The sequence below is a fragment of the Herbaspirillum sp. C9C3 genome (assembly GCF_013359625.1).
GTDB lineage: Bacteria > Pseudomonadota > Gammaproteobacteria > Burkholderiales > Burkholderiaceae_D > Herbaspirillum.
Window position 1 is genome coordinate 1 of sequence record NZ_JABFMQ010000021.1, and the last position, 56,441, is coordinate 56,441.

51 protein-coding genes and 3 tRNA genes (1 of these 54 running past the window's edge) are annotated in these 56,441 nt (G+C 63.5%); 33 read left to right on the forward strand and 21 right to left on the reverse strand.

What is annotated here, in order from left to right:
* Positions 1–185 precede the first annotated feature (185 nt).
* From HNO82_RS17290 to HNO82_RS17305, 4 genes are all read left to right on the forward strand, one after another.
* On the forward strand, positions 186–869 hold the full coding sequence (locus HNO82_RS17290) for a glycine zipper 2TM domain-containing protein (protein WP_175344552.1): 684 nt from the start codon (positions 186–188) through the stop codon (positions 867–869).
* A 423-nt stretch (positions 870–1,292) separates the two neighbouring features.
* A complete protein-coding gene (locus HNO82_RS17295) occupies positions 1,293–2,228 on the forward strand; it encodes an alpha/beta hydrolase (RefSeq protein ID WP_008329730.1) in 936 nt (311 codons plus the stop codon).
* A gap of 118 nt (positions 2,229–2,346) precedes the next feature.
* Entirely contained in the window at positions 2,347–2,877 is a 531-nt protein-coding gene (locus HNO82_RS17300; RefSeq protein WP_034350434.1) for a DUF4118 domain-containing protein, read from the forward strand.
* Positions 2,878–3,013: 136 nt separating this feature from the next.
* The gene (locus tag HNO82_RS17305) at positions 3,014–3,448 is read left to right on the forward strand and encodes a response regulator (RefSeq protein ID WP_175344553.1); all 435 of its coding nucleotides are present in this window, start codon (positions 3,014–3,016) and stop codon (positions 3,446–3,448) included.
* Here HNO82_RS17305 and pdxR read toward each other — a convergent pair.
* Positions 3,414–4,910 carry a MocR-like pyridoxine biosynthesis transcription factor PdxR gene (pdxR, locus tag HNO82_RS17310; RefSeq protein ID WP_175344554.1) on the reverse strand — a complete coding sequence of 499 codons (1,497 nt, stop codon included), beginning with the start codon at positions 4,908–4,910 and terminating at the stop codon, positions 3,414–3,416. The two genes, HNO82_RS17305 and pdxR, sit on opposite strands and share 35 nt — an antisense overlap.
* A 109-nt stretch (positions 4,911–5,019) precedes the next feature.
* Between pdxR and HNO82_RS17315 the strand changes: the two genes are divergently transcribed.
* A complete protein-coding gene (locus HNO82_RS17315; protein WP_175344555.1) occupies positions 5,020–5,772 on the forward strand; it encodes a GNAT family N-acetyltransferase in 753 nt (250 codons plus the stop codon).
* Here HNO82_RS17315 and HNO82_RS17320 read toward each other — a convergent pair.
* On the reverse strand, positions 5,747–6,655 hold the full coding sequence (locus HNO82_RS17320; protein WP_008329735.1) for a LysR family transcriptional regulator: 909 nt from the start codon (positions 6,653–6,655) through the stop codon (positions 5,747–5,749). The genes HNO82_RS17315 and HNO82_RS17320 overlap by 26 nt on opposite strands.
* Before the next feature lie 195 nt (positions 6,656–6,850).
* Here HNO82_RS17320 and argC point away from each other — a divergent pair, with 195 nt between their 5' ends.
* On the forward strand, positions 6,851–7,783 hold the full coding sequence (gene argC, locus HNO82_RS17325) for an N-acetyl-gamma-glutamyl-phosphate reductase (RefSeq protein WP_175344556.1): 933 nt from the start codon (positions 6,851–6,853) through the stop codon (positions 7,781–7,783).
* A 224-nt stretch (positions 7,784–8,007) separates the two neighbouring features.
* A complete protein-coding gene (locus tag HNO82_RS17330) occupies positions 8,008–8,235 on the forward strand; it encodes a hypothetical protein (protein ID WP_050978085.1) in 228 nt (75 codons plus the stop codon).
* Between the two features lie 79 nt (positions 8,236–8,314).
* On the opposite strand, the gene HNO82_RS17335 is transcribed toward HNO82_RS17330, so the two are convergent.
* From HNO82_RS17335 to HNO82_RS17365, 7 genes are all read right to left on the reverse strand, one after another.
* Positions 8,315–9,340: a TRAP transporter substrate-binding protein gene (locus HNO82_RS17335; protein ID WP_008329739.1), complete on the reverse strand. Its 1,026-nt coding sequence runs from the start codon at positions 9,338–9,340 to the stop codon at positions 8,315–8,317.
* 53 nt (positions 9,341–9,393) lie between these two features.
* Positions 9,394–10,518 carry a zinc-dependent alcohol dehydrogenase family protein gene (locus HNO82_RS17340; RefSeq protein ID WP_175344557.1) on the reverse strand — a complete coding sequence of 375 codons (1,125 nt, stop codon included), beginning with the start codon at positions 10,516–10,518 and terminating at the stop codon, positions 9,394–9,396.
* Between the two features lie 76 nt (positions 10,519–10,594).
* The gene (locus HNO82_RS17345; RefSeq protein WP_175344558.1) at positions 10,595–11,434 is read right to left on the reverse strand and encodes an HpcH/HpaI aldolase/citrate lyase family protein; all 840 of its coding nucleotides are present in this window, start codon (positions 11,432–11,434) and stop codon (positions 10,595–10,597) included.
* Positions 11,434–12,624, reverse strand: a complete 1,191-nt coding sequence (locus HNO82_RS17350; RefSeq protein ID WP_175344559.1) for a CaiB/BaiF CoA transferase family protein — start codon at positions 12,622–12,624, stop codon at positions 11,434–11,436. The genes HNO82_RS17345 and HNO82_RS17350 overlap by 1 nt, the downstream gene beginning before the upstream one ends.
* A 54-nt stretch (positions 12,625–12,678) precedes the next feature.
* Positions 12,679–14,082, reverse strand: coding sequence for an MmgE/PrpD family protein (locus tag HNO82_RS17355; protein WP_217509955.1), 1,404 nt, complete (start codon positions 14,080–14,082; stop codon positions 12,679–12,681).
* 8 nt (positions 14,083–14,090) lie between these two features.
* On the reverse strand, positions 14,091–15,257 hold the full coding sequence (locus HNO82_RS17360; RefSeq protein WP_175344560.1) for an acyl-CoA dehydrogenase family protein: 1,167 nt from the start codon (positions 15,255–15,257) through the stop codon (positions 14,091–14,093).
* A 40-nt stretch (positions 15,258–15,297) separates the two neighbouring features.
* Entirely contained in the window at positions 15,298–16,158 is an 861-nt protein-coding gene (locus HNO82_RS17365) for an HTD2 family dehydratase (RefSeq protein ID WP_175344561.1), read from the reverse strand.
* 295 nt (positions 16,159–16,453) lie between these two features.
* Between HNO82_RS17365 and HNO82_RS17370 the strand changes: the two genes are divergently transcribed.
* Positions 16,454–17,416, forward strand: coding sequence for a LysR family transcriptional regulator (locus tag HNO82_RS17370; RefSeq protein ID WP_008329751.1), 963 nt, complete (start codon positions 16,454–16,456; stop codon positions 17,414–17,416).
* Between the two features lie 25 nt (positions 17,417–17,441).
* Here HNO82_RS17370 and HNO82_RS17375 read toward each other — a convergent pair whose 3' ends face one another.
* Positions 17,442–18,206 carry a sulfite exporter TauE/SafE family protein gene (locus tag HNO82_RS17375; protein WP_008329753.1) on the reverse strand — a complete coding sequence of 255 codons (765 nt, stop codon included), beginning with the start codon at positions 18,204–18,206 and terminating at the stop codon, positions 17,442–17,444.
* A 12-nt stretch (positions 18,207–18,218) separates the two neighbouring features.
* Between HNO82_RS17375 and HNO82_RS17380 the strand changes: the two genes are divergently transcribed.
* The 6 genes from HNO82_RS17380 (at position 18,219) to HNO82_RS17405 (ending at position 20,820) form a co-directional block, all read left to right on the forward strand.
* Positions 18,219–18,365: a hypothetical protein gene (locus HNO82_RS17380; protein WP_157174226.1), complete on the forward strand. Its 147-nt coding sequence runs from the start codon at positions 18,219–18,221 to the stop codon at positions 18,363–18,365.
* A 96-nt stretch (positions 18,366–18,461) separates the two neighbouring features.
* On the forward strand, positions 18,462–19,250 hold the full coding sequence (locus tag HNO82_RS17385) for an SDR family oxidoreductase (RefSeq protein ID WP_175344562.1): 789 nt from the start codon (positions 18,462–18,464) through the stop codon (positions 19,248–19,250).
* A 114-nt stretch (positions 19,251–19,364) separates the two neighbouring features.
* Positions 19,365–19,454: transfer RNA gene (locus tag HNO82_RS17390), tRNA-Ser, on the forward strand.
* Positions 19,455–19,603: 149 nt separating this feature from the next.
* On the forward strand, positions 19,604–19,963 hold the full coding sequence (locus HNO82_RS17395) for a hypothetical protein (RefSeq protein WP_175344563.1): 360 nt from the start codon (positions 19,604–19,606) through the stop codon (positions 19,961–19,963).
* A 174-nt stretch (positions 19,964–20,137) separates the two neighbouring features.
* Positions 20,138–20,437 carry a type II toxin-antitoxin system HigB family toxin gene (locus HNO82_RS17400; protein WP_175344564.1) on the forward strand — a complete coding sequence of 100 codons (300 nt, stop codon included), beginning with the start codon at positions 20,138–20,140 and terminating at the stop codon, positions 20,435–20,437.
* Between the two features lie 11 nt (positions 20,438–20,448).
* Positions 20,449–20,820 (forward strand): helix-turn-helix domain-containing protein, encoded by a 372-nt coding sequence (locus HNO82_RS17405; protein WP_175344565.1) that lies wholly within the window; start codon positions 20,449–20,451, stop codon positions 20,818–20,820.
* A gap of 142 nt (positions 20,821–20,962) precedes the next feature.
* On the opposite strand, the gene HNO82_RS17410 is transcribed toward HNO82_RS17405, so the two are convergent.
* On the reverse strand, positions 20,963–21,424 hold the full coding sequence (locus HNO82_RS17410; protein ID WP_175344566.1) for a hypothetical protein: 462 nt from the start codon (positions 21,422–21,424) through the stop codon (positions 20,963–20,965).
* A 254-nt stretch (positions 21,425–21,678) separates the two neighbouring features.
* Between HNO82_RS17410 and HNO82_RS17415 the strand changes: the two genes are divergently transcribed.
* Entirely contained in the window at positions 21,679–22,860 is a 1,182-nt protein-coding gene (locus tag HNO82_RS17415) for an MFS transporter (RefSeq protein ID WP_175344567.1), read from the forward strand.
* A gap of 16 nt (positions 22,861–22,876) precedes the next feature.
* Here HNO82_RS17415 and HNO82_RS17420 read toward each other — a convergent pair whose 3' ends face one another.
* The 4 genes from HNO82_RS17420 to HNO82_RS17435 all read right to left on the reverse strand — a co-directional run bounded on the left by HNO82_RS17420 (position 22,877) and on the right by HNO82_RS17435 (position 31,190).
* Positions 22,877–24,328: a TolC family protein gene (locus tag HNO82_RS17420; protein ID WP_175344568.1), complete on the reverse strand. Its 1,452-nt coding sequence runs from the start codon at positions 24,326–24,328 to the stop codon at positions 22,877–22,879.
* Positions 24,318–25,661 carry an HlyD family type I secretion periplasmic adaptor subunit gene (locus HNO82_RS17425; protein WP_175344569.1) on the reverse strand — a complete coding sequence of 448 codons (1,344 nt, stop codon included), beginning with the start codon at positions 25,659–25,661 and terminating at the stop codon, positions 24,318–24,320. The genes HNO82_RS17420 and HNO82_RS17425 overlap by 11 nt, the downstream gene beginning before the upstream one ends.
* The gene (locus HNO82_RS17430) at positions 25,658–27,832 is read right to left on the reverse strand and encodes a type I secretion system permease/ATPase (protein WP_175344570.1); all 2,175 of its coding nucleotides are present in this window, start codon (positions 27,830–27,832) and stop codon (positions 25,658–25,660) included. The genes HNO82_RS17425 and HNO82_RS17430 overlap by 4 nt, the downstream gene beginning before the upstream one ends.
* A 79-nt stretch (positions 27,833–27,911) precedes the next feature.
* Complete coding sequence (locus tag HNO82_RS17435; protein WP_175344571.1) at positions 27,912–31,190, reverse strand: calcium-binding protein; 3,279 nt, start codon at positions 31,188–31,190, stop codon at positions 27,912–27,914.
* Between the two features lie 664 nt (positions 31,191–31,854).
* Between HNO82_RS17435 and HNO82_RS17440 the strand changes: the two genes are divergently transcribed.
* From HNO82_RS17440 to HNO82_RS17460, 5 genes are all read left to right on the forward strand, one after another.
* On the forward strand, positions 31,855–32,988 hold the full coding sequence (locus HNO82_RS17440) for an MlaE family ABC transporter permease (RefSeq protein WP_175344572.1): 1,134 nt from the start codon (positions 31,855–31,857) through the stop codon (positions 32,986–32,988).
* Positions 32,982–33,812 carry an ABC transporter ATP-binding protein gene (locus HNO82_RS17445; protein ID WP_175344573.1) on the forward strand — a complete coding sequence of 277 codons (831 nt, stop codon included), beginning with the start codon at positions 32,982–32,984 and terminating at the stop codon, positions 33,810–33,812. Before HNO82_RS17440 ends, HNO82_RS17445 begins: the two co-directional genes overlap by 7 nt.
* On the forward strand, positions 33,812–34,729 hold the full coding sequence (locus HNO82_RS17450) for an MlaD family protein (RefSeq protein ID WP_175344574.1): 918 nt from the start codon (positions 33,812–33,814) through the stop codon (positions 34,727–34,729). The genes HNO82_RS17445 and HNO82_RS17450 overlap by 1 nt, the downstream gene beginning before the upstream one ends.
* Positions 34,726–35,328 carry an ABC-type transport auxiliary lipoprotein family protein gene (locus HNO82_RS17455; protein WP_175344575.1) on the forward strand — a complete coding sequence of 201 codons (603 nt, stop codon included), beginning with the start codon at positions 34,726–34,728 and terminating at the stop codon, positions 35,326–35,328. The genes HNO82_RS17450 and HNO82_RS17455 overlap by 4 nt, the downstream gene beginning before the upstream one ends.
* Positions 35,329–35,428: 100 nt before the next feature.
* Positions 35,429–36,346, forward strand: a complete 918-nt coding sequence (locus tag HNO82_RS17460; RefSeq protein WP_175344576.1) for a LysR family transcriptional regulator — start codon at positions 35,429–35,431, stop codon at positions 36,344–36,346.
* Between the two features lie 16 nt (positions 36,347–36,362).
* Here the strand turns inward: HNO82_RS17460 and HNO82_RS17465 are convergent, their stop codons facing one another.
* From HNO82_RS17465 to HNO82_RS17480, 4 genes are all read right to left on the reverse strand, one after another.
* The gene (locus HNO82_RS17465) at positions 36,363–37,103 is read right to left on the reverse strand and encodes an LrgB family protein (RefSeq protein WP_008329790.1); all 741 of its coding nucleotides are present in this window, start codon (positions 37,101–37,103) and stop codon (positions 36,363–36,365) included.
* The gene (locus HNO82_RS17470) at positions 37,103–37,483 is read right to left on the reverse strand and encodes a CidA/LrgA family protein (RefSeq protein ID WP_175344577.1); all 381 of its coding nucleotides are present in this window, start codon (positions 37,481–37,483) and stop codon (positions 37,103–37,105) included. The genes HNO82_RS17465 and HNO82_RS17470 overlap by 1 nt, the downstream gene beginning before the upstream one ends.
* Positions 37,484–37,617: 134 nt before the next feature.
* Complete coding sequence (locus HNO82_RS17475; RefSeq protein WP_175344578.1) at positions 37,618–38,424, reverse strand: ABC transporter permease; 807 nt, start codon at positions 38,422–38,424, stop codon at positions 37,618–37,620.
* Complete coding sequence (locus HNO82_RS17480; protein WP_175344579.1) at positions 38,421–39,002, reverse strand: ABC transporter ATP-binding protein; 582 nt, start codon at positions 39,000–39,002, stop codon at positions 38,421–38,423. Before HNO82_RS17480 ends, HNO82_RS17475 begins: the two co-directional genes overlap by 4 nt.
* Before the next feature lie 290 nt (positions 39,003–39,292).
* Between HNO82_RS17480 and HNO82_RS17485 the strand changes: the two genes are divergently transcribed.
* From HNO82_RS17485 to HNO82_RS17530, 10 genes are all read left to right on the forward strand, one after another.
* Positions 39,293–39,865 (forward strand): kinase inhibitor, encoded by a 573-nt coding sequence (locus HNO82_RS17485; RefSeq protein ID WP_175344580.1) that lies wholly within the window; start codon positions 39,293–39,295, stop codon positions 39,863–39,865.
* Between the two features lie 532 nt (positions 39,866–40,397).
* Positions 40,398–40,676: a helix-turn-helix transcriptional regulator gene (locus tag HNO82_RS22470; protein ID WP_502709279.1), complete on the forward strand. Its 279-nt coding sequence runs from the start codon at positions 40,398–40,400 to the stop codon at positions 40,674–40,676.
* Positions 40,677–40,808: 132 nt separating this feature from the next.
* Entirely contained in the window at positions 40,809–41,300 is a 492-nt protein-coding gene (locus HNO82_RS17495; RefSeq protein WP_175344582.1) for an MgtC/SapB family protein, read from the forward strand.
* 433 nt (positions 41,301–41,733) lie between these two features.
* Positions 41,734–43,041, forward strand: coding sequence for an MFS transporter (locus HNO82_RS17500; protein ID WP_175344583.1), 1,308 nt, complete (start codon positions 41,734–41,736; stop codon positions 43,039–43,041).
* A gap of 11 nt (positions 43,042–43,052) precedes the next feature.
* The gene (nirB, locus tag HNO82_RS17505; protein ID WP_175344584.1) at positions 43,053–45,626 is read left to right on the forward strand and encodes a nitrite reductase large subunit NirB; all 2,574 of its coding nucleotides are present in this window, start codon (positions 43,053–43,055) and stop codon (positions 45,624–45,626) included.
* Between the two features lie 13 nt (positions 45,627–45,639).
* Positions 45,640–46,002: a nitrite reductase small subunit NirD gene (nirD, locus tag HNO82_RS17510; RefSeq protein ID WP_008329803.1), complete on the forward strand. Its 363-nt coding sequence runs from the start codon at positions 45,640–45,642 to the stop codon at positions 46,000–46,002.
* Position 46,003: 1 nt separating this feature from the next.
* Complete coding sequence (locus HNO82_RS17515; RefSeq protein ID WP_175344600.1) at positions 46,004–47,245, forward strand: NAD(P)/FAD-dependent oxidoreductase; 1,242 nt, start codon at positions 46,004–46,006, stop codon at positions 47,243–47,245.
* A 40-nt stretch (positions 47,246–47,285) separates the two neighbouring features.
* Positions 47,286–50,054: a nitrate reductase gene (locus tag HNO82_RS17520; RefSeq protein WP_175344585.1), complete on the forward strand. Its 2,769-nt coding sequence runs from the start codon at positions 47,286–47,288 to the stop codon at positions 50,052–50,054.
* Between the two features lie 67 nt (positions 50,055–50,121).
* Positions 50,122–50,198 (forward strand) — tRNA-Pro (locus HNO82_RS17525).
* A 96-nt stretch (positions 50,199–50,294) separates the two neighbouring features.
* Positions 50,295–50,371, forward strand: a tRNA-Arg gene (locus HNO82_RS17530).
* Between the two features lie 208 nt (positions 50,372–50,579).
* On the opposite strand, the gene HNO82_RS17535 is transcribed toward HNO82_RS17530, so the two are convergent.
* Both HNO82_RS17535 and HNO82_RS17540 read right to left on the reverse strand, forming a co-directional pair.
* Complete coding sequence (locus HNO82_RS17535) at positions 50,580–52,229, reverse strand: methyl-accepting chemotaxis protein (protein ID WP_175344586.1); 1,650 nt, start codon at positions 52,227–52,229, stop codon at positions 50,580–50,582.
* 435 nt (positions 52,230–52,664) lie between these two features.
* Positions 52,665–53,117 (reverse strand): GNAT family N-acetyltransferase, encoded by a 453-nt coding sequence (locus HNO82_RS17540; protein WP_008329813.1) that lies wholly within the window; start codon positions 53,115–53,117, stop codon positions 52,665–52,667.
* On the opposite strand from HNO82_RS17540, the gene HNO82_RS17545 reads away from it, so the two are divergent.
* The 3 genes from HNO82_RS17545 to HNO82_RS17555 all read left to right on the forward strand — a co-directional run.
* The gene (locus HNO82_RS17545; protein ID WP_175344587.1) at positions 53,116–53,421 is read left to right on the forward strand and encodes a hypothetical protein; all 306 of its coding nucleotides are present in this window, start codon (positions 53,116–53,118) and stop codon (positions 53,419–53,421) included. The two genes, HNO82_RS17540 and HNO82_RS17545, sit on opposite strands and share 2 nt — an antisense overlap.
* Positions 53,422–53,549: 128 nt before the next feature.
* The gene (locus HNO82_RS17550; RefSeq protein ID WP_175344588.1) at positions 53,550–54,953 is read left to right on the forward strand and encodes a DUF3300 domain-containing protein; all 1,404 of its coding nucleotides are present in this window, start codon (positions 53,550–53,552) and stop codon (positions 54,951–54,953) included.
* A gap of 243 nt (positions 54,954–55,196) precedes the next feature.
* Positions 55,197–56,441 carry the 5' portion of a peptide chain release factor 3 gene (locus HNO82_RS17555; RefSeq protein WP_175344589.1) on the forward strand. 444 nt of this gene lie beyond the right edge of the window, so only the first 1,245 of its 1,689 coding nucleotides appear in the window; the start codon lies at positions 55,197–55,199; its stop codon lies beyond the right edge, outside the window.

A 56,441-nucleotide genomic window follows, 5' to 3' on the forward strand; every position in this document is an offset into this window, starting at 1 on the left:
GCCCCGCCTGCCCCCTCCCCCTTGCAAGACCATCCTGGTTTGCCGCAAAGCCACACCCAGCATGACTGTTGCAGGATTACAAGTCCTTACAACTGACACAGAATCGGGATTTTTTTTGGCTCATGACCACTCCATAATCCAGTCATCCACTCATCAACGACAACAGAACAACTAGAGAGGTCAACATGGAAACCAAGACCAATACCCCCCAGCACCCGAACGCCAGCAACAATGCCCTGACCCAGCCCGCCCAGCCGGCTTCCTCCGGTCGTATCCATCCGCTGGTGGCCGGCGCCTCGGTGGCCGTCATCCTGGTCAGCCTGATCGGCGTGGCCGCCATGACCGGTCTGCTGCCTAGCTCCAAGAGTGCCAATTCGCCGCAACAGGTCGCCGCTCTGGAGCAGGCGGATCAAGCGGGCCAGGGCCAGCAAGGGCTGGCGCAACAGCGCGCACCGCAATCGACTTCCTACCAGCCACAGCCTGGCGCCTACCCGGCCCAGGCGGCAGCTCCGGTGGCCCAGCGCGCCCCGGCCGTCTGCAGCAGCTGCGGTGAAGTGGTGGGCGTACGTACCGTGCGCCATACCGCCCCCACCAGCGGCGTGGGCATCGCCGGGGGAGCCGTGGTCGGTGGCCTGCTGGGCAACCAGATCGGCGGCGGCACCGGCCGTACCCTGGCCACCATCGCTGGCGCCGTCGGCGGCGGCTATGCCGGTAACGAGGTAGAAAAGAACGTGCGCGCCACCACCAGCTACGTCGTCGACGTACGCATGGAAAACGGCAAGACCCGCAGCTTCCCGCAAACCAGCGAAAACTGGCGCGTCGGCGACCAGGTGCGCGTAGTCAATGGCCGCCTGGAAGGCCGAGGCTGATGCCCGACGGCATTTATCCTGCCCCGCTACACCGACCGCAAGCCCTTCGACTCGCCTCGAAGGGCTTTTTCGTTTTCCCTGCACCCGATGGGGGCCCGCATCTCGCCCTTTAGTGCAATATATGAAGGTTTGTGCACCGATTGCGGCTTTACAACGTTATGCTGACATCACATTGTCACATTCCTGCCGGATGGCATGTCAGGCCACCCTCGTGCGGCCATCGTGGGGATGCAGGTGATAAACGCTGGCAACATTTTGTCGAGGCAGTTAGACTTCCGCAAAAAGTCATCCGCCTGGACGCCAGCGGAGTTAGTAGCCGGGAAACAGAACGCGCTCAAGCGTCGACCCGCTTACTCGTACTGAACGGGGGGCGAACGATTCGCCAGGCCGCGCCGAAGGGGCGCGAAAAGCGTTTGAAGATTTATGGACTCACAGTCATCCACAGAAACCATCCGTCCGGCCAGCCCATTGCCGGACAACGACGCTGCCCAGCGGCATACTGAAGAAAGACCAGGCGGCCCCCACAAGGACCACGCCGTCATCCTGCTGCACGGCCTGTGCGGTTCGCAGCTGGAAATGGGCTCCATCCCCAAGCAGTTGAAGAAGGCCGGCTGCACCGTCATTGCCCTGAACATCGACAATTATTCCGCGGCCCTGACCAATCCCCGCGTCTCCCCCGACTGGGAGGACTGGTGCGCCGTGGTCGAGAGCCGGGTGGCGCGCCTGAAGGAAGAATTCCGCACCGTCTCGCTGTGCGGCCTGTCCATGGGCGCCACGCTGGCCCTGGCGGTGGCGGCGCGCAGCAAGGAGCTGCTGTCGGTGGTGCTGCTCTCGCCGGTGCTGCAGTATGACGGCTGGTCGGTACCCTGGTATTGGAAACTGCTCACCGTGGTCTATGACATGGGCGTGCGCGACTGGTCCTACAAGGAAAGCGAACCCTACGGCATCAAGAACTTCGAAATGCGTCGTCGCGTGGCCGCCGCGCTGGAGAAGGATGGCGTCGCCGCCGTGGGCGCTGCCTCCATCCCGGCACGCCACCTGCGCGCGGCCCTGCGCATGATCGCCTTCGTGCGCAAGTCGCTGCCGCTGGTGCGTACCGATACCCTGATCATTCATTCCATCGACGATGAAACCGCCTCGCCGCGCAATGCCGAAGTGATCCTGCAGCACATCAATGCCGAGATACGCAAGGTCGTCTGGCTGGGTGACTGTTATCACATCATCACCGTGGACAATGAACGCGAGATCGTCACCAATGAAACCGTGATGTTCATCAAGCGCAGCATCGAGATCCACGGCAACGAGATGAACCGCAAGTATCTCGCCCACTCCTCGCCGCTCAAAGACAGACGGCACTGAGTGGATGTGCAGAAAAACCGCTGATCCACGCTGCCTGCCGCCGATCCGCCATTTGACAGACCCGCATTCTTACATTCTTAACATGAGCCCATTGCAGCATCGAGCAATGTGAACCAAGATGGATACCACACGCCCCCACTCCAAGACCATCATGAGCCTGATCCGACTCAAGAATGCCAAGAGCTGGCGCCCGCAGGGGTTCCGGCCAGTGTACGTCTGTACCGTCGGCTTCGTGGCGGCATTCGGACTGCGCTATGCGCTGGCACCGTTTGTGGATGAGGCGCTGTCGATGCTGTTTTTCTCCGTCAACTGCATCGTGATGAGCTATCTGTTCGGCTATCTCTATTCCCTGGGCCTGCTGGCCGTGAGCATTCCCACGGCGATGTTCTTCTTCCGCAAGCCCTTCTATACGATGGATGGATTGAACGACAAGGATATCTTCCTGATCCTGGTCTACATCGTCATCGTCGCCACCGCCTCGATCATCATTGAATGGCTGCAGCGCGAGCGCTATGCCGCCGTGCTCCAGCAGCGCGTATCCGAAACCCGTTACCGCCTGCTCATCGAATCGGACCAGGCGCGCCGTGCCGAATACGCCAGACAGTTCGAAACCAGCCCCGGCGAAGGCAGTCGAGCTGAAATGAGCTGAACTGCCCTGGCCGGGCATTGACGGTCCCCGTCTCCACCGCAGAGCATCAGGAAGCATCAGGAAGCATCAGGAAGCCCCTGATAGTCCCCGTCGCCCGACTCTCCTAAGATGGTGCCATCCCAGCAAGGAGGCTGCCATGTCCCTGACTCATCACCTGCCCCGCGTACTCGTCGTCGATGCCGACCTGGACGCCATCGAAACCGCCCGCTTTGCCATCTGGCGCAGCCAGTTGCCCTGCCAGTTCGCATGGTTCGATGATGCCGAGCTGGCCAATGCGTCCCTGCTGACCAAGGCCCTGTGCCGCAGCAAGGATCTCCCGGCCTTGATCCTGCTCGATCCACGCAGCTTTTCCGGCACCGAAGGCTATGAATTGCTGCGCACCCTGTGCATCTACCAGCAACTGGCGCAGATTCCGTTGGTGCTCTTCACGGCCGCACCGATGTCCGCCGATTTCGCACAGGAGCAGGACAGCCGCATCTGGTATGCCGCCAAGCCCGCGCGCGCCGCCGATTACATGGACCTCGTCACGCGCTGCGTCAAGCAGCGCCTGCGTCAGCCTGCCACGCTCTGATCTGATGGCGCAGAGTGCGCCTGACGATCCCGGCCAGGCGCCGGATCAGCGCATCGTATTGCTCTTCGGACGTATTGCCGTAACCGATCACCAGCCCGTTGTGGCGAGCCTGTGGCGACCCTGCTGAAAACGAGGACAGCGCCCCCACGTTCATTCCTGCGGCGCGCGCCGCCGCGCTGACTGCGCCGTCGGCACAACCCGGTGGCAACCGCAGCGTCAGGTGCAGGCCGCTGGCGCCGCCCGAGATGTCCAGCCCCGGCAAATGGGTCTGCAAGGCGGCCCGCAAGGCCTGCTGGCGTTCACGATAGAGCCGTTTCATGCGGCCCAGGTGGCGCGCGAACTGGCCACCCGCCATGAACTCCGCCAGCGCCAGTTGCTCCAGCCTGTGCCCGCCGCGCAACATTTCGGCCAGCGCGCGCCAGGTGTCCTCCCCCACCGAGGCCGGCAAGATCAGAAAACCGATCCGCAAACCCGGAAACAGCGTCTTGCTGAAGGTTCCCACGTACAGCACCGGCGCCTCCGGCACCAGCCCCTGCATGGCCGGGATGGGGTGGCCGTGATGGCAGAAGTCGCTGTCGTAGTCGTCCTCGATGATCCAGCAGCCATGCTCACGCGCCCGCGCGATGAGCGCCAGACGCCGCGCCAGCGACAATACCGCGCCGGTCGGATATTGGTGCGAAGGCGTCACATGGATCAGCCGGGGCGGCCAACGCCAGTCCCGATCGGCAATCAGGATGCCCTCGTCGTCGACCGGCATGGAACGAATCTTCATATCGCCTGAATGGAAGGCTGCAAGCACCCCGCCATAGCCGGGATCTTCCACCCAGGCGCGCTCGCCGGGATTGGCGAAGAGCCGCACGCACAGCGACAGGGCCCCTTGTGCGCCTTCGGTCACCACCACCTGCCCCGCTTCGCATCGCACCCCGCGCGCCACCCGCAGATATTGCGCGATGGCTTCGCGCAGGGCCGGTTCACCCAGCGCTTCGCCATAGGCCAGCGCCATCGGCCCTGCCCGCTTCAGGGCGCGCTCCTGCGCGCGCAGCCAGGCATTGAGCGCAAACCGGTTCAGGGCCGGCATGCCCGGTGTCAGCGGCAGGGCACGGTCACCGGCATCACGCGTGGACTTGATCGCACTGACCCGGCGTGATGGCCGCTGACGGTCCTGGCGTGCTACCGACGGTTCGGCGCGGATACCGGCAGGCATCGCCAGCAGCGTCGCCACCCGGGTTCCTTGTCGATCCGCTTCGGCATAACCTTCGGCCGTCAGTTGCTCGTACACCGCCAGCACCGTATTGCGCGCCACCTGCAACTGCTCGCACAGGCTGCGGGTGGAGGGCAGGCGGCTGCCCGGCGGCAACTGGCCGCCAAGAATGGCGCGTTTGAAGCGCGCCAGCAATTGCTGCTGGCGCGACATGGAACCGGCACTGAGGTCGAGCGGGGAAGACAACAGGGAAAGAGGCATGGCAAGGTGCTTTCGTGGCTCCATCAAATGAGTATCCTGTGGCACTTTTGATGATGCCACGAAAACGCTATCGTGCCAGGGTCTGTTCACACCCGCCACGAAAGCAACCATGACTGATCTCCCCCGCACCAATGAATACCAGCAAGCCATCGGCCCCGCCCTGCCCGACTGGCAGCCGCGTCCACGTCCCGACGGCCAGACCCTGCAAGGCCGCAGCTGCCGGCTCGAGCCTCTGGATGCAGCCCGCCACGCCGGACAACTGTACGCCGCCTTTGCCACCGCCCCGGACGGACGCGACTGGACCTACATGATGAGCGGCCCCTTCGCTGATGCCGCCAGCTACCGTCAGCAGGCCGAACAGATGCAGGCCACGCAGGACCCGCTGCATCATGCCGTGATCGACCTGGCCAGCGGCGAAGCGATCGGCACCCTGGCACTCATGCGCATCGAACCGGTACATGGCGTCATCGAGGTCGGCCACATCGCGCTGTCAGCGCGTCTCAAGCGCAGCCGCATGGCCACCGAAGCGCATTACCTGCTGATGCGCCATGTCTTCGAAGACCTCGGCTATCGCCGCTACGAATGGAAATGCGACAGCCTCAATGCGCCCTCGCGCGCGGCGGCGCAGCGTCTGGGTTTCCGCTTCGAGGGCGTGTTCCGTCAGGCCATCGTTTATCGTGGCCGCAGCCGCGATACGGCGTGGTTCTCCATCATCGACAGCGAATGGCCAGCCCTGCGCCGGGCCTTCGAACAGTGGCTGGATGATGAAAATTTCGATACCAGGGGACAGCAGCGCCAGTCGCTCTCCGCCCTGACGCGCGCTGCACTCGCGCCCGTCAACGCGATGTCTTCAACTGCTTGAGTTCCCACAGCGCCTCCAGCACATGGCACGTGGCCGGTTCGAGCTGGCTGGCGCGGTGGGCAATGCCCAGGGGGCGCCACAGCGCCGGTCGCAGCGGTCGCATGACGATGCGCGGATCCAGTAGCACGGGCCGGCCTTGCGCGCTGGCCTCGTGCGGCAAGAGCGTGGCGCCATAACCGGCGGCCACCAGGCTCTTGATGGCATCGTTGAAATTGAGCTGGATGCGCGCCACCGGTGCTTCCCCGGCCCCCGCGAACCATTCCGTGGTCAGGCGCGAGAGCCGTGTTTCGGGTGCATTCAAAATCAGCGGCTGCGCGGCCAGCCAGCCGGGCGTGACCAGTCGCGGCACCTGCCAGGCCGCCGGCAGGAAGGCCATCACCGGATCGCGCCGCCAGGGCTTGACGCATAGCCCCTGGACGGGTGATTGCGGCAGCGCCACCAGGCCGATGTCGAGCAGCCCTTCGTGCAGCTGCGACAAGGTTTCCTGCGAGGTCAGAATGTGGATCTGCACGTCGATATCCGGATGACGTTGCCCCAGCCGTTCCAGTACCTGCGGCAGCAGCGTGGCAATGGCGCCGGTAGAGGCGCCCAATCGTACGCGCCCGGCCAGCCCCAGCACCTGCCGCCCTACTTCTTCCAGCGCCTGATCAGCTGCGGCCAGCAATTGCCGGGCGCGGACGATGAGGGTGGCGCCAATGCCCGATGGCCGCACCTGGCTGCGCTGGCGCAACAGCAGCGGCGCACCGATGCGCTCTTCCAGCTCGCTGATGTGCAGGCTCACCGTGGGCGGTGCCAGGTGCAACTCGCGCGCGGCAGCGGCAAAGGAACCCAGGTCGGCAATGGCCACCAGGGTACGCAGGCGATCCAGGCTCAATTCACGCATCGCATGACTCCCGACAGAAAAAGATCACGTTCCAAAGATCACGTTCAAAAGATCACGTTCAGTAGACGTTCAGAAAAGCTGAACGAACTCTTTAGAATATTCAACTTTTCCAATTATACGATCCGCTTCAACATGCAGTCTTCGGCAAGCGTCGGCCATTCGATTTCGGCGCCTTTCCCTGTATTGGAGCGAACCGTGAGCACACTTCCCCTGATCTTCATCGATGGCGACCAAGGCACGACCGGCCTGCAGATCCACGAGCGCCTGCGTGGCCGCCATGACCTGCGCATCCTGACCCTGCCGGCTGCCGAGCGCAAGGATGCGCGGCGTCGCGCCGAGGCCCTCAACAGCGCTGACATCGCCCTGCTGTGCCTGCCGGACGACGCCGCCCGCGAGGCCGTCACCTTGATCGAGAATCCCCGGGTGCGCGTGATCGACGCCAGCTCGGCCCATCGCACCAGCCCCGGCTGGGTCTATGGTTTCCCCGAACTGTCGACGACACAGCCGCAGGCCATTGCCAACGCACAGCGCGTGACCAATCCCGGCTGCTATCCGACCGGCGCCATCGCCTTGCTGCGCCCGCTGGTGCAGGCAGCACTGGTGCCGGCCGACTACCCGCTGGCCATCCATGCCGTCTCCGGTTATTCCGGTGGCGGACGCGCCCAGGTCGAGCAATACGAAGGTCCGGATGCCGCCCAGGCCGCGCCCTTCGTGCTCTACGGACTGGGCCTGGCACACAAGCATCCGCCCGAGATGCAGCTGCACGCGGGCCTGTCGCAACGTCCGGTGTTCGTGCCCAGCTACGGCGCCTTCAGGCAGGGCATCGTGTTGTCCATCGCCCTGCAGACCCGTCTGCTGCCGCCCCAGGCCACGCTGGAGAGCCTGCGCACAACGCTGCAGGCGCATTACGCCGGTGCGCGCCACGTCATGGTGCTGGATGCAGAGCAAAGCGCGGCCACCACCCGGCTCGACCCGACCCGCCACAACAACAGCAACGACATGACACTGGGGGTCTTCGGCAACGCGACGGCGGGCCACATTCTGCTGTGCGCGGTGTTCGACAACCTTGGCAAGGGTGCCTCCGGTGCCGCCGTGCAAAACCTGGACCTGCTGCTGGGCGCTCGCTGACTCGCATCTTTTTTACAAGCTCATCATCTCAAGAAGCTTGACGAACAAGCCAAAACCACAAGGCCCGGCTCATCGTCAAGCGGAAGACTCGTAAAATCGCGTAAAGCCGACGTTGCGAACAAGGCAGGAATGGACAGGCTGTGGCATCATGCCGGTTCGATTTGCCACACAACCTGCAGGCGATGGACTGGCAAGCACCCGCCGTCGCCCCGCTTCGAAGCAAGATGTCCACCACCTTAGGCGCCATCGCGTGCAAGTATCTTGACGCGACCATCAAACTGACTCCCGTATTGCGTACCGATGGCAAATGGACGGCGTTCGTCCATATCGACTTCCCGGATCGCACCACGCATGAATTCGGCGATTTCAAGCCGGGCAACTCCAAGATGGAAGCCCTGCAGAATGCCGTCACCGCCGCCGAACAATACGTGCGCGAGCGCAAGAAGAAATAAGGTTTCCGGCCCGCCTCCGCATCATGAAAAACGGCCTGCATCGCTGCAGGCCGCCGGGCAAGGCCAACCGGTCAGTCGCTCAGTTCATCTTCACGCCCGCCGCCTCGCTTTCCTTGTAGATCGCGTCAATCAGATCCTGTCCCACGCGCGAGGCCATGCTCTTGTGCACCGGCAGCAAGGCGCGCCGCCATTCGGCTTTTTCTGCCTCGCTCAAGGTATAGACCCTGGTCTTGCCGCTGGCCTTGATGGCGGCCAGGGCATCATCATTTTCCTTCTGGGCGATGGTGTTGGCATACTCCGTCGCTTCCTTCATGGCGCCCTCCAGCTGGCCGCGCACGTCGGCTGGCAGGGCTTCCCAGAACTTCTTGTTCACGATCACCGCATAGCCGATGTAGCCGTGGTCCGATACCGTCAGGTCGGACTGCACTTCGTGCATCTTCTGCGTATAGATGTTGGAGGGCGTATTCTCGCTGCCATCGACCACGCCGGTCTGCATGGCCTGATAGACCTCGGAAAACGCCAGCACCTGCGGATTGGCCTTGAGCGCGCGGAACTGTTCGTCCAGCACCTTGGAGGACTGGATGCGCATCTTCAGCGCCCGGAAGTCCGCCACCTTGTGCAGCGGACGGTTGGCCGTCATCACCTTCATGCCGTTATCCCAGTAGGCCAGGCCCTTGATCCCCTTGCTCTCCAGCTTCTGGAACAGTCCCTGTCCGATCGGTCCTTCGGTGACACGCTTCAACACGGTCTTGTTGGGGAAGATGTAGGGCAGATCGAAGACCTCGAATTCCTTGGCGCCCAGCGGCCCGAACTTGGCCAGGGACGGCGCCAGCATCTGCACTGAACCCAGTTGCAGGGCCTCCAGTTCTTCCTTGTCCTTGTAGAGGGTACTGTTGGGATAGACCTCGACCTTGACGCGGCCGTTGGTGGCCTTTTCCGCCAGTTCCTTGAAGCGCTCCGCGCCCTTGCCCTTGGGCGTGTCATTGGCTACCACGTGGCTGAACTTGATGACGATGGTCTGCTGGGCCAGCGCGGCGGTGGCCGACAGGCTCAACGAGGCGAAGGCGCAGGCGGTCAGTGCCGCCCGCATTGTGATGATGGTCATGGATGTCTCCTCCGGGGTGATGCAAGCAGGCCGATGACCTCGACCCGCTCGCGTTAAAACACAATCAGGTCACGCAGTCCCTCCCCGCTGTGCAGGCGATCGAAGCCGCGATTGATATCGGCCAGCGCCAGGCGCTCGCCCATGAGCTTGTCCACCGGCAGCTTGCCGGCCTGGTACAGACCGATGTAGCGCGGGATATCGCGCACCGGCACGCAGGAACCGATGTAGCTGCCCTTGACGGTACGTTCCTCGGCCACCAGGCTGACCTGCTGCAGCGCCCAGTTCTGATTCGGTGCCGGCAGACCGGCGGTGACCGTCATGCCGCCGCGGCGGGTCATGCGATAGGCCGCTTCCATGGCCTGTACCGAGCCCGCCATTTCGAAGGCATAGTCGACCCCACCCTTGGTGAGTGCCTTGACCTTCTCCACCGCATCCGGATCGCGGGCATTGACGGTGGCCGTGGCCCCCAGTGCGCGCGCCACCTCCAGCTTGCTGTCATGCAGGTCGACGGCAATCACCTCGCGAGCACCCGAAGCCAGCGCGCCCAGCAGGGTGCACAGGCCCACACCGCCCAGCCCCAGCACGGCAGCCGTGGTGCCGGCCTTGACCTCGGCAGTATTGACCGCCGCGCCCACGCCGGTGAGCACCGCACAGCCGAACAGGGCGGCCTGAACGGGATCGATGTCGGCCTCGATCTTCACGCAGGAGCGGCGCGAGACCACCGCATGGTCGGCAAAGGCCGACACGCCCATGTGATGGTGCACGTGCTGCGTGCGGTCACGCAGGCGACGCTGACCGGAGAGCAATTCACCCACGGTATTGGTGGCCGCGCCCGGCTCGCACAGCGCGGGTCGGCCCTCCATGCAGGGCAGGCAGTGACCGCAGCTGGGCACGAAAACCAGCACCACCAGGTCACCGGCGCGCAGGTCGGTCACGCCACTGCCGACCTCGACCACTTCAGCCGAGGCCTCGTGGCCCAGGGCCATCGGTACCGGACGCGGACGCACGCCGGTGATGACCGACAGGTCGGAATGGCACAGGCCGGCCGCCTTCATCCTGACCAGCACTTCACCGGGGCCGGGCCCATCGAGATCGAGTTCCTCGATCTTCAGCGGCTGACTCTGCGCAAACGGGTGCGCCTCGGTCACTTCGCGCAGCACGGCAGCTTGGATTTTCATGGTGTCGTCTCCCTCTTGGTTGGAAAACGCATAGGTTACACGAGCCACGGTCGGCGCAATCCGAGGCCCGCCCTGCTCAGTCCATCAAGCGCCCGGCCTGATGCAGGAATTTCTCCGCCTGCAAGATCACCGGCCTGTCGATCATCTTGCCCTTGAGCGAAATGGCACCACCGTCGCCGGCGCGCACGGCCGCCATCACTTCCTCGGCCCAAGCCAGTTCCCGCTCGCTGGGCATGAAGCCACGTCGCACCCCGTCGACCTGGCGCGGATGGATGCACAGCTTGGCGCCAAAGCCCATGCGCCGGGCCCGCTGCACCATGCGCGTGAGGAAGGCATCGTCATTGAAATCCGTGGTCACGCCATCGATGGGCGGGGCAATACCGGCCAGGCGCGAGGCCATCACCATCTCGATGCGGAAGTGCGTCAGCTCTTCCTCCTCCGGTCCGCACTGCATGCCCAGATCGACCTGTGCATCAATGGAACCGAAGGCCAGCCGCTGCACACCCGGCACGGCAGCGATCTCACGCATGGCGGCCAGACCGGCGGCACTTTCGATGAGGGCGATCAGTCCGCGCCCCGGTCCCAGCCGACGGGCGATGGAGGACAGCGTCTTGGCGTCCTCCGCCTTGGGCAGAACAATGCCCGCCATCGATAGTGCAGAAAACGTCAGCAGGTCATCGCCATGCCAGACCGTGTCGGCGGCGTTGATGCGCACCCACAGACGCGCCTGCGGACCATTGCCGCGCAGCCAGCGCGCCAGCGTGGCACGCGCCTCTTCCTTCTGCGGCAGGGCCACAGCGTCTTCGAGGTCGACGATGACGGCGTCCGCCCCGCTCTCGAGTGCCTTGGCATAGCGCTCGGGCCGGTTGGCCGGCACGAACAGGTAGCTGTTGGCAGCAGTGATATGCGGTGCCATCACACGGTTCCCCGTTCGCGCAAGGCCGCGATGGCGGCCGCGTCATAGCCCAGTCTGCCGAGGATGGCCTCGGTATGCTGGCCCAGTGCCGGGATGGCCTCCATGCGGTAGTCGTAGCTGTCATTGACACCGGGGGGCAGCAGTGCGGCGACCTTGCCGACCGGGGTATCGACTTCGGCCCAGCGTTCGCGCGCAGCCAGTTGCGGGTGCTGCCACAGTTCCTGCATGGTGTTCACACGGGCATTGGCGATCTGCGCATCATCCAACCGCGCCACGACCTGCTCGGCGCTCATGTCGGCAAACATCCCCAGGATCAACTGGCGCAGCGCTTCGCGATGCTCATGGCGTCGCGCGTTGCTGGAGAAGCGTGCATCGCTGGCCAGCGCGGCATCCTGCAACACCACTTCGCAGAAGACTTTCCATTCACGTTCGTTCTGCAAGCCCAGCATGACCGTCTTGCCATCACCGGCCTTGAAGGGGCCATAGGGATAGATGGTGGCATGCTCGGCGCCCGAGCGACCCGGCGCACTGGCCCCCTGATAGGCGTAATACAGGGGAAAGCTCATCCACTCCGTCAACGCCTCCAGCATCGACAGATCGATATGGCTGCCGCGTCCATCGCGCCCGCGCTTGATGAGCGCAGCCAGGATGTTGGAATAGGCATACATGCCGGCGGCGATGTCGGCAATCGAGCAGCCAGCCTTCACCACTTCATCGGGCGTACCGGTGACCGAGAGGAAACCTGCTTCGCTCTGGATCAAGAGGTCATACGCCTTCTTGTCACGATAAGGACCGTCCTCACCATAACCGGAAATATCGCAGACGATCAGGCCCGGGTGCTTCGCATGCAGTACCTTGGCCGACAGGCCCAGACCGGCGGCAGCGCCCGGTGCCAGGTTCTGCACCAGGACATCGGCCTCACCCAGGAGCTGGTCGATGATGCGCTTGCCCTCTTCGTCCTTGAGGTTGAGGGTCAGGCTTTCCTTGGAACGATTGGTCCACACGAAGTGCGAAGACAGGCCGTTGACGCGCGTATCGTAGCCGCGGGCAAAATCTCCCACCCCGGGTCGCTCGATCTTGATGACACGGGCGCCCAGGTCCGCCAGCTGGCGTGTACAGAACGGCGCCGCGATGGCGTGCTCCAGGCTGATGACGGTGATGCCCTCCAGCGGGCGATTGGCTTGCGACATGGCGTGTGCTCCTGGCGTACTTGGCGCGTCGGGATGATCGGATAGGGTCGGGCGTCAGAACAACTGCTGCAGATCGCGCGTCTCGTGCAGGCGCCAGGCACGTGCGATGATCGCGGCGATCTCGGCGTCGCTGGCCGCGTGCGAGAAACGTATCAGCCGTGTCGCCTTCTGTTCCAGCTCAGGCCGCGAGAGCGTGTTCTCGGGGTCGCCCTTGGGTACATCGACGGCTGCCTCGAAGCGGCGGCCATCAGTGGTCTGTACCTCCACGCGGCCGAGCCAGCGCGCCGGATAGGCTTGATCGACCTCGCTATCGAGCCGCATCTGCACCTTCTGGCGGAACTGCGTCACACGCGGATCGCTCAGGGCCTGCTGTTCAAATTCACTCAGCCCGGCCTGCTGATGCACGGCAATCAAGCCCAGCACCGTACCCATGGAAAACTTGGCCTGGTGCACCGTCTGCGGATCGACCACCGGCCCCAGCACATCGATGGCACCCTGATGCACGCGCGTGGTGACCAGGGCGATCTGGTCGTGACGCAGACCTTCACGCTGCATCAGCAATTGCAGCGCATCGGCGGCCGGATGCGTATGACGGCAGGAAGCATGGAACTTGAACGAGGTCTCCGCCGTAGCCCAGCGCGTACCCAGGCCATCGGTGAGGCGAGCAGGATCGGCGTCGCTGGACATGCCGGCCGCCATGCCCTGGGCACCTTCGAGGATGCGTTGCGCGCCAGTGAAACCATCCCGCGTCAGATACGCTGCCAGCAGCCCGTCGGCAGCGGCCTTGCCGGTATGCAGTTGCTTGGAATCGGCCGCATCGCGCAGGAACTCCCACAGCCCTGCGGCCTGGGTTCCGGCCGAACCCATGGCATGCAGGAATTGTCGCGCATCGAAATCCATCAACTTGCCCACCGCCACCGCAGCGGCCAGCGTGCCCACTGTCCCGGTGGTATGGAAGACCCGGTAGTGCGAGCGCCCCATGAATTGGCCGATGCGGATGCCGGCCTCATAGCCTGCCACGGCGGCCACCAGCAATTCCGCACCGGACTTGCCCAGTGCCTGCGCAGCAGCCAGCGCAGCCGGGAATACCACGGCCGCCGGATGGAACACCGAACCGTTGTGCACGTCATCCTGCTCCACTACATGCGAGGCTGCGCCATTGACCAGCGCCGCAAAATACGGCGTGGTACTGCGACGGCTGGTGAGGATGGTCGACGGTCCCTGCTGCGGCCCCATCTGCGCCGCATAGCGTTCGATGATGCCGACCTGGCGCGCGGTCTTGCCGGCCAGCGCCGAGGCGAACCAATCGAGATAAAGATCTTCGGTACGGGCGATCACCGCCGTCGGGATATCCTCGTAACGCAGCCCGGCCAGAAAGGCCGCCAGCAGGCGCGAGGGATGCTCATCGGGCCTGACGTTTTCTGCACCAAGGGTGGAGTTTTCTGCAATGGCCTGCATGATTTGCCTCAGAAGGAACGCGGCAGACCGAGAATGTGCTCGGCCACGTAGGAAAAAATCAGGTTGGTCGAAATCGGCGCCACCTGGTACAGGCGCGTCTCACGGAACTTGCGCTCGACGTCGTATTCGCAGGCAAAGCCGAAGCCGCCATGGGTCTGCAGGCAGACATTGGCCGCTTCCCACGAGGCCTTGGCTGCCAGGTACTTGGCCATGTTGGCCTGGGCGCCACAATTCTGGTGCGCATCGAAGAGTTCGCAGGCCTTGTAGCGCATCAGGTTGGCGGCTTCGATCTCGATGTAGGCGTCGGCAATCGGGAACTGCACGCCCTGGTTCATGCCGATGGGCCGATCAAACACCACGCGCTCATTGGCATAGGCGGTAGCCTTGTCGATGAACCAGTAACCATCGCCGATGCACTCGGCGGCGATCAGGGTGCGTTCGGCATTGAGGCCGTCGAGGATGTACTTGAAGCCCCGCCCTTCCTCGCCGATCAGATTCTCGGCGGGGATTTCCAGGTTGTCGAAGAAGAGTTCATTGGTCTCATGGTTGACCATGTTCAGGATGGGCCGCACCTCCAGCCCCTTGCCGATGGCCTCCTTCAGATCGACCAGGAAAATGGACATGCCCTCGGATTTCTTCTTGACCTGGTCCAGCGGCGTGGTCCGTGCCAGCAGGATCATCAGATCCGAATGCTGGACCCGGGATATCCACACTTTCTGGCCGTTGACCACGTAGCGATCGCCCTTCTTCACCGCCACGGTCTTGATACGCGTGGTATCGGTACCGGTGGTCGGTTCGGTCACGCCCATCGATTGCAGGCGCAGTTCACCGCTGGCGATCTTGGGCAGGTACTGCTGCTTCTGCCGTTCGGAGCCGTGACGCAGCAAGGTGCCCATGTTGTACATCTGGCCGTGGCAGGCCCCGGAATTGCCACCGGTACGGTTGATCTCTTCCATGATGACCGAGGCTTCGGTCAACCCCAATCCGGAACCGCCGTATTGCTGCGGAATCAACGCGGCCATCCAGCCGGCCTTGGTGAGAGCATCGACAAACTGCTCGGGATAGCCGCGTGCCTCGTCGACCTTGCGCCAGTATTCTGCGGGGAAGGTCTGGCACAGGTCGCGCACGGCATCGCGCAGGTCGGTGTAGGCATCGGGGACGGTTTGATACGACATGAGGGACTCCGGCTCAATATTGTGTAAATGATTTATTTTTTTAGCCCAACAGGGCTTGCGCCTGCATCGCCAGCTCGCCGCGCTGGTTCTGCGCCCACAGCGCTACGCTCCTGCCATCGGCTGCGGGCTTGCCGCACAGCGTGAAGGGCTCGATATCGAACAGGCTGCCCACGGCACGGAAATTGAACTCGCGCAGCACCGCCTGCGGCATCTCGCGCGCCAGCAGGTCGACCAGCAAGGTGGCGATCAGCGGACCATGCACGATCAGGCCAGGATAGCCCTCAACCCCGGTGACATAGCTGCGGTCGTAATGGATGCGATGACCGTTGAAGGTCAGTGCCGAATAGCGGAACAGCAGCACCGGATCGGGCACCACCCGGCGCGACCAGCGCGCATCGGCGGGCGCGCTTTGGGCTACCGCCACCGGTGCACCAGGCTGCGGCAAATCGCGATAGACGATATCGTGCTCTTCGCTCAGGCAGAGCTGTCCCTGATGATGGATGGTGTGCTGCACGGTCACGAAGGCCAGCGCGCCGGTGCGTCCCTGCTTCACGTCCACGCTGGCAATGCGCGAGACTTTCTCGGCCTGTGCGCCGATGGGTAGCGGCGCGGCAAAGCGCAGCCGGCCTCCGGCCCACATGCGCCGCGGCAAGGGTACCGGCGGCAGGAAGCCACCACGCTGCGGATGCCCATCCGCGCCCACCTCCGACTGAGGGCACACGTTCCAGAAATAGATCCAGTGCCACAAGGGCGGCAGCGCATCCCCGGCGACGGGATAACGCGGACCGTCCAGCGTCGCCGCCAGCGCTGCCGCAAAGGCAGGATTGATCTGGTCGTGGCGCGTTTCGGTCTTGTCCAGCCACTGACGCAGCAAGGTGATATCCAGGTCGGAATGCGACATGTCTGCTCGTGTCGTTGTTGTGCAATGGGCGCCAGTCTGTGGCCAGCCGACGCGGCAAACAATCTGTATTTTTGGAAGGGGGGCTTACGCAGAACTGAAGTCACGCCCAGGATGCGGATGCGGCATCGCATCACGCGCGCCAGGGATTTCTCTGCATGCGCTCGGACAAATCGGCGTACCATGAGCAGCCACCGAGGGCACGCGCGCAACGAACGCGGGAACGTGCCGCAACACAAGAGAGGGCGGCTTGCCGGAATGCAAGCGAGATCCTCACTGATCCTTTCCGGGAGACATCATGCTTTTCGATCTGACCGACCTGCGCCTGTTCATCCTGATTGCCGAACTCAACAGCCTCACCCGCAGCGCCGAGCGCATGAATCTCTCGCTGGCCGCCACCAGCAACCGCATCAAGGAACTGGAGACACGTTTCGGTACGCGCCTGCTTTATCGCGAGAGCAAGGGCGTGCAACTGACACCGGCCGGGCAGACCTTGCTGCATCACGCACAGCTCTTCATGCAGCAGATGGAACATCTCAAGAGCGACATGCAGCAGTACAACAACGGCATCAAGGGCTATATCCGCATCTTCGCCAACACCACGGCGGTGACCGAATTCATGCCCGAGATTCTCGGCAAGTTCCTGGCCAGGTATCCGCAGGTCAATGTCGCCCTGGAAGAACGCCTGAACCATGACATCCTGCGCGGCATCCAGGAAGGCACGGCCGACATCGGCATCGTCGCCGGTCCGGTACAGGGAGATGGATTGCAGGTGCTCAACTTCTCCACCGACCGCCTGGTCCTGGCCACCGCGCTGGAACACCCGCTGGCCGGCGCTGGCAGCCTTCCCTTCCAGGACACGCTGGAATACGAACACATCGGCCTGCACGAGGGCAGCACCCTGCACCATTTCCTCAACAACATCGTGGCCGGGCATGGCCAGCGGCTCAAGTTGCGTATCCAGGTACGCAGCTTCGAAGCCATGTGCCGCATGATCGAGACCAATGTCGGCATCGGCATCGTGCCGCGTTCAGCGGCACAGCGGCATCAGCAGACCATGCAGTTATCGGTGGTGGAATTGAGCGATCCGTGGAGCGTGCGCGAGCGCAGCATGGTGTTTCAGAACATGGAGACGCTCTCGCCGCATGCCCGCAACCTGGTGGAGTTCATCAGCGAGCAGATGATGCCGGACAATGACGAAGATAAACTATCCGCGCCCGATGCAGGCAAGCCTGTCGCTCGTGCAAGGAAGAGCGCCTGAGGTGGTGCTGGCCGGAAGAGCGCGCTCAGCCGCCGATCATCATCCAGACCGACAGCAACAACAATGCCGCGCAGAAGAGGATGCGCAGACGCCGTTCCGGCAAATGGTGCGCCAGCGCCACGCCCCATGAGATGCTCAGCACGCCGCCCAGCGCCATGGGCAGACCGACTGACCAGTCCACGTGGCCCGCTTGGGCGTAGGTCCACAGCGCCACCAGGGTGCCGGGCGTGACCATGGCCAGTCCGAGGCCTTGCGCGGCGGTCTGCGTCACGCCGAACAAGGCCGTCAGCATGGGCACGGCCACGATGGCGCCGCCCACGCTGAAGAAACCGGCCGAGGCTCCGGCCGACATCCCCACCAGTGGAATGTAGCGGCGTGAGAGCACCATGGACGACTCGACGCTGCGCTTGTTGCGCAACAGCGTCCACAGATAGTAAAGCGCGAGCAGCCCCATGAAGGCGGCGAAGCAGACATGCAGGCTGCGTGCGGCCATGGCTGTGGCTATCCGGGCCGCGAGGTAGGTGGTCACGACGGCGGGCACGCACATCATCGCGGCCGTACTCCACTGGATGCGATTGCGCTGCCGGTAGCGCCAGAAGGCGATGACGACATTGGGCACGATCATCACCAGCGCCGTGCCCTGGGCCAGTTGCTGGTCCATGCCGTAGAGGTAGCCCAGCACCGGAATGGCGATGAGTCCGCCGCCGATCCCGAACAGACCGCCCATGGCGCCCAGCAGGCCACCGAGCAGGAAGTTGACTACGCCGGAGAAAAACAAGGAAGCCGTCATCGGTGTACAGTGATGCCTCTGCTGGCCGGCTGCAGGATGCAGTGGCCGCATCGAAGGATAAAAAAGGAGACTGACATGAGCGGCGTCATCGTGTTTGCGCTGGAGATGGGCGTTATCGCCCTCATTGCGCTGGCCATCTACATGGTGATGAAGAAGTAGCGCCGCCGTTCAGGCCCGACAGTGTAGCGCAGCCGGCCCATGCTGTCCCGGCCGCTTGTGTTTTTCTGCCATCCCCCTCAAGCAAAGGACAACAGAATGGATCTCGGCATCAAAGGTAAAACTGCGCTGGTCTGCGCATCGAGCAAGGGACTTGGTCGCGCCTGCGCGTTCTCGCTGGCGCGTGAGGGCGTCCACGTGACCCTGCTGGCGCGCGGTGCCGAGGCGCTGGAAGCCACGGCCCGGGCGATCCGCGCGGAGACCGCCGCCACCGGCGCCGTCATTGCCGCCGTCGTCTGCGACATCACCACCCCGGAAGGACGCGCCCTGGCGCTGGCTGCCTGCCCTGCACCGGACATCCTGGTGACCAATGCCGGCGGCCCCAAGCCTGGGGACTTCCGTGAGTGGACGCGGGAGGACTGGATTGCGGCGGTGGACGCCAACATGCTCACGCCCATCGAGCTCATCAAGGCCACGGTGGATGGCATGATTACGCGCGGCTTCGGGCGCATCGTCAATATCACCTCCAGCGCGGTACGGGCGCCGATCGACATTCTGGGACTCTCCAATGGTGCGCGTTCGGGGCTGACCGGTTTTGTGGCGGGACTGGCGCGCAAGACGGTGGCGCACAACGTGACGATCAACAATCTCCTGCCGGGGCCGTTCGAGACCGATCGCCTGCGTTCCACCGCCAGCGGTGCCGCCGCCGAGAGCGGGCGCAGCGTAGATGAAGTGTTGGCGGAGCGGCGCAAGCTCAACCCGGCCGGGCGCTTCGGTGATCCGGCCGAGTTTGGCGATGCCTGTGCCTATCTGTGCAGTGCTCAGGCGGGTTTCATCACGGGACAGAATCTGTTGATGGATGGCGGGGCTTATCCGGGGACGTTCTGAGGCCGGTCTGCTGCGCTGGCGCATGGCATGCCGGAAAGGGATGGATGCAAAGCAAGTGATGTGATGTATAATGCGGCCCTCGTGCGACGGGCGCCATGCCCGGCTGCACAGCAAGGAGGTTTGGGTGAGTGGTTTAAACCAGCAGTCTTGAAAACTGCCGACGGGGTGACCCGTCCGTGAGTTCGAATCTCACAGCCTCCGCCAGGACATCATATAGAACCGGCCCCACAGGCCCGTTTATCATTTCTACCCACAAATTCACCCACAAACTAAAGCGTGGTAGCGAGGCGCTCATACGCCTGTAACATCGAGAAAGTATGCTGCGAGGCAACTCATAGACCTCGGGCAAACTGATGTACCAGCAGTTCAAAAAATTCCTATCAGAGAAGATTTCAGACTTCCGCCGCATGGTTCGACAAGCTCGCGGACAGGTTGAACTTGAAGAGCTCCAGAGCAGCGCGTGGGTCGTAGCTTCAGAATTGGGAGAGAAGAGAAAGTCAGAAATTGACTTCTCCAACAAGCAAGATCAAGACTGGATCTTGGCCACCGTCTACAACCAGTCTGTCCGCCCCGGCAAATCGGTGAGGTACGCCGTCAGCATCGATCAGCCCGCGGCGCGGGGCGACGATGATCTCCCCTCCCTGGCGGATACGCTGCCTGCGCCCGAAAATTCGGATCGTTACCTGAGTTGTTACCCTGTTTTGTTACCCTAGTTGTTACCCTAATCGGCAAGGTAACAACTAGGGTAACAAAACCCGCCGCTTAGAATTCGAAAGCGCCGACGATAAAAAATGCTCCTGCGCCATAGCTCGACAACTTTGCCTTAAACCTTGCAGAAGTCCCAATTTGGGACTACTATGCTTTCATAGTCAAATTTGATCAAGTTCATGCGCATTATTGCCCTCTCGACACTCAAGGAATTTTGGGAATCGCCAGATTATGCTGACGCAGAGGAACCAGGCTTAGCGTGGTATCGAGTTGTGTTGAAGGCAGATTGGAGCAAACCCGATGAGGTCAAAGCAACATTTGGCAATGCAAGCATCCTGAAAGACGGCCGCGCTGTCTTCAACATTGCCGGGAACAAGTATCGACTTGTTGTTTGGATCAATTATGACTTTCGCGTTGTGTATGTGCGCTTCATCGGCACCCATGCTCAGTACGATGACATCGACGCACAGACGATTTAACGGAGAACATCATGGATATCAAACCCATCAAAACTGACGCCGATTACCGCGCTGCCCTGAAGGAGATTGAAGGCCTGATGACGACCAAACTGAACACCCCGGAAGGTGATCGCTTGGACGTCTTGGTCACGCTGGTTGAAGCCTATGAGGCCAAGCACTATCCAATTGACCTGCCTGACCCTGTTGAGGCCATCAAATTTCGCATGGAGCAGGCTGGCCTGACTGTTAAAGATCTGGAACCGTATATTGGCCGTTCCAACAGAGTCTATGAAATCCTCAATGGCAAGCGCCCCCTTACACTCGGTATGATCTGGAAGCTCAACCAGGGGCTCGGCATCCCTGCAGAAAGCTTGATCAAGCCGCCTAAAGCAGTTGCGGCATAGTCAAACCTCTAAAGGTTGAAGGGGATAACGTTTCGTTACCCCATCACGATTCTTGGGGTAGGTGCCCAGAAATTTCTGGGCACCTACCTTGATACCTGGAGTAGTGAACCGCCCCGATTGGAGAATCAATTCGTTCGTCCCATCAGCTGCACCTCACGCCAAGACCGTACCCCGGCAATGCGCTTCCAACCGGATACAGGCAACAAGTACGTGACCTTCCGCCGAGGATCCCGAGCTTGATATAGAGCCTTCCTCGCCGCCCCCGGTGAGCCTCTCCTGCAAGAAATCCCGCATCCCAGAAGTACAGCACATGAGCCCCATGAGCTTCGATGCGAATCTCCTCCGAGGGCCAGCCGGCGTCTGCCATCTCGAGCACGCGGCGCCGTCGGAAGCGGCCGCAGGTGATGTGCAGACTCCATCGCTTCACCACGATCGCGCGCGCGGTCAGGTTGTACAGGTAGATCCTGTTGCCCGGACCAGCCGCGCCGGACCACCCCAGTCCGGCATCGATGCAATGGCCCTTGCGCCATCGCCTCTGCAGCCTGAGCAGAATCAAGATGATGATGATTGCTGCAGCCCATCCAGCCGCGCTCTGAAAATCCATGATGCTGCCTCGGAAAGATGATTGGTCTGGAAAGCATGCCGGCCTGCATGCGCATCACGTCATACAGGTCCATGCCTGTCCCGCGCATGAGGCCCGGCTATTGATGGGCATCGAATCCATCGGGCAAAACACGATGTCGCATCTTTTCCTACAATCATGCCTTTGATACTTCCCCCCGCAAGCGCGTTCTGCTCCCGAGGGCGACAGGTTTCCCTGCCTGCCACCCCCAACAGAACGCCACCACGCTCCCTTCCATGAATGCGCTCACCGCCCTGCTCCTGCTGACCATCATCCAGATCGCCACTTCCTTCGCCGCCACCGCCGTGCTGACCATCTCTCCTCTGCTGGCGGACTCGCTGGCCGTGTCGGCACGCTGGGTCGGTGTCTACACGGCGCTGCTCTATGCCGCAGCAGCCTGCTCCTCGATCTGGTTCGGCAACCGCGTGCATCGGCTCGGTGCCTTCCAGGTCAGCCGCTGGTGCCTGGCACTGTGTGCGCTGGGCATGCTGCTCATCGCCAGCTCGCGGATCGCGGGCGTATTGACCGGCAGTGTGCTCATGGGCATGGGATATGGCGGCATCACACCGGCCAGTTCGTACTTCCTGAGCCAGGGCACCTCCATCAAGCATCGCAGCCTGCTGTTCTCGATCCGGCAAAGCGGCGTGCCCGCCGGGGCTGCGCTGGCCGCCCTGGTGGTGCCGGCCATGACGCAGCATCTGGGACTGTCGTGGGCCTTCATCGCACCGGGCATCATCGGCCTGGCGGGCGCCGCGGCCTTCACCAGCCGATCCCCGCAGGAGCGCAGCCAGGCAGCACAATCCCACGCCGTCGCCAAACCCGCCAGCGTCTGGTCGCTCCTGGCCAGCTATCCGCCACTACGCATCCTGGCAGTGGTAGCCTTTCTGTTCTCCGGACTGCAGGTGACCACCCTGGCCATGCTGGTGCCCTTCCTGCATGGCTTCCAGCAGATGACGATCGCACAGGCAGGCTGGCTGCTCACGCTCGTGAACCTGGTGGGCGTGATCTTCCGCCTGGTCTGGGGCCGCTGCGTTGACCGTGGTGTGTCGGCGCTGCACATGCTGGCGCTCTCCGGCCTGCTCGGCACATCGGGATTCACCATCCTGGCCTGGGCCGCCTTCGCCTCGATACCCGCGTTCATGCTCTACCTGGCAGCGGCAGCCTTGGGTATCGCAGTCATCGCGTGGAATGGCGTGCTGTTCTCCGAGATTGCCATCGTCGTTGCGCGCGAAGAGGTGGGCCGGGCGACCGGACTGTGCGTCTTTGCCGGCTTCATCGGCGTGGTCTTGTTGCCGACCGTGCTGACCCTGGCCATCACGCAACGCTTCTGCAGCGGCCTGGTCTTTACCCTGGGCGCCCTGCTGTGCCTGCTCGCAGGCTGGCAGACCTGGCGCCGCGCACCACACCACCACCACTGAAGCCGCGCAAGCCGGGTCAGCGGCGCGACGCCGTGGTGAAACTGTTGCGCCCCATTTCGGCGGCATTGGCCAACAGTCGCAGCCGTGCCGAGCGCCAGTCGGACAACGAACGAATGCGCTCCAGCTCGGCCTCGCTGAGTACCGATTGCGCGTTGAGCATTTCCACGATGTCGGCGCTACCTGCATCGTACTTGCGCTGCACCGATTGCAGCGCCCGTTGCGCCGCCTCCAGCAGGCTGCGCGAGGAGGCCAGGCTGCGCAAGGCCGTGGTCGCCTCAGCATAGGTGATGGCGATGTCGCCCAGCACCTGGGCCTGGACGTCGCGCAGCTCGGCTTCGCGCAACTCTACCTGGGCCTGCGCACCGTCGATCTTGTAGTTGCGCGTAAAGCCTTCGAAGATGGGAATATTCAGATTCAGCCCGACCACGGTTTCACGATCACCGCGATTGCCGCCGCCCTGATTGGGTCGACCATTGACGAAGCGGCTGGCACTCAGATCCAGCGTCGGCAAACCCTCCGAGCGCACCACCGTCACTTTCTCACGAGCGGCTTCGACCTGGGCACGCGCCGCCAGGATGGCCGGATGGTATTGCTTGGCCGACTGCAGCCATCCCGGCAGATTCTGCTCCAACCCGAGCGGATCTTCCTCAACCTCGGAAGACAGCGTCAGCGCCGGCGCATCCCCTGCCTCATCCAGCAAGCCCAAGCCCACCGCCAGCGCTACCAGGCTGCGCCTGTGCTGACCGTTGGCGCGCGCCAGTTCCAGTTCTGCCCTGGCGACGTAACTGCGCGCCTGCAGGGTTTCCGGCAAGGCGCCCACGCCGCGCTGCTCGCGCCGGATAGCGGTCTCCAGCACCTGCCGCGCCAGCTGCAGGCCGCGCTCACGCGCCTGTACCACCGCACGGGCGCTGTGGGCGTCGTAGTACAGACCGACCGCCCCGGCCATGGCCTTTTGCAGGGCGGCATCCTGGCTGGCCAAGGCCGCCTGCAATAAGACGTCGGCGGCGCGCTGGTTGGCACTGCGGCCGCCAAAATCCAGCAGACGCCAGGTCAACGTGGCATAGAGCGTGCCGATGGAACGACTGCTGCTGCCCTGATCCGAACTCGTGCTGCCACGATAGCGGCTGGCGCCAGCGCCCAGGGTGGGGAGATAGGCGGCCCGCGCCTCCCCCAGCTGCGCCGCCTGCAGTTTGATGCTGGCCCAACCAGCCTGTATCTGGGGCTGGTGACACAGTGCCAGATCCACGGCATCGGCCAGGGTCAGTACCTTGCCGGGCGCGAAGCTGCTGCTGGTACAGACCATCGGCTGTTCATCACCGGGCAAGGGCTTGCCATGGTCCAGTTCAGGCGGTCGCGCCAGCAGCGGATCGAAACGCCCAGGCTCGCCGCTACGGGCTGGTGACACCGCCAGCAACGCGGCAGCCATACCCAGGGCGGCCATCCGACGGTGCCGATGATCAGCGCTCATGCAGTGCCTCCTTCTGATGACGCAACAAGGGGGAGAAGGCATATTCAATCACCCTGCGGCTACCGGTGCGGATGCCCACATTGACCGCCAGACCCGCTGACAGAGGCAGCCTGCGTCCATCCACGTCCAGGCTGTTCCTGGAGAGGACGATGCGGGCGATATAGATCCATCCCTTCTTCTCATCCTGGATGGCATCGCGCGACACGGATACCACCCTGGCCGGGAGGGTGCCGTACTTGGTGTAGTCGAAAGCATCGACCTTCACCTCCACCTCCTGCCCTACCTCGACGAAGCCCACATCCTTGTTCTCGATCTGGGCCTCGATTTCGATGTCGCCATCCTCCGGCACGATCTGCATGAGCGGCTGGGTGGCCGCAACGACTCCGCCGATGGTGTGCGCGGCGAGCTGCTGCACCGTGCCGCTGACCGGTGCGGTCAGGCGCAGCAGCTTGCTGTGCTCTTCGGCGCGGCGCTGGTCCTGGCGGGCGCTCTCGATGATCTTCTCGGCCTCGATGCGGCTGTCATGCGCCTCCTTCCGGGTCTGTGCCAGCAGGGCAGTCCGCTGATTGCGGGCCTCGGCCAGTTGGCCTTGTACATCCACACGCGCCTGTTCCTTCTCCAGCCAGGCGTGCCTGGAAACACTATGGTCGCTCATCAGATCCCGATAGTCGCTGGCACGCTGACTGGCCAGACGCAGCGCCGCGCCGTAGCGGACGATTTCGTCATCCAGGCGTACCAGGCGGGCGTGAAAGTCCTGGTACTGCCCCTGCAACTGGCGCTGCACGGAATCCCATTGCGCTTGCGTCACGCCGGCCACCTCCTCCAGTTGCGGTGCACGCAGCTGCTGCACTGCCTGCATCATGGCCTGCGCACGTGCCGCCTGCAGGCGCGCCTGGGCCAGCACGTCGGCGGCCTTGTCGCGCTCGCTGTCACTGCTGGTGGCATCCAGTTCCATGAGCACCTCCCCGGCCTGCACGTGCTGGCCCTCGCGCACCAGCAGTGCCCGCACGCTGGCCACCTCGACCGAGGCAATGGTCTTGATCCGGCCGGAGGGAATGACCTTGCCATTGGCGCTGACGACGATATCGATCTGTCCGATCACCGACCACACCAGCGTCAACACGACCATGGCGACCAGCACCCGTGCCGTCCAGCGCAGGCTGGCCGAGTCGGGCGCTTCCTGCAGCGACAGCGCGGCCGGCAGGAACTCCGCTTCCTGCTGCTGGAACAGGCCCGCTGGATGCTGGTGGCGCTCACGCCAGGCGTGCAGGAAGCGACGTACGTAGCGCTGCCACAAGGCCATCCAGGCCTGGGAACGATAATGCAGACTCATGCTGATCCCCCCCGAAGCGGCTTGCCCGCCTGCAACGCGTGCAGGTGCGCATAGATCCCGTTGGCTACCCGCAGCAGTTCTTCGTGGCGGCCACTCTCGACCACATTGCCGCGCTCCATCACCAGGATGCGGTCGGCCTCGCGCACCGCCGAGAGCCGGTGCGCAATGATGAGTACGGTGCGGCCGGCGCAGATCTGGCGCATGTTGTCCTGGATGATCTTTTCGGATTCATAATCCAGCGCGCTGGTGGCTTCGTCGAAGATGAGGATGCCGGGATTGCTGATCAGGGCGCGCGCAATGGCAATACGCTGGCGCTGGCCGCCGGACAGACCTGTTCCCTGCTCACCCACCAGCGTGTCGTAACCCTCGGGCAGCTCGCAGATGAAGTCATGCGCTCCCGCCAGCCGGGCTGCAGCGATCACCTCCTCGATCGGCGCCGAAGGATCGACCAGGGCGATGTTGTCGCGGATGGAGCGCGAAAACAGCGTGTTCTCCTGCAGCACCACGCCGATCTGCTGACGCAGCGAAGCCGTATCGATGATGGCGATATCCTGCCCGTCCACGCTGATGCGCCCGCTCTCGCAGACATAGAGCCGCTGTACCAGCTTGGCCAGGGTACTCTTGCCGGAACCGGAACGGCCGACGATGCCGATGACCTCCCCAGGCCGGATTTCCAGCGACAGGCCACGAATGACTTCCGGTGTCTCGGGACGATAGCGGAAGTTCACGCGGTCGAAGGCGATCGCCCCGTTCACGCGCGGCAAGCGCGTGCGATGGCCGGCGACTTCGCTGCGGGCATCGAGCACGTCGGCCAGGCGGCTCATGGAAATGCCGACCTGCTGGAAGTCGTTCCACAATTGCGCCAGCCGCAGGATGGGCGCGGCCACCTGTCCGGCCAGCATGTTGAAGGCCACCAGCTCGCCGACCGACAAGGCATTGTCGATGACCTGCTGCGCTCCCAACCACATGATGCCCACGCCAACCAGCTTGCTGACCAGGCTCACGCCGCCGCTGGCCAACAGGCTGATGTTGGTGGTGGTCAGGCCGGCAGCCACGTAACCCGCCAGCTGCTGGTCCCACTTGCGCTGCCAGTGCGGCTCCACGGCCATGGCCTTGACGGTATCCATGCCGGTGAGGGTCTCCACCAGGAAGGACTGGTTCTCGGCGCTCTTGTTGAACTTGTCGTTCAGGCGCGCGCGCAGCAGCGGTGTGAAGATCAGCGACAGCAGCAGATACACCGGGATGGAGGCCAGCACGATCAGGCTCAAGGGGACGCTGTACCAAAGCATCACCGCCAGGAAGATGAAGGAAAACACCAGATCCAGCACCAGCGTCATGGCATTGCCGGTGAGGAAGCTGCGGATGTTCTCCAGCTCGCGCACGCGGGCAATCGAATCGCCCGCGCGACGCACCTGGAAGTAAGCCAGCGGCAGGCTCAGCAAATGGGCAAACAGGCGCGCCCCCAACTCCACATCGATCTTGCTGCTGGCCTTGGCGAAGATGGCGGTGCGGATGCCATTGAGCAAGGCCTCGAAAATGGTGGCGGCGACCAAGCCGACTGCAATCACGTTCAAGGTCATCATGGCATGATTGACCAGCACCTTGTCCATCACCACCTGGAAGAACAGCGGCGTGACCAGGCCGATGATCTGCAGCACCAGCGAGATCAGCAAGACCTCGCCCAGCACCTTGCGGTACTTGACCACGGCCGGAATGAACCAGGTGAAGTCGAAGCGCGCCGATTCAGCGGCATAGCTCGCCTTGCTGGTCATGAGGATCACCTGGCCACACCAGAAGGCGGCAAACTCCGCGCGTGACATCACCTGCGGCGCTTGTCCCGGCCGTTGGATCAGCATGCGCGCGGCGGCCACGGGCTGGCTGGGATCGGTTTCGATCTTGGCCAGTACGAAGAAACGGCCGGCATGGTCGATGCCGATGGCCGGCAAGGGGGTGCGCTCCAGGCGCGCGGGATGCTGGCGGATGCAGCGTGCCTTCATGCCCAGCATGCGCGCACCCAGGAGGATGTTCTGCACACCGAAGGGCTGACGGCCGAAGCGGTGCTGCAATTGTTGCGCATCGGCAGCGATGCCATGCAGCCTGGCCAGCAGGATCAGGCACAGCAGGCCGCTGTCCGTGCCGGCCTGGCCGGGGTCGTTATCACTCTGGTTCATAGAATTCCCGAAGATGGCGAGACGGCTGTCGTCGTGATCGAAGGCGCGAAGGCACTGCCGTGCCCGTCCACATGCCCGTTCAGTGGTTGACTGTCAGCAGGACCTTGCCCGTCGCGCTGGACTGGCCACTGCTCCATTCGGCCTGCAAGGGCGGCGGCGGTGCGAAGCTGGCCATGGCCTGCACCAGTTGGGCCACATCGGTGTCGTAGAGCGTATAACCGTCCGCAGTGCAGATGCGCTCGATGTGATGATCGGTACCGCTCTTGCCGCCCACGTACCAGTCCTTGATGGTGACGCCGTCCTTGCTGCCCAGCACATCGATCTGCAGATCCTGGCCGGCCTGGCTGAACCAGAGGTCGGTCTGGTTGATGCCCTTGAACTGCAGCACGTCCTGGTTGCCGCTTGTGGCATCGCTGTCGATGATCTGGTCGCGACCATCGCCACGGGCAAAGACATAGGTATCGTTGCCGGCGCCGCCGATGAGGATATCGTCGCCCCGTCCACCGGTGAGGATGTTGCTGCCGCGGTTACCCGTGATCACGTTGTCCAGCGCATTGCCGGTGGCATCGATGTTCTCGTTGCGGACCTTGATGGGATCAAGCGTATAGACCATGTTGGCGCCGTATGCGTCGGCCACATTGCGCATGTCGTCGGCCGACAGGTAGCGGTTGGCATCACTGGCCTGGCCGCGTCCGGAGTCGGCGATATAGAAGCCGAGCACGTTGCCGCTGTCGGCATCGCAAGCCACGCCGGTGACCGTCACCACATGGTTGAGAACACCGCCCTGGATATAGTCAGGATCGCCCCACAGCTTGCCGGCATTGACGGCGATCAGGACGCCACGGCCATCCTTGAGCAGGCTGGCCAGCCTGGCCTGGTCATACCCGTTGCTGTAATCCGCCTGCAGGCCGAAGCTCTTGAGCAGGTTCACCTGATCGTACTGATTGCAGCCCCCGCGCGAAGCGTCGCTGCTGCCCTGCGTACGGCACCAGCCATTGGCGATGGCGCGCTTGACCACATCGGCCTCGGTCTCCTGCAGGCCGGACATGATGCAGATGTTGGCCACGCTGGTCTCACCGCAAGTGCCCTTGTAGCCGGGCACTTCGTCGCCCTGCGAATAGTCCAGGTCGTAATTGCGCGGAAAGCCATACACCAGCACGGCCTTGCCGTTGATGGTCTCGGCTTGTGCGCTGGTGCTGTCCATCAGGCTCAGGTTTTCCAGGTTGTTGCCCAGGGTATGGCTGATCTTGGCGCGGACGGTATCGATCCCTTCGCCGGCCATCTCCACCACCTTGTCGCCGATGTTGTCGACCACATAGGTGTCGTTGCCCTGGCCGCCGATGAGGGTGTCGGCCCCCTGGCCACCGTCGAGCAGGTTGTCAGCGCTGTTGCCGGTGATCAGGTTGTCAAGGGTGTTGCCAGTGCCATTGAAGCTGCCACCTTCGGCCAGGTGCAGATCCTCCACCTTGGCCGTGAGCGCGTAGTCGCAGGAGGCGATGACGGTATCGTGGCCTTCGTTGGCATCCTCGGCCACGGTGTCGCCGCCGCAATCGACCACATAGGTATCGTCCCCCTTGCCGCCTTCCATGTAGTCGTTGCCCGCACCGCCGTCGAGCAAGTCGTTGCCCACGCCGGCATACAGGGTGTCATTGCCGGTGCCGCCATAAAGCAGGTCATTGCCACCGATGTCATTGGTGACTGCGGCGTAGGCGCGCATGTAGTCACCATAGAGCACATCATCGCCGTCGCCGCCTTGGAGGACATCGTTGCCGGCACCGCCAAAAATGCGGTCGTTGCCCTCGTCACCATAGAGCTTGTCATCACCGTCATCCCCGTAAAGACTGTCGTCACCGATCCCGCCCCACAGCTGGTCATTGCCGAGGCCGCCCGAGATGCTGTCGTTGCCCGCACCGCCCGCGACCTGGTCGTCATCGGTCTGTCCGGCCTGCAAGCCCTTGATGCCGAAAAAGTTCAGGTCATTGCCATACAATTCGTCATCGCCGTCGCCACCCCAGATGCGGTCATTGCCCAGACCACCAAAAACACGGTCGGCACCGGCGCCGCCTGAAAGCAGATCATTACCGTCATCGCCGACCAACTGGTCGTTGCCGTTTTCGCCATAGAGCTGGTCGTCACCCTCCTTCCCCCACAAGAGATCCTTGCCATCGCCGCCCCAGAGAGTGTCATCGAGCTTGCTGCCATTGATCATGTCGTCACCGCCACCACCGGCCAACTGTCTGAAGGGCCCGGCCTGAACGTTGACGTTGTAGTTGCCAGTGCCGAGGTTGGGATCGAGCAGGTCCTTGCCGTCGGTACCGATCAGGTAGCCGGGGCTGCTGTTGAGCGCCTTGATCTGGTCCGGTCCGAAGTTCACCGTGCGGCCATTGTCGAGCTTGAAGGCACTGTCATCGTCACGCAGGTCGCGGAAATGGCTGTCGGGGACCGGTGGCTCCGCAGGTGCCTCCACATAGACCGCAGCGGGCGGCGCCACGTAGGCGCTTGGTGCGGGCGCTGCCGGCGGTGAGGCCACCGGCGGCAGCGCGGACACAGGTAGCGCCGCCACTGCGGGAGAGCTGGCGGGTACCGCAGGCGAGACGCGCGGTGCCGGAACCGGGACAGGGATACATACCGGAGGCGGAACGAGCGAGGAGATCGGCACGGGTACGCAATCGGAAATCAGGATCACATCCGGCGGAAAAGCATCCGCCAAAGGTACCAGGTCGGTCGTCCAGCAAGGCGGCTGGACCGGCGCATTGCAAGGCGGGACCTGCGCTGGCACGGTCTGGATGACCGGGCAGACCGTGGGAGCTGCAGCGGGGACCGGCAACGCGGATCCGGGTACCAGCGCCGACGGAGCCGGAGCCGGAGCCGGAGCCGGAGCCAGCGCTGGCGCTGGCGCTGCCGGAGCCGCCGACAAGCCCGGCATGACCTCGCCCGACGCCACCGGAAGCTTGTCCGAGGCGGGGCCAACGGTGCGTCCCTTGAGCAGATCGGCCTGCGCCAGCTCGGACGAGCCAGTCTCGCGCCAGGCCGGCAAGCCTGCACCCGCAGTCCCCGAGATGCTCGGCGCTGCCATCTCCTGCGCCTGCACCGCCCTGGCGCGTGCGGCCCGTTCACGCCGGCTTGTGCGGGCTGTCTGCGCCGCCGTGGTCGAACCGGGAAGCGAATGAGTCTCGGCAGCCGGGTCCATCGCAAAGACCGAGACGGGCGTGATACCCTCCTCGGCTACTCGCGGTGCGTGGGCAAAGCTGGCGGTCCTGGTGATGACGGCAGAGGTCGACTTGAGTGGACGCGGGGCCGTGGTCGGCAGCGCGGAAGCCAATGCCAAAAGGCGATTGGGGACAATGGTGATGGTCATGGTGTTTTCCCTGAGCAGTGTGAATCGATGGCAATGACACGCATCGAGCTTGTTGTCGGACCAAGGTCGCACTGTGCGGATGGCATTGCTGACATCCCGGCGCCTCTAGCCTCATCTCGAATTTGTTCGTGTCAAAACTCGTAAAACTTCTTCCCGCTGCCATTCAACCCAAGCTTGCCGCTGCCGACAATCGCACCATGGTGCCGAGATGCTGCGTCCTGACAGGCCCGCCACACCGCCGCATTTGGGCCAGATGAAAACTTGTTCATCCTCGCCCTAGACGGGCAAGTCGAACCAAAATAATTTATATGAATAAGCCTGCGAAAATCGCAAGCGAAGAAATCTTCCTCCTTTTCTGGCTGAAATGAAAAAGATGCAACGCCGGGCGAGGCGTAGCGTGCGCCCGCCCGGCACCGGACTCAGAACCTGTGCCGCAAACCGATGCGCACGACGTTCTGGCCGCTGTCGTCAGCCGGGGCCGATGGATAGGCCACGCCCCCGACAATTACCTCTTGGGATAGTGTGCCGCCGTACCGCCCGACCGCTGGCGCGAAGCCTCCCTGCATGCCATACTTGCCGCAGCCTGCTGACGCTTTTTGCACATGGGCCGGCAAGTTCGCTACACTGCCCCCTTCCCACTCCCTGCCCGCTGGCACGACCTGATTTGAATACTGCCGCCACCTTCCGCCTCGAACCGTCCAGCCCGCCCGTGCTGCACGTGGAAGGCGACTGGACCTTGCGCAACTACCGCGCCCTGTCGCGCCAGATTGCGCAGCAGCGGCCAGCCATGAACGAGGAAACGGAATTGACGTTTTCTGCACTGACCGCCTTCGATACCGTCGGTGCCAAGCTGCTGGTGGATCTGCTGGGCGTCCCGGGCGCCCTGCGCCAGACCGGCGAGCACAGCACCCTGCCGCGTGCCTGGCGCGGTCTGCTGGCTGCCGTGGCCGAGGCCCGCGCCATCGCCATGCCCAAGGCCGCCCCGCCGCCGCAGGCGTGGATTACCGACATGCTGGAACGCGTGGGCATGGCCACCCTCAATCTGCGCAGCTGTACACGCGACCTGCTGGGTTTTACAGGACTGTGCCTGCAAACGCTGGCCGCCTCGTTCTGGCGACCCTCGCGCTGGCGCTTTACCGGCGTGGTGGCCCAGGTCGAACAGACCGGGCTGGATGCCGTACCCATCGTGTCCCTGCTGACCTTCATGGTGGGCGCCGTGGTCGCCTTCCTCGGCGCCACCGTGCTGGCCGATTTCGGCGCCAGTCTCTATACGGTGGACCTGGTGGCCTTTTCCTTCCTGCGCGAATTCGCCGTGCTGCTGACCGCCATCCTCATGGCCGGACGTACTGCCAGTTCCTTTACGGCGCAGATCGGCTCGATGAAGGCCAACGAGGAAATCGACGCCATCCGCGCACTGGGCCTGGATCCGGTCAATCTGCTGGTGCTGCCGCGCATCATCGCCCTGTTGATTTCCATGCCCCTGCTGACCTTCATCGCGATGATGTCCGGCCTCTTGGGCGGAGCCATGGTCTGTGCACTGTCGCTGGACATCAGCCCGACCATGTTCCTCTCGCTGCTGCAGCAGGATGTGGGCATCCGTCATTTCCTGCTGGGCATGGTCAAGGCGCCGCTGTTTGCCTTCGTGATCGCCATCATCGGTTGCAATGAAGGTTTCAAGGTCAGCGGCAGCGCCCAGTCGGTGGGCCAGCACACCACCTCCAGCGTGGTGCAGTCGATCTTCGTGGTGATCCTGCTGGATGCGCTGGCAGCCCTGTTCTTCATGGAGATGGGATGGTGAATCGTGTTCACGACGAGAGCGCCGTGGAGTCCATCATCGACGTGCGCGGCCTGCGCAACCAGTTCGGTACCCAGGTGGTGCACGACCAGCTGGACCTGCAGGTGCGGCGCGGTGAAATCCTCGGCGTGGTCGGCGGATCCGGCACCGGCAAGTCGGTTCTGCTACGCAGCATCGTCGGACTGCAAGCGCCCGCAGCAGGCCAGATCAGGGTGTTCGGGCAAGACCTGGCGGCCCTCTCCAACGAGGCACGGTCGCAGTACGAGCGGCGCTTCGGGGTGCTGTTCCAGCAGGGTGCACTGTTCTCTTCGTTGACGGTGCTGGAAAACATCGCCCTGCCCCTGACCGAATACGGCGGGCTCGATGCCGACGAGGCGCGCGGCGTCTCGGCCATGAAGCTGGCCCTGGCGGGACTCCCCATCGCCGCTGGCGACAAGTATCCGGCCGCGCTCTCGGGCGGCATGATCAAGCGCGCCGCGCTGGCCCGGGCGCTGGCGCTGGACCCGGACATCCTGTTCCTGGACGAACCCACGGCCGGCCTGGACCCCATCAGCGCAGCCGCCTTTGACCGCCTGATCCTGACCCTGCGCGATGCGCTGGGACTGACCGTGTTCCTGGTCACCCATGACCTGGACACCCTCTACGCCATCTGTGACCGCGTTGCCGTCCTCTCGGCCAAGCGCGTGCTGGTGGCCGACCGCATCGAGGCCGTGGCGGCCTTCGATGATCCGTGGATACAGCAATACTTCCAGGGCCCGCGCGGACGGGCCGCCAGCCAGGCCGCGCTGCGTGCGGCGGCCACCCCAACGCATCAAGGAAACGCCTAATGGAAACGCGTGCCCATCATGTCCTCATCGGACTGTTCACCATCCTGGTCGCCCTGGCGGCGCTGCTGTTCTGCCTGTGGCTGACCAAGGCCGGACAGGATCGCGATGTCGACTACTACACGGTCATCTTCAACGAAGCCGTCAGCGGTCTCTCGCGCGGCAGCCCGGTGCAGTACAGCGGCATCAAGGTGGGCGACGTGGTCGGCCTGAGCCTGGACCCCGCCGATCCGCGCAAGGTACGCGCCCGCATCCGCGTCACCGGCAAGGCTCCCATCAAGGAAGACACCGGCGCCAAGCTGGCCCTGGCCGGCATCACCGGCACCGCGCTGATCCAGTTGACCAATGGCTCGCCAGCCAGTCCGCGACTGGAATCCAAGGATGGCAATGACCCCATCATCATCGCCTCGCCCTCGCCGCTGTCGTCTCTGCTCTCCAACGGCGAAGACCTGCTCTCCAACGTCAATGAAGTGCTGCTCAACGCCAAGCAGTTCCTGGCCCCGGAAAATGCGCGGCGCCTGAACCAGACCCTGGCCCATCTGGAACAGTTGACCGACACCCTGGCCTCCCAGCGCGGCAATGTCGGCACGGCCATGCAGGAACTGGCGGCCGCTGCGCGCCAGGCCAACCTGGCCATGCAGTCCGCCAACCAGTTGCTGGCCACGCGCGGCAACGACGCCATGGGCAACCTGCAGCAAGCCATGCGTTCGCTGGCCGCCAGCAGCCAGCAGATCGAGAAGCTGATCCAGCAGAACCAGGCGGCCCTCAACAACGGCGCCCAGGGGGTGGCCGAGATCGGCCCGGCCATCACCGAACTGCGCAGCACGCTGGCCTCCGTGCGGACCATCAGCCGCAAGCTGGAAAGCAATCCCGGCGCCTATCTGCTGGGCCAAGACAATCTCCAGGAATTCCAACCATGATGACCCCGCTCCTGCGCACCGCCCTGGTGGCCGCCAGCCTGGCCCTGACGGCGTGTTCCATCCTTCCCAAGGCCGATCCGCTGGCGGTCTATCGCCTGCCGCCGCTGGCCTCCGGCGCCACCCCGGCCAGCGGCACTGCGTATCGCGCGCTGCGTATCGCCACGCCTGCGGCCAGTCGCAGCATCGACAGTGAACGCATCCTGGTGCTGCCTGAGGGCGACGTGATCAAGTCCTATGCGGGAGTACGCTGGAGTGATCCGGCACCGCAGCTGTTGCGTGACCGCCTGCTGGATGCCTTCCAGGCCGACGGGCGCTTCCCGCGCCTGTCCGGCGACAATGCCAACATTGCTGCCGAGGTCGAACTCGATGGCGCACTGACGGCCTTCCAGACCGAGTATCGCCATGGTACGCCCAGCGTGGTGATCGTCTACGACGCCCGCCTGGTGGACGCCGCCACGCGCCAGCAACTGGCGGCGCGACGCTTTGCGGTAGTGGAAGCGGTGGCTGGCAGCAAGGTACCGGAAGTGGTCAGCGCCTTTGGCAGCGCCTCGGCGCGGCTGGCTGGCGAGGTCGTGGCCTGGGCGGCCACGGTGCGATGAAGGTATTGCGCCAGCGCGCCATTATCCAAACGTAGCATGGGCAAATCTGTTTGCCTGTGGCAGTCTGGCCGGTATTTTTCTTGCGGATCGGAAGGCAGCCATGGACAAGTTGCAAGCGATGGAAACCTTTGTGGCCGTGGTCGAGAGCGGCAGCTTCGTGGCCGCGGTAGATGTCACGGGCCTCTCCAAACCGGCGGTCTCGCGCCAAGTGTCGGAACTGGAACAGTTTCTCGGCATCCGCCTGCTTCATCGCACCACGCGACGGCTTTCGCTGACCGATGAAGGCCGCGTCTACTTCACTCGCTGCAAGGAATTGCTGGAATCGATTCAGGATGTGGAGAGCGAAGTCGGGCTCAATTCCGACCAGGCCTGTGGACGGCTGCGCATCGGCGCGCCGCAGGATTTTGGGGTGGAACAGCTGGCACCGCTGTGGGGCAGGTTCACCGAGAGCAATCCCCTGATCACGCTCAACATCACCCTGTCGGATCGCACCATCGATCTGCTGGAAGAGGGATTCGACATGGTCATCCGCATCAGCGCCCTGGGTGACAGCCGCATGGTCGCGCGCCCGCTGGCGCCGGTGCGCATGATCGCCTGCGCCTCACCGGGCTTCCTGCAACGGCACGGCACACCGCAGACTCCGGCCGAGCTGCGTGACTTCCCTTTCATCTCCTACAGCTACCGCAATGGCGGCGACGAGTGGCATTTCAGGCATGAGCACGGCGACACCTGCCAGGTACGCGTGCGCTCCACCGTCTACGTCAACAACGGTGCCACCTGCCGTGCCATGGCCGTGGCCGGCCAGGGCATTGCGATTCAGCCAGACTTCATCGTCAATGCTGCCATCCGCTCCGGAGAACTGGTGGAGCTGTTCGAGGGCTGGAGCACCGGTGAGCAACTGGTGGTGCATACGCTTTATCCCACCCGCACTCATCTGCCGCCCAAGGTGCAGCGCATGCGTGACTTCCTGGTGGAACAATTCAAGGTACCGCCGTGGTGCCCCCGACCTGCGGCGTAAATCATTTATTTCATTTTCAATGCGCAGTCCAGCGCAGGAACAAGGGCATCAGCACCGGCACCAGCACGGCGGTGAAGACGCCATTGAGCCCCATCCCCAGTCCGGCGAATGCGCCCATTTCGGCACTGACCTGCAAGGCACGCGCGGTACCGATGCCATGCGAGGCCACGCCCAGGGCGAAGCCGCGCACGGGGTGGCTGTCGATGCGCAGGAAGTTGAGCACGTAGCGCGCCAGCACTGCGCCCAGGATACCGGTACAGATGACCAGCACGGCGGTCAGTGAAGGCAGGCCGCCGAAGCGTTCCGAGATGGCCATGGCAATCGGTGTGGTGGCGGACTTGGGGGCCATGGAAATGACGATGTCACGCGAAGCCCCCATCGCATAGGCAATGCCGACTGCCGAGACCACGGCGGTCACCGACCCTGCCGCCAGTCCCAGCAAGAGCGGCAGCACCGCGCGGCGGAAATTGTGCCACTGCTTGTAGAGCGGCATGGCCAGCGCCACGGTGGCCGGGCCGAGCATGAAGTGGACGAATTGCGCGCCCTCGAAGTAGGTCTTGTAGGGTGTATGCGTGAGGGTGAGGATGCTGACCACGATGGCAATGGCGATCAACACCGGATTGGCCAGCGGGTTGTAGCCCAGGCGGCGGTAAACCCACAACGCGAACAGATAGGCCACCAGCGTGGTGGTCAACCCCAGCAGCGGCGAAGCCGCGAGATAGACCCAGACATCGGTCAGGCGAGCCAGGCCGTGCATCAGTTTTCCTCCTCATCGCCGGTTGCCTGCCGCGCGCTGGAGAAGCGCTTCATCGCGGCGTTGGTCACCAGCGCACCGACGGCGATGGCCAATACCGTACTCACCACCAGCGCCACCACGATGGCCGGCAGATCGCCCTTGAGCTGACCGGCGGCGGCAATCACGCCGACCCCGGCGGGTACGAACAGCAGCGACAGATGCTGCAGGATGCCCCAGGAAGTGGGCTCCATCAGCTGCGCCAGACGCGGCGAAGAGAGAAAGGCGATCAGCAGCAGGAGCATGCCGATCACCGGACCGGGAATGGGCAGGCCCAGCAATTGCGCGGCGCCTTCGCCCAGGCATTGGAAGACCAGCAGGATGGCTAGGGGGGTGAGGTTCATGATGACTCGCTGAGAGTATGGAGGCGAGATCATTATAAAAGCTCGACTGCAAATGCTGGCCAAGCAGCAGAGCCAGAGGCCTTCACCGTCCCTCCGATCAGCAACCGTGCTCAACAATGATCAAGCAACTATTGCTATGTCCGAGTCTGATCCCGCAACCGATCCAACCGCAACCGCTGCCGCCCATCCGTCAATCGCCACATGGCCAGCGTCGCCGCACCAAAGGCAGCCAACCCACTGGCCCCGGCCAGGATGAACATCAACAGGATCTGATATTTGGCGGCCGACAAGGCATCCATGCCGGCCAGCACCTGGCCGGTCATGATGCCCGGCAGGGTGATGATGCCCGCCGCCGACATCTGGTTGATGACCGGCAGCAAGCCGCTGCGGATGGCCGCCATGCGCGGCGCACGCAAGGCTTGCTGGCGGGTCTGGCCCAGCGCCAGGCGGGCTTCGATGATGGCCGTCGACTGGCGTGCCCCGGTGAGGAAGGCGTCCAGCGCGATGCTGGCCGAATTGAGGACGCTGCCCAGCACAATCCCCATCAGCGGAATGGCATAGCGCGGGTCGTACCAGGGATCAGGACGCAGCGCCGTGGACAAGGCCAATCCCACCGTCAGCAGGGAGGCCGTGCCCACCACGACGGCGCTGATGCGCAGTCCGGCGCTACCCGCCAGCGGCGTACGCGGACGGCTGGCGACTTCGCGTGCGGCGGCGGCGATCATCAGCAGCACCGCCACCGTCGTCAGCCAGGGCGATTGATGGCCGAGAATCCAGCGCAGCACCAGCCCCACCAGCAGCAGTTGCGCCACCATGCGCAGCGCCGCTACCAGCAGTGGACGGTGAATCCGCAAACCCAGCGCCAGCGACGCAATGGCGTTGACCAGCACCAGGATGGCCGACAAGGCCAGGTCGCCAGAGGACAATTCCAGGACGCTCATGCGCGCTCCCGCTTCATCACGCGCAGCACACCGCTGGCCAGACGCTGCGCCTGCTCTTGCGCATGCGTCACCAGCAGCAGCGCCATGCCCTGCTGCATGGCCTCCCGCAAGACGGCTTCCACCCGGGCCACGTTATCGGCATCGAGCGCACTGGTCGGTTCATCCAGCATGAGCACGGCGGGCCGCTGCAGCAAAGACCGGATCAGCGCGGCACGCTGGCGCTCACCGGTCGACAATTGCGTCAGATCGGCTTCGAGGCGACTGGCAGGCAAGTCCAGGCGCATCGCCAGCGTACAGGCGGCCTCGCGTTGCTGCGGCTGTAGATGCGCCATGACGCTGCTGTCCCACCACGCCGCCTCAGCCGCCTGATACAGCACCTGGCGCCGCCATTGGGGGGCCGGCATGGCACTGCGCGACCGGCCCTCCAGCCAGGCTTCGCCCTGCCCTTCGTCAAGATCGGCGATCAGGCGCAGCAGGCGCGTCTTGCCGGCGCCGGATGCGCCTTCCACCGCCAGGCACTGGCCGGCCTGCACCGAAAAACTGAGCGGTGCCACAACGGCCGAACCAAGGTCTTGCACGCGCAGGCGCGGCACCGCGTGGTCCGACGCGCAAACCGCTGCGCCAGCAGAAGAACACGAAACGGAACGGACAGCAGCCATGACAAAGAAAAAGGAAAAGGAAAAGGAAGGAAAACCGGAGAGCCTGACCTTCCGAAGGCAGACCATCCACGCCAGTGTGACACAAGCCCGCCCGGTCTCGCTATCGGGTGCATTGACGCTTTCTGCACCGAGGCTGACGTTTTCTGCACCATGTATCTGTCATCGGCCTTCTACCATGGGCGCTCCTCAACCTTCACTGGAGCGCTTTCATGTCCTTTCTCCGCAATTGCGTGGCCGCAGCGGCCCTGACGTTTTCTGCACTGTCGGCCCAGGCCGCCGATTTCACGGTCAGCAGCACCGACATCAAGGACGGCCAGATGCTGTCGATCTCGCAAGTCTTCAACGGCTTCGGCTGCATGGGCGCGAACCGCTCGCCGCAGTTGTCGTGGTCGGGCGCGCCGGCCGGCACCAAGAGTTTTGCCGTGACCGTCTATGACCCGGATGCGCCCACCGGCAGCGGCTGGTGGCACTGGACCGTGTTCAACCTGCCGGCCTCCACCACCAGCCTGCCGGGCGGTATCGATGCCCAAGGTCGTGGCCTGCCCGCAGGGGCCATGCAGGGTCGCACCGATTTCGGCAGCAGCGGCTTCGGCGGCGCCTGCCCGCCGCAAGGCGACAAGCCGCATCGCTATCAATTCGTCATTTGGGCACTCAATACCGAAAAATTGCCACTGGATGCGCAAGCCAGCGGTGCTATGCTCGGCTTCTTCCTCAATGCCTCCGCCCTCGGCCAGGCCCGGCTGACCGCCTACTACGGACGTGACCTCCCGCATGCAAAGTGACATTGCCATCCTGCCCTTCACCCATGGTCCCCGCCCAGCGTTGACGCGCATCCGCGCCCGTCATGAACAGCAGTTGCGCCAGGTCTTCATCGGCCTGGCCAGCATCTGCCACGTGCGCCAGGGCAAGAAGCGGCTGCAGTGGGGCCACCGCCATCTGGTGTGCGCACAAGATGTACTGGTGCTCATCGCTGCCGGCACCCGGGTCAATGTCGCCAACCTGCCCAAGGGCGGCGAGTATGCTGCGGACATGATCTCGCTGCCGCCGGCACTGATCGAGCGCTTCCGTCTGCACTATCCCGGCCAGGGCGTGCAGGCGCGCGATGTCAGCGCCGTCAGCAGCGTAGCGCAGGATGCCGACATCCTGCGCGCCTGGCGTCATCTGCAGGACTGCATCCGCGACGACGCCGCGAGCGAGCTGCAATGCCAGGCAGCCGAGGGTCTGTTGCTGGCTCTGAGCCTGCGCGGCGCCATCGGCGGCCTGCTGCGTGAGCGCGGCGACGCCATCAGCCACCATATCGAACAGGTCCTGCTGATGCTGCCTCCCGAGCAGCGCAGCCTGGAGCGCGTGGCCGAGGCGTTTTACTGCAGCGTGTCGACCCTGCGACGGCGTCTGGCACGGGAGCAAACCGGCTTTCGGGAACTGCTGGACAAGGTGCAACTGGGACTGGCGCTGGACCAGTTGCAGGCCTCCTCCTTACCCATCGCCGATATCGCCTCGGCATGCGGCTACGACTCGCCGTCGCGCTTCGCGATGCGCTTTCGGCAGCACTACGGACTCAGTCCCAGCGAATTGCGTCAGACCCTGCCCTGAATACGTCCCCGCGTCCGGTGGACCACGCGATGGAGACTGCATCCGATCGCGTGTATCCGACCTGCAGGCCACGCCAGAATGGGGCTCGCCGAAGGTTACAATGTCGCCTTCGCCCACTGCACACGCCTACTCATGACCGATCACCTGGAAATCTTTTACCGACTGCTCTTCGCCATGCTCATCGGTTGCGTCATCGGCATCGACCGCAACCTGCGCGGCAAGCCCACCGGCATGAAGACCCTGGGGCTGGTATCGCTGGGCTCGGCACTGGTGACGATGGCCGCCATGAATTTTGCGCTGGAGGCCACGGCCGAGAACCGCGATGCCATCAGTCGAACCATCCAGGGCGTGATCACCGGGATCGGCTTCCTCGGTGCCGGGGTCATCATCCATGAGCAGCGCAGCGAAAAGGTGCGCGGACTGACCACGGCGGCCTCGATCTGGGTCACGGCGGCGGTGGGCATCGTCTGCGGGGCCGGCTGGTGGCGCGTGGCACTCATGGCTACCGGCCTGATCCTGGCCCTGTTCGTGGTGGGCCGCCCGCTGGAACACTTCCTGCACCGCCAATGGCTGCGCAAGAGCGATGTCGAGCGCGCCGACATCAGCGCCCGCGAAGAAGACTGAGACCGCATCACGCCTGCAAACCCATTGTCATCCGCCCTTGAAGCGCCACATGGCCCTGCGGCAAGACCACCCCTCCATTCCTGCACTGCCCCTGCCCATTTCCAGCTCGCACTGCCACGATGCACTGCACCACGAACGCGCAGGCCGCACCTGAATACATCATGCAATGATATATATCGGTGATGCTGGCTTCGCCCAATGTCGCGCTTCGACCCCACCCTTCCTCCCGCAAACCCTCTCGCGACGGCCCTCTCGGTCCAATCCCGCCGGCTGGCACGACCTTTGCTCAATGATCATCGGGATCAAGGACGATCCCCCAATCTGATGCCGATCTAACGATGGATCTGCAATGCACACGGACAATGGCGTCCGCTTGAAACGAGGCAAGGCCTCGGTTTTGAGCGGACGCCTTTTTGTTTTCAAGGGACCCGACATGAGCAAATCCAATCGTATCGCGCTGTTCTCCCTGGGCACGCCCCAGATGCGCGCCTTCCATCTGACCTGGATGGCTTTCTTCGTCTGCTTCTTCGCCTGGTTCGCCTGCGCGCCGCTGATGCCGGTCATCAAGGGGGAGCTCCACCTCACCCCCGGCCAGATCGCCAACATCAATATCGCGGCGGTGGCCGTGACCATTCTGGTGCGCCTGATCATCGGCCCCATGTGTGACCGCTTCGGCCCGCGCAAGACCTATACCAGCCTGCTCCTGGTCGGCGCGGTCCCCGTCATCGGCGTGGCCTTCGCGCAAAGCTACGAGAGCTTCCTCTTCTTCCGCCTGCTCATCGGTGCAGTGGGTGCCAGCTTCGTCATCACCCAATATCACACCTCGGTGATGTTCGCCCCCAACGTGGTCGGCACGGCCAATGCGGCCACGGCCGGCTGGGGCAATGCGGGCGGTGGCGTGGCGCAGGGCGTCATGCCCCTGCTGATGGCGGCCATGCTGATGCTGGGCGTCTCGCACAGCTGGGGCTGGCGCGCGGCACTGCTGGTGCCGGGCGTGCTGATGCTGGTAATGGCCGCACTCTACTGGCGCTTCACCCAGGACTGCCCGGAAGGCAACTATGACGATCTGCGCGCCGCCGGCGTGAGCATCGAAAGCGGCAAGCGCGGCGGCTGGGCCAGCTTCCGCGCGGCCGCTGCCAACTATCGGGTGTGGATGCTCTTCATCACCTACGGCGCCTGCTTCGGCGTGGAAATCTTCATCCACAACATCGCCGCCATCTACTACGTCGAACATTTCCAGCTCTCGCTGGAGTCGGCCGGCATCGCTGCGGCCAGCTTCGGCCTGCTGGCGCTGTTTGCCCGTGCCCTGGGCGGCTTCATCTCCGACAAGGTGGCCCTGCGTGGCGGTCTGAACCGCCGTGCCACCCTGCTCTTCGTGATGATGCTGGGTGAAGGTCTGGGACTGCTGTGGTTCGCCCATGCCGGCAGCGTGGTGGCGGCGATCATCGCCATGCTGTGCTTCGGACTGTTCACCCACATGGCCTGCGGCGCGACCTATGCGCTGGTACCTTTCATCGACCGCAAGGCGCTCGGTGGCGTGGCTGGCATCATCGGCGCTGGCGGCAACGTGGGGGCTGTGGCGGCGGGCTTCCTGATGAAGGGCCTGGGCAATACCCAGCAGACCCTGTCGATGCTGGGCGTGCTGGTGACCATCTCGGCCCTGTGCGCGGTGGCCATCCGCTTCACCGCCTCGGACAAGCACGGCGATGCCGTCCTGGCCGACAGCAAAGTTGCCGCCTGAGGAGATACGCCATGAACATCATCGTCATCGGCCACGGCATGGTCGGCCATAAATTCCTGGAATGCCTGGCCGAGAGCGGCGCAAGCGATCTGAAGGTCACCATCCTCTGCGAAGAACCGCGCCCGGCCTACGACCGCGTACATCTCTCCGAATTCTTCGCCGGCAAGAGCGCAGAAGACCTGTCACTGGTCGCGCCCGGCTTCTTCGATGCAGGCCGCAGCCCGGTGCAGTTCGATCTCAAGCTCAATGCCAAGGCCCAGCACATCGACCTGGAACGCAAGCAGGTACTGGTCAACGTGGCTGGCGCAGAAGAGACCTTGTCCTATGACAAACTGGTACTGGCCACTGGCTCCTACCCCTTCGTGCCGACGGTGGCAGGCAACCAGCGCAAGGACTGCTTCGTCTATCGCACCATCGAAGACCTGGAAGCGATGCTGGAATGCGGCAACCGTTCGAAGAGCGGCGTGGTCATCGGCGGTGGCCTGCTGGGGCTGGAATGCGCCAAGGCCCTGCGCGACCTGAAGCTGGAAACGCACGTGGTCGAATTCGCCCCACGCCTCATGGCGGTGCAGGTCGACGAAAGCGGTGGCCGCATCCTGCGCCAGAAGATCGAGGAACTGGGTGTGACGGCCCATACGCAAAAGAACACGGTCGAGATCGTCGATGGCAAGCAGCACACCCATCGCATGAACTTCGAAGACGGCTCGCACCTGGAAACCGACATGATCGTCTTCTCCGCCGGCATCCGCCCGCGTGACGAACTGGCGCGCCAGGCCGGCCTGAAGGTGGGCGAGCGTGGCGGCATCGTCATCGACAACAGCTGCCTCACGTCCGACGCGGCCGTGTATGCCATCGGTGAATGTGCACTGTGGAACGGCAAGATCTTCGGCCTGGTCGCCCCCGGCTACGACATGGCCCGCACCGCCGCCAAACATCTGCTGTCGCACCGCGATGAAGCGATCGAAGTGCCCGCCTTCAACGGCGCCGACATGAGCACCAAATTGAAACTCATGGGCGTGGACGTGGCCAGCATTGGCGACGCCCACGGCAAGCAAGCCGGTAGCCGTTCGTATCAGTTCACCGATGAGCGCAAGCAGATCTACAAGAAGATCGTCGTTTCCGAATCCGGCAAGCATTTGCTGGGCGCGGTGATGGTGGGCGATGCCTCGGAATACGGCACGCTCTTGCAGATGATGCTCAACAAGATCGAGCTGCCGGAGTCGCCCGAATTCCTGATCCTGCCGCAATCGGACGGCAAGGCCAAGCCGGGCCTGGGCGTGGATGCACTGCCGGAATCGGCGCAGATCTGCTCCTGCAACAACGTCTCCAAGGGCCAGCTGTGCGCAGCCGTCGCCTCGGGCATCACCACTATCGGCGATCTGAAGGCTTGTACCAAGGCCGGCACCGCCTGCGGCGGCTGCGTGCCCCTGGTCACCCAGGTGATGAAGGCCGAGATGAAGAAACAGGGTCTGGCGGTCAACAACCACGTCTGCGAACACTTCCCCTACTCGCGCCAGGAAATCCATCACCTGGTGCGCGTGGGCCAGATCAAGAGCTTCGATGAACTGCTGACAAAGCATGGCAAGGGGCTGGGCTGCGACGTCTGCAAGCCCATGGTGGCCAATGTGCTGGCCTCGCTGTGGAATGACTTCGTGCTCAAGAAGGAACACGCGGGACTACAGGATTCCAACGACTACTTCCTCGGCAACATCCAGAAGGATGGCACCTACTCGGTGGTGCCGCGCATGGCCGGTGGCGAAGTCACGCCCGATGGACTGATCGCGGTCGGCCAGATCGCCAAGAAATACGGCCTCTACACCAAGATCACCGGCGGGCAACGCGTGGACCTGTTCGGTGCCCGCGTGGACCAGTTGCCGGACATCTGGGAAGAACTGATCGCTGCCGGTTTCGAGACCGGCCATGCCTACGGCAAGTCGCTGCGCACGGTGAAGTCCTGCGTCGGCTCGACCTGGTGCCGCTATGGCGTGGGTGACAGCGTGGGCTTCGCGGTGCGTCTGGAAAACCGCTACAAGGGCCTGCGTTCGCCACACAAGATCAAGTTCGGCGTCTCCGGCTGCACCCGTGAATGCGCCGAGGCACAAGGCAAGGACGTGGGCATCATCGCCACCGAGAGGGGCTGGAATCTCTACGTCTGCGGCAATGGCGGCATGAAACCGCGCCATGCCGAACTGATCGCCTCCGATCTGGATGAAGACACCCTGACACGTTATGTGGACCGTTTCCTGATGTTCTACGTGCGCACCGCTGACCGCCTGCAACGCACCAGCACCTGGCGCGAGAACCTGGAAGGCGGACTGGACTATCTCAAGAGCGTGGTCATCGATGACAAGCTGGGCATTGCCGCCGAACTGGAGAGCGAAATGCAGCGCGTGGTCGACACCTACCAGTGCGAATGGAAGAAGGCCGTCACCGATCCGGAAACGCGCAAGCGCTTCCGCCACTTCGTCAACAGCAAGGCGGCCGATGGCAACATCAAGTTCGTCGAGGAACGCGGGCAGATCCGTCCGGCCACGGTGGCCGAGAAGAAGCTGCTCGATATTCCCGTCGTCGCCGAGACCGTGTAAGAAGGAGCCCAGCATGCACAGCGACCAACAAATCAAGCAATGGACTCCGGTCTGCGAACTGGCCGAGATCGTCCCCAACACCGGTGTGGCCGCGCTGATCGGTGACCAGCAGGTAGCCATCTTCCATGTCATCGACCGCAGCCAGGGCCAGGCACAACCGCGCGTCTTCGCCATCGGCAACTATGATCCCAATGCGCAGGCCGCCGTGCTCTCGCGCGGGCTGGTGGGCAATCTGGGCGAACGCATCGTGGTGGCCTCGCCCATCTACAAGCACCATTTTGACCTGACCACCGGCCAGTGCCTGGAAGAACCTGCCCACTCGGTGCCGGCCTGGCCGGCGCGCATCGATGGCGGCAAAGTCTGGATCGGTGGCTGAGATGGTGACCACGGCCGACAACACGCAAGCCAGGCCCTCGCTGGTGGTGGTCGGCAATGGCATGGCCGGCATGCGCACGGTGGAGGAATTGTTGAAGCTGGCGCCGGACCTCTACGACATCACCGTCTTCGGCGCCGAGCCGCACGGCAACTACAACCGCATCATGCTCTCGCCGGTGCTGGCCGGTGACAAGAGCATCGATGACATCATGCTCAACCCGCGCGCCTGGTACGAGGACAACGGCATCACCCTGCATGCGGGCGATCCCGTCATCCAGATCGACCGCCGCCAGCGCACCGTCCACGCGCAATCTGGCCTCACGGTGAAATACGACCGCCTGCTGCTGGCGACCGGCTCCACGCCGTTCATCATTCCGGTGCCGGGCCATCAATTGCCGGGCGTGATCGCCTTCCGCGACATTCAGGACGTGGACATCATGCTGCAAGCGGCGCGCACGCACCGTCATGCGGTAGTGATCGGCGGCGGCCTGCTGGGACTGGAAGCGGCCAATGGCCTGATGCGCCAGGGCATGGACGTGACCGTGGTGCACGTCACTGACGCGCTGATGAACCAGCAACTGGACAAGCCCGCCGCCGCCCTGCTGAAGAAGGCACTGGAAGACAAGGGCCTGCGCTTCCTGCTCAATGCCCATACCGAAGAAATCGTCGGCCCGGATCGCGTGAGCGCAGTGCGTTTCAAGGATGGCAGCAGCATTCCCGCCGACCTGGTGGTGATGACAGCGGGCGTGCGCCCCAACATTGCGCTAGCCAAATCGGCAGGCTTGCACTGTGAACGCGCCATCATCGTCGACGATACCCTGCAAACCTATGACCCGCGCATCTATGCCGTGGGCGAATGCGTGCAGCACCGCAAGGCCACCTTCGGACTGGTAGCGCCGATCTGGGATCAGGCCCGTGTCTGTGGTGCACATCTGGCCGGGGCCGGTCATCGCCGCTATGTGCAGCAGGCCACGGCGACCAAGCTCAAGGTCACGGGCGTGGACCTCTATTCGGCGGGTGATTTCATCGGCGGTGAGGATACCGAAGACCTGGTGGTACGCGATCCGCGCCGCGGCATCTACAAGCGCCTGGTATTGCGCGGCTCGCGGCTGGTCGGCGCGGTGCTGTACGGCGATGTCAAGGATGGCCCGTGGTACTTCGACCTGATCCAGAGTGGCCGCGACATCAGCGCCTTCCGGCGCGAACTGCCCTTCGGACAGGCCATGTGCCAGCATGCGGCCTAGCCGGCAGGCTACCGACGGCAATCAGTAACAAAGGATACCAATGAATCTTGCACAGACTCCGCTGGCCCTGGCCGTGGCCACCACCTCGACGACCTGCCCCTACTGCGGGGTGGGCTGCGGCGTGACGGCTGCGCTCAAGGACGATGGGCGCATCGGCGTGCAGGGCGACGTGCAGCATCCGGCCAACTTCGGCCGCCTCTGCGTGAAGGGATCGGCCCTGGCGGAAACGGTGGATCTGGATGGCCGCCTGCTGCATCCGCAAGTGCGCGATGCGCAAGGCGCATTGCAGCAGGTCTCCTGGGATCAGGCGCTGGAGCAGGTGGCGAGCAAGTTCTCAGCCGTCATCGCCGAACATGGTCCGGATGCCGTCGCATTGTATGTCTCGGGACAATTGCTGACCGAGGACTACTACATCGCCAACAAGCTCATGAAGGGCTACATCGGCAGCGCCAACATCGATACCAATTCGCGCCTGTGCATGTCCTCGGCGGTAGCCGGCCACAAGCGCGCCTTCGGTGAAGACCTGGTGCCGGTCTGCTATGAAGACCTGGAACTGGCCGACCTGATCGTGCTGGTCGGATCCAATGCGGCGTGGTGCCATCCCATCCTCTTCCAGCGCATCGCCAGGCTCAAGGAAACCAGGCCGTCCATGCGCCTGATCGTGATCGACCCGCGCCGCACCGCGACCTGCGAGCTGGCGGACCTGCACCTGCCGGTCAAGGCAGGCACCGATGTGTGGCTCTTCAATGGCCTGATGAGCTATCTGGCCCATCGCGGCCTGCGTGACAACGCCTTCATCGCTGCGCATACGAACGGCTTTGACGAGGCACTGGCGGTAGCCGATGCCGATTGCGCCGATCCCGCCACGGTAGCGCGTCTGTGCAAGGTGGATCTGCAAGACCTGCTGGCCTTCTACGAAGCCTTTGCCGAGACCGAGAAAGTCGTCACCGGTTTTTCCATGGGCGTGAACCAGTCCTCGGTGGGCACCGACAAGGTCAACAGCATCATCAACTGCCACCTGGCCACGGGCCGCATCGGCAAGCCGGGCACGGGGCCGTTCTCCATCACCGGACAGCCCAATGCCATGGGCGGACGCGAGGTCGGTGGCCTGGCCAACATGCTGGCCGCACACATGGATCTGGATCAGCCCCTGCATCGCGAGATCGTGCAGGACTTCTGGCAATCCCCGCGCATCGCGGACAAGCCGGGCCTCAAGGCCGTGGACATGTTCCGCGCCATCGAGGAGGGTCGCATCAAGGCGGTGTGGATCATGGCCACCAATCCGCTGGTGAGCCTGCCTGATGCCGACCTGGTGCAACGCGCGCTGCAGAAGTGCGAGCTGGTGGTGTCTTCCGACGTCGTCATGCAGACCGATACCAATGCGCTGGCCCACGTGCTGCTGCCGGCACTGGCCTGGGGCGAGAAGGACGGCACGGTCACCAATTCCGAGCGCCGCATTTCAAGGCAGCGCGCTTTCCTCACCGCACCGGGTCAAGCCCGCGGTGACTGGCAGATCATCTGCGAGGTCGCACGACGCATGGGCTTTGCGGGATTCGATTTCGACGGCCCGCATGCGATCTTCGATGAACATGCGCGGCTCTCCGCCCATCGCAATGGCGAGACCGATGGCGGGCGTGCACGGCGTGTCTTCAACCTGTCCGGCCTGACCGGCATGGACAAGGCTGCGTATGACGCCATGGCACCGATCCAGTGGCCGGTGCAGCGTTTGTCCGATGGCAGCGTGAGCGGCACGGCGCGCGTCTTGCAGGATCATCGTTTCTCGCACGCCGATGGGCGTGCGCGTTTTGTACCGACCGCGCCGCGCGCGCCGGGGCATGCGCCCTGCGAGGATTACCCGCTGATCCTCAACACCGGTCGTGTGCGCGACCACTGGCATACCATGACGCGCACCGGCAAGTCGGCCACGCTGGCCAGCCATATTCCTGAATCCTTCATCGACATCCACCCGCAGGATGCGTTGCTGTATGGCGTGCGTGAAGGTGGCCTGGCGCGCATCAGCAGTCGCTGGGGCGCGATGGTGGCGCGCGTGCAGCATGGCGGCGGCATTGCGCGTGGCAATGTGTTCGTGCCCATCCACTGGAACGGGCAATCGGCCTCCGATGCGCGCGTGGGTGCGGTGGTCAATCCGGTGGTCGACCCGGTCTCGGGCGAACCGGAATTCAAGCACACGCCGGTAGCAATCGAGGAGTTCCGTGTGGGCTGGCATGGTTTCATTCTCACGCGCCATGCGCTGGACCTGGACGACATTACGCATTGGACGCGCGTACAGGGCCGCGACTTTGTGCGATATGAACTGGCCGGACGCAATCACATCAGCGACCACACGGCCTGGGCGCGCGCACTGCTGGGTGTGCAGGCCGATGATGCGGACTGGCTGGAGTATGAAGATTTGAGCGATGGCAGCTATCGCGCGGTCCACGTTGTGGAGGATCGCATCGACATGTGCCTGTTCATGTCGGCGCGACCTGACCTGCCCTCGCGCTCGTGGCTGGCGGGGCTCTTTGCCAAGGAGAAACTGGAAGAAGCGGACCGCGTCGGCCTGCTGGTAGGCCAGCCCATCGAGAAAGGTGCCGATACCGGACCGACCGTGTGTTCCTGCTTTGGCGTGGGACGCAACACCATCTGCAACGCCATCCGCGCGCAGGGCCTGAGCGAAGTGAGCCAGGTGACGGCCTGCCTGAAGGCGGGCGGCAATTGTGGCTCGTGCGTGCCGGAGATCAAGAAGCTGATGGTGGAGATCAAGGTAGTGGCCGAGGCCGAAGCACGGGAGCGTGAGACGGCGGCCTAGGGCCTGGCAGCGTGGATTACGATGTTTGTTGACCGTTTGCAAGGGATGCTGCTATTATCTCGCTTCTCGGAGTGTAGCGCAGCCCGGTAGCGCACCTGGTTTGGGACCAGGGGGTCCAAGGTTCGAATCCTTGTACTCCGACCACTCATCAAAAACGGGCTGTCGTGGACAGCCCGTTTTCTTTTCTGGATCGTTGACGGTAGCGCATTGGCGCAGCATCACACCGTCAGCCACGCCGAACTGCCCTTAGCTCAACTGGATAGAGCAATGGCCTTCTAAGCCATAGGTCGGGGGTTCGAGTCCCTCAGGGCAGGCCACATTTCCCGGCATTTTCATTGCAGCACACGCAACCGCGGCGCTCAGGATCAGTGGTGACCGCCTGATCTGCATCGACCATCAATGCAATGGCAGGCAATGACTGACCACCAGCCACCATTGTTCAGCGAACCCAAAGAAATGAGCTCGCTGATTCCGCATTGAAGAACAGCAAGACAAGAGGGACGCCACGCTGCGTCCCTCTTGTCTTCACCCATGCGCGTGCGCACCGACCAGCAGCATTTCACCGCTGCGCTCCGCGACTGGTGCCACGGCCACGGGCGTGGCTGCGGACACCATCTCAATGGGCTTGTCCCTTTCAGGATCAAGCTTGAACACCTGCACCGCCCCCGCCAACTGTACCGCCTGCTCCTGCAAGGACTGCGACGCCGCAGCCGCCTGCTCCACCAGTGCCGCATTCTGTTGCGTCGCCTGATCCATCAATCCAATGGCCTGATTGACCTGGACGATGCCGTCACTCTGTTCGGCACTGGCGGCCGTGATGTCGGCCACGATATCGGCCACGCGATGCACACTGCCCACGACCTGCTGCATCGTCGTACCCGCCTGCGCCACCAGACGGCTACCGCTTTCCACCTTGCCGACCGAATCATCGATGAGCTCCTTGATCTCACGGGCCGCCGCTGCCGAGCGCTGCGCCAGTGAGCGCACCTCGGAGGCGACCACCGCAAAACCGCGCCCCTGCTCGCCTGCCCGCGCCGCCTCCACGGCGGCATTCAGGGCAAGGATATTGGTCTGGAAAGCGATACCGTCAATCACGCTGATGATGTCAACGATCTTCAGAGACGAGGCATTGATCTCTTCCATCGTCTTGACCACCTCCTGTACCGCCTGACCACCCTCGCTGGCCACACCGGAGGCAGAAATCGCCAGCGCATTGGCCTGCTGGGCATTATCGGCATTCTGGCGCACGGCAGCGGTGAGCTGGTCCATGGCCGAAGCGGTCTCTTCAATGGACCCGGCCTGGGATTCGGTGCGGCTGGACAGATCCAGATTGCCAGCCGCGATTTCTGCGGTGGCAGTGGCAGTGGCAATGGTATTGGCGCTATTGCGCACATTGCTCACGATGCGCACCAGACTGTCGGTCATCTGCTGGATGGCCTGCATCAACTGGCCGACCTCATCATTGGCGCGATGACGGATGCGGGTGCTGAGATCGCCCGTAGCAATGGCGCGCGCAGTCAGGATGGCTTCACCCAGCGAAGTGGTAATGGCACGCGAAATCAGCTGGCTCACCAGCACCACCACCACACACACGAACAGGCTCATCAGCACGGCCTGGTAGATCGCCGAACGCAAACTGTTCTGGGCCGTCTGCACACCCTGCTGGCCGAGCTGCTCGTTGTGGCGGCGATGTGCAGCCAGCGCGTTGATGAGCTTGGTACCGGGCGGAACCACGTAGTGCTCCACGGCCGCCAGCGCTTCCTCGTTCTTGCCTTCGGCACCCAGCGCGATGACCCGCTGTCGGTTCTTCTCATACTCGGCAAAGGCATCACGGTCTGCCTGCAGCAACTGCCGGTCGGTGGCATCGGAGAGGACGTCCTTCTCGTAACGATCAAAGGTGGCAATGACCTGGTCACGCAGCGTGCTCATGGATTTTTCCAGCTGGAGGCGGGCGGTGGCATCGGTCGCGGCGGCATAGCGCCAGATGCCGACACGGATACCGAAAATCGCCTCGCTGGCCTCGCCCAGTACCAGCAGACTGGGCACGGTGTTGACCGAAGAATAGCTGGCCGCATCGGCAATGCGATTGCTGTGATAGATGCTCAAACCGGTGACGCCGGCCAGGCCCAGAACGACGGCGAGCAGAAGCAGACGGATTTTATTGGCAATGGTCATGATCAGGTTTCCTGCGCTCGATGTGGACGCGCATCAGGTGGATGGACTGAAATGGGTTGGGTTGACGCCAAAAAATTATATGTCCGCAAAAAATATGGAAAATCCACATGTGCCCGCATCTTGATGCGAATCATGATTGCCGCCTGGAAAACGACGCTGGATCAAACGAACGTAAAAACTAAGTTGCATCCTCCGCAAAAGCGCGTATAAGTGGCCTCATTCAATAAAAAGAATTAGTAAATACGGCAAAAGAAAATAGTCCCCGCAAGCTCAATTCAGCCAGTGAGATCAATGGATCGAACCAGGGAGAAAGAAAGTACAGCCGGAAGAAAGGCAAGGAAAACTAAGTTTTTCGCCATGCCTTTGGCGTACGCGGAAAAGAAAACAGCGGAGCCATCCTGCGCTCCGCTGATTCAGAAGACGATGAATCTGCTGCTATGCGCCCTGCCGATAAATATCCGGACGCGAGATATGCCACACGAAGTCACCGCGATTGATGGCCTCGAAACCACAGCTGGCATATAGCCACGGTGCGGTAGAAGTGGTCAGCATGACCCGACGCAGTTTCTGCAGGGTCGGATGCTGGTTCACCGATTCGATCATCCAGCGCCCCAGACCCTGGCCGCGCAAGTCGCCGACGACGAAGACGTCGCACAGGTAGCCGAAGGTGGCATGGTCGGTCACCACGCGGGCAAAACCGATCTGCTGCTTGCCGCGATAAAGACCGAAGCAAAGGCTGTTGGCCAAGGCGGTACGCACGGTGTTGAGGTCGATGCCGGGGGACCAGCTCGAATGGGTCAGTACGTCGTGGATGAGAGGGATGTCCAGCCGGTCGGGATCGGTGTCGATGAGGAAATCATCGCGCCGCCAGATCAGGTGATGGCTCATGGTCGTTCCTAGCTTGATGGCTTGTTGTCGTAAAAAGTTTGCCCTGGTGCATGTTGCCTGTTACTGCGAAAACAATTTAGAACGTTTCTCCTCTTCCGGAATGGGCACGCCAACCCGCCCTGGCGAGCTGCTGCAGCGCGTGCTGACGGGCTTGACGACGGATCTGCGACAGTGCAAAAAATCGCCCGATTTATCTTTTCCGTGGATGAGATTCGTTCCGTGGCCGTTCATGATGCCACAGCCGCCCCCGCCTTGCGCAAGGCTTTCCATCGAGCAAGAGCGTCTGACTGACGCTTTCGGCTGAAACATTGCTTGCACTTCCGTTACACCTTGTCGACTCAAGCTGGCAGACCATGAATTCACTTCGGTGCGACGGCAGCGACCACGATCACCCGTATGGCTCCCGCGCACGCCATTGGCAAGGAGAACGACATGAACAAGATATCCCTGGCCTGGGCTACCTGCCTGGTCTTTTCGCTGGTCTCGGGTCTGCCCGTGCAGGCGCAGACGGCCTATGCGCCACCTGCACCGGTCTATACCCAGCAGCAGCTGGACCAGATGCTGGCACCGGTGGCGCTCTACCCGGATTCCCTGCTGGCCCAGGTCCTGATGGCCTCGACCTATCCGCTGGAGGTGGTGCAGGCCCAGCGCTTCGTGGAAGCCCGACCTGGCCTGCAAGGCGATGGGCTGGCCCGCGCCGTGGCCCCCATGCCCTGGGACCCGAGCGTGAAGGCGCTGGTGCAGTTTCCCTCGGTGCTGGCCATGCTCAATGACCGCCTGGACTGGACCCAGCAACTGGGCCAGGCCTTCCTCGGCCAGCAAGCCCCCGTGATGGATACGGTGCAGAACCTGCGCGAGCGTGCCCGCATTGCCGGCACGCTCGAATCCAGCCCGCAGCAGCGCGTGGTGGTGCAGGATGAGGTGATCGAGATCGTGCCGGTCAATCCGCAGGTGGTCTACGTGCCCTACTACAACCCGACCGTGGTCTATGGCAGCTGGTGGTGGCCCTCGGCCCCGCCAGTGGTGTGGGCACCGCCGCCGCGCTATCGGCCGCCCAGCTATGAACCGGGCTTCTCGGCCAGCATCAGCTTCGGGGTGGGCATCGGCGTGATGCGTGCCGTCTTCGGTGAGGCGCGGCCGGACTGGCGCCAGCGCCAGGTGCTGGTGACGCAGACCCGCATCAACAACGTCACCAACGTCACCAACACCAACATCATCCATCAACGCTATGTCAACAATGTCACCGTCAACCGCAACGTGACGATGAACCAGCGCCCGGTGGTATGGCACCACGATCCACGCTATGCCGGTGGGCGCTATGCCCAGCCATCCGCGCCCGCCGTGGCACCGCCGCCGGGACACCATGCACCGGCTGTGCGGCCACTGCCGGTGGTCGACAACGTGCAGCAGCGCCTGGCCCAGCAAGACCAGTTCCGCCAGCGCCAGGCCGTCGAGCAGCAACGCCAGCGCGAACAACAGGCCAATGACCAGCAACGCCAGCGTGAGCAGATGATCCGCGATCAGCAACACCAGCGCGAGCAGCAAGCCCAAGAGCAGCGCCAACGGCAACAGGCCGAGCAACGGCAGTGGCAGCAGCACCAGCAAGGTCAGCAGCAGAGACAGCAACAGCAATTGCAGCAACAACAGCGCGAGCAGCAGATGCGCCAGCAGCAGATGCTGAACCAGCAGCGCGAGCAGCAGCATCGCCAGATGGAGCAGGCCCGGCAGCAGCAACAGCAACAACATGAGGTCGCGCAACGTGAGCAGCACCAGCAGCAGACGCGGCAGCATGAAGCCCATCCGCGCCGTGACGACCGGCGCGACGAGCGCTCCTGATCTGGTCACAACGCCGCCCGCCCGGCCCTGAGCAGCCCGCCGCCCGCACGTTGCCCATCAGCAAACATGCGGGTAAGCGGGCCGCTTCAGTTATAATCTCGGGTTTTCCAGAGCTTACGGAACAGGGCGTGCGGCGCCTCCTTGTCAAAGGACCAGTGCGCGCAGCCCGAGGCCATGCGGGTTGGATTGTCCAGCCGCGCCAGGGGCCGCGTTCCTGCGGGCTCCCACCCCGACCGATCCGCCATGCAAGAACCCAGCAACGAACTCCCCGAAGTCGCCGGCGCCGCCTGCGATGATGCCGTCAGTGTGCCCGGCAGCGGCAGCAAGGTCTCGTCCGACCTGATCGCGCGCGAAGTCAAGCGCCGCCGCACCTTCGGCATCATCTCCCACCCTGACGCCGGTAAAACCACGCTGACCGAAAAGCTGCTGCTGTTCTCGGGCGCGATCCAGCTGGCCGGTACCGTGAAGGCCCGCAAGAGCGGTCGCCACGCCACTTCCGACTGGATGGAAATCGAAAAGCAGCGCGGCATTTCGGTAGCCAGTTCGGTGATGCAGTTCGAGTACCGCGACCACGTGGTCAACCTGCTCGACACCCCCGGCCACCAGGACTTCTCGGAAGATACCTATCGCGTGCTCACCGCCGTGGACTCGGCGCTGATGGTGATCGATGCCGCCAAGGGCGTGGAAGAGCAGACCATCAAGCTGTTGAACGTCTGCCGCATGCGCAATACGCCCATCATCACCTTCATGAACAAGCTGGACCGCGAAACCCGCGATTCGCTGGAGCTGTTGGATGAGCTGGAATCGGTGCTGAAGATCCAGTGCGCACCCGTGACCTGGCCGATCGGCATGGGCAAGAATTTCCGTGGCGTGTATCACCTGCTGCGTGACGAGATCATGCTGTTCAAGGCCGGTGAAGAACGCGCCAACGGCAATGTGGAAATCATCAAGGGCATCGACAATCCCAAGCTGGCCGAGATGTTCCCGCTGGAAATCGAACAGCTCAAGATGGAAGTGGAACTGGTGCATGGCGCCTCCCACCCCTTCAACCTGGAGGACTTTCTGGCCGGGGTGCAGACGCCGGTCTTCTTCGGTTCGGCCATCAACAACTTCGGCGTGCGCGAGATCCTCGATGCGCTGCTGGACTGGGCACCGGGTCCGGGCGGACGCGATGCCACCGTGCGCGAGGTCAAGCCGACCGAGGAGCCGTTCTCCGGTTTCGTCTTCAAGATCCAGGCCAACATGGACCCGGCCCACCGCGACCGCATCGCCTTCCTGCGCGTGTGCTCGGGTCGCTTCGAGCGCGGCATGAAATTGAAGCACCTGCGCCTGAACCGCGACATCAAGGTGTCTTCGGTGGTGACCTTCATGGCCTCCAGCCGCGAGCAGGTGGAGGAAGCCTATGCCGGCGACATCATCGGCCTGCCCAACCACGGCAACATGCAGATCGGCGACAGCTTCTCCGAAGGGGAGATGTTGCAGTTCACC

Excerpts from the sequence above, each read along its gene's own strand:
- HNO82_RS17465 (WP_008329790.1), bottom strand. The coding sequence starts at position 37,103 with ATGCACGGCCTGGCTCGCCTGACCGATGTCTGGGTCTATCTCGCGGCT.
- HNO82_RS17450 (WP_175344574.1), top strand. The coding sequence starts at position 33,812 with ATGGAAACGCGTGCCCATCATGTCCTCATCGGACTGTTCACCATCCTG.
- HNO82_RS17495 (WP_175344582.1), top strand. The coding sequence starts at position 40,809 with ATGACCGATCACCTGGAAATCTTTTACCGACTGCTCTTCGCCATGCTC.
- HNO82_RS17520 (WP_175344585.1), top strand. The coding sequence starts at position 47,286 with ATGAATCTTGCACAGACTCCGCTGGCCCTGGCCGTGGCCACCACCTCG.
- HNO82_RS17370 (WP_008329751.1), top strand. The coding sequence starts at position 16,454 with ATGCTTTTCGATCTGACCGACCTGCGCCTGTTCATCCTGATTGCCGAA.
- HNO82_RS17535 (WP_175344586.1), bottom strand. The coding sequence starts at position 52,229 with ATGACCATTGCCAATAAAATCCGTCTGCTTCTGCTCGCCGTCGTTCTG.
- HNO82_RS17500 (WP_175344583.1), top strand. The coding sequence starts at position 41,734 with ATGAGCAAATCCAATCGTATCGCGCTGTTCTCCCTGGGCACGCCCCAG.
- HNO82_RS17355 (WP_217509955.1), bottom strand. The coding sequence starts at position 14,082 with ATGCAGGCCATTGCAGAAAACTCCACCCTTGGTGCAGAAAACGTCAGG.
- HNO82_RS17305 (WP_175344553.1), top strand. The coding sequence starts at position 3,014 with ATGTCCCTGACTCATCACCTGCCCCGCGTACTCGTCGTCGATGCCGAC.
- HNO82_RS17545 (WP_175344587.1), top strand. The coding sequence starts at position 53,116 with ATGGTCGTTCCTAGCTTGATGGCTTGTTGTCGTAAAAAGTTTGCCCTG.
- HNO82_RS17425 (WP_175344569.1), bottom strand. The coding sequence starts at position 25,661 with ATGAGTCTGCATTATCGTTCCCAGGCCTGGATGGCCTTGTGGCAGCGC.
- HNO82_RS17400 (WP_175344564.1), top strand. The coding sequence starts at position 20,138 with ATGCGCATTATTGCCCTCTCGACACTCAAGGAATTTTGGGAATCGCCA.
- HNO82_RS17550 (WP_175344588.1), top strand. The coding sequence starts at position 53,550 with ATGAACAAGATATCCCTGGCCTGGGCTACCTGCCTGGTCTTTTCGCTG.
- HNO82_RS17340 (WP_175344557.1), bottom strand. The coding sequence starts at position 10,518 with ATGAAAATCCAAGCTGCCGTGCTGCGCGAAGTGACCGAGGCGCACCCG.
- HNO82_RS17315 (WP_175344555.1), top strand. The coding sequence starts at position 5,020 with ATGACTGATCTCCCCCGCACCAATGAATACCAGCAAGCCATCGGCCCC.
- HNO82_RS22470 (WP_502709279.1), top strand. The coding sequence starts at position 40,398 with ATGCTGCCTCCCGAGCAGCGCAGCCTGGAGCGCGTGGCCGAGGCGTTT.
- HNO82_RS17380 (WP_157174226.1), top strand. The coding sequence starts at position 18,219 with ATGCCTCTGCTGGCCGGCTGCAGGATGCAGTGGCCGCATCGAAGGATA.
- HNO82_RS17405 (WP_175344565.1), top strand. The coding sequence starts at position 20,449 with ATGGATATCAAACCCATCAAAACTGACGCCGATTACCGCGCTGCCCTG.
- HNO82_RS17320 (WP_008329735.1), bottom strand. The coding sequence starts at position 6,655 with ATGCGTGAATTGAGCCTGGATCGCCTGCGTACCCTGGTGGCCATTGCC.
- HNO82_RS17300 (WP_034350434.1), top strand. The coding sequence starts at position 2,347 with ATGGATACCACACGCCCCCACTCCAAGACCATCATGAGCCTGATCCGA.
- HNO82_RS17470 (WP_175344577.1), bottom strand. The coding sequence starts at position 37,483 with ATGAACCTCACCCCCCTAGCCATCCTGCTGGTCTTCCAATGCCTGGGC.
- HNO82_RS17365 (WP_175344561.1), bottom strand. The coding sequence starts at position 16,158 with ATGTCGCATTCCGACCTGGATATCACCTTGCTGCGTCAGTGGCTGGAC.
- nirD (WP_008329803.1), top strand. The coding sequence starts at position 45,640 with ATGCACAGCGACCAACAAATCAAGCAATGGACTCCGGTCTGCGAACTG.
- HNO82_RS17455 (WP_175344575.1), top strand. The coding sequence starts at position 34,726 with ATGATGACCCCGCTCCTGCGCACCGCCCTGGTGGCCGCCAGCCTGGCC.
- HNO82_RS17415 (WP_175344567.1), top strand. The coding sequence starts at position 21,679 with ATGAATGCGCTCACCGCCCTGCTCCTGCTGACCATCATCCAGATCGCC.
- HNO82_RS17430 (WP_175344570.1), bottom strand. The coding sequence starts at position 27,832 with ATGAACCAGAGTGATAACGACCCCGGCCAGGCCGGCACGGACAGCGGC.
- HNO82_RS17460 (WP_175344576.1), top strand. The coding sequence starts at position 35,429 with ATGGACAAGTTGCAAGCGATGGAAACCTTTGTGGCCGTGGTCGAGAGC.
- HNO82_RS17515 (WP_175344600.1), top strand. The coding sequence starts at position 46,004 with ATGGTGACCACGGCCGACAACACGCAAGCCAGGCCCTCGCTGGTGGTG.
- HNO82_RS17540 (WP_008329813.1), bottom strand. The coding sequence starts at position 53,117 with ATGAGCCATCACCTGATCTGGCGGCGCGATGATTTCCTCATCGACACC.
- HNO82_RS17330 (WP_050978085.1), top strand. The coding sequence starts at position 8,008 with ATGTCCACCACCTTAGGCGCCATCGCGTGCAAGTATCTTGACGCGACC.
- nirB (WP_175344584.1), top strand. The coding sequence starts at position 43,053 with ATGAACATCATCGTCATCGGCCACGGCATGGTCGGCCATAAATTCCTG.
- HNO82_RS17445 (WP_175344573.1), top strand. The coding sequence starts at position 32,982 with ATGGTGAATCGTGTTCACGACGAGAGCGCCGTGGAGTCCATCATCGAC.
- HNO82_RS17295 (WP_008329730.1), top strand. The coding sequence starts at position 1,293 with ATGGACTCACAGTCATCCACAGAAACCATCCGTCCGGCCAGCCCATTG.
- HNO82_RS17420 (WP_175344568.1), bottom strand. The coding sequence starts at position 24,328 with ATGAGCGCTGATCATCGGCACCGTCGGATGGCCGCCCTGGGTATGGCT.
- HNO82_RS17360 (WP_175344560.1), bottom strand. The coding sequence starts at position 15,257 with ATGTCGTATCAAACCGTCCCCGATGCCTACACCGACCTGCGCGATGCC.
- HNO82_RS17410 (WP_175344566.1), bottom strand. The coding sequence starts at position 21,424 with ATGGATTTTCAGAGCGCGGCTGGATGGGCTGCAGCAATCATCATCATC.
- HNO82_RS17385 (WP_175344562.1), top strand. The coding sequence starts at position 18,462 with ATGGATCTCGGCATCAAAGGTAAAACTGCGCTGGTCTGCGCATCGAGC.
- pdxR (WP_175344554.1), bottom strand. The coding sequence starts at position 4,910 with ATGCCTCTTTCCCTGTTGTCTTCCCCGCTCGACCTCAGTGCCGGTTCC.
- HNO82_RS17345 (WP_175344558.1), bottom strand. The coding sequence starts at position 11,434 with ATGGCACCGCATATCACTGCTGCCAACAGCTACCTGTTCGTGCCGGCC.
- HNO82_RS17350 (WP_175344559.1), bottom strand. The coding sequence starts at position 12,624 with ATGTCGCAAGCCAATCGCCCGCTGGAGGGCATCACCGTCATCAGCCTG.
- HNO82_RS17335 (WP_008329739.1), bottom strand. The coding sequence starts at position 9,340 with ATGACCATCATCACAATGCGGGCGGCACTGACCGCCTGCGCCTTCGCC.
- HNO82_RS17485 (WP_175344580.1), top strand. The coding sequence starts at position 39,293 with ATGTCCTTTCTCCGCAATTGCGTGGCCGCAGCGGCCCTGACGTTTTCT.
- HNO82_RS17475 (WP_175344578.1), bottom strand. The coding sequence starts at position 38,424 with ATGAGCGTCCTGGAATTGTCCTCTGGCGACCTGGCCTTGTCGGCCATC.
- HNO82_RS17395 (WP_175344563.1), top strand. The coding sequence starts at position 19,604 with ATGTACCAGCAGTTCAAAAAATTCCTATCAGAGAAGATTTCAGACTTC.
- HNO82_RS17435 (WP_175344571.1), bottom strand. The coding sequence starts at position 31,190 with ATGACCATCACCATTGTCCCCAATCGCCTTTTGGCATTGGCTTCCGCG.
- HNO82_RS17375 (WP_008329753.1), bottom strand. The coding sequence starts at position 18,206 with ATGACGGCTTCCTTGTTTTTCTCCGGCGTAGTCAACTTCCTGCTCGGT.
- HNO82_RS17290 (WP_175344552.1), top strand. The coding sequence starts at position 186 with ATGGAAACCAAGACCAATACCCCCCAGCACCCGAACGCCAGCAACAAT.